This window comes from Marivibrio halodurans (genome assembly GCF_017963645.1).
Taxonomy (GTDB): domain Bacteria; phylum Pseudomonadota; class Alphaproteobacteria; order UBA8366; family Aestuariispiraceae; genus Marivibrio; species Marivibrio halodurans.
In genome coordinates, this window is sequence record NZ_JAGMWN010000013.1 from 1 (window position 1) to 55,130 (window position 55,130).

General features: G+C 67.5%; 54 protein-coding genes and 1 tRNA gene (1 of these 55 running past the window's edge). 27 read left to right on the forward strand and 28 right to left on the reverse strand.

All coding sequences use genetic code 11. The annotated features are described in order from the left end of the window. Positions 1–81: 81 nt before the first annotated feature. Entirely contained in the window at positions 82–372 is a 291-nt protein-coding gene (locus KAJ83_RS17985) for a hypothetical protein (RefSeq protein WP_210683508.1), read from the reverse strand. 126 nt (positions 373–498) lie between these two features. On the opposite strand from KAJ83_RS17985, the gene KAJ83_RS17990 reads away from it, so the two are divergent. From KAJ83_RS17990 to KAJ83_RS18000, 3 genes are all read left to right on the forward strand, one after another. Next, positions 499–1,440, forward strand: coding sequence for an AEC family transporter (locus KAJ83_RS17990; protein WP_210683509.1), 942 nt, complete (start codon positions 499–501; stop codon positions 1,438–1,440). 152 nt (positions 1,441–1,592) lie between these two features. Next, entirely contained in the window at positions 1,593–1,925 is a 333-nt protein-coding gene (locus KAJ83_RS17995; RefSeq protein WP_210683510.1) for a hypothetical protein, read from the forward strand. A 125-nt stretch (positions 1,926–2,050) separates the two neighbouring features. Continuing rightward, positions 2,051–2,905 (forward strand): NUDIX hydrolase, encoded by an 855-nt coding sequence (locus tag KAJ83_RS18000; RefSeq protein WP_210683511.1) that lies wholly within the window; start codon positions 2,051–2,053, stop codon positions 2,903–2,905. Here the strand turns inward: KAJ83_RS18000 and gluQRS are convergent. Then, a complete protein-coding gene (gluQRS, locus tag KAJ83_RS18005; protein WP_210683512.1) occupies positions 2,897–3,763 on the reverse strand; it encodes a tRNA glutamyl-Q(34) synthetase GluQRS in 867 nt (288 codons plus the stop codon). The two genes, KAJ83_RS18000 and gluQRS, sit on opposite strands and share 9 nt — an antisense overlap. A gap of 185 nt (positions 3,764–3,948) precedes the next feature. Between gluQRS and KAJ83_RS18010 the strand changes: the two genes are divergently transcribed. Continuing rightward, positions 3,949–5,769, forward strand: a complete 1,821-nt coding sequence (locus KAJ83_RS18010) for an ABC transporter transmembrane domain-containing protein (RefSeq protein WP_210683513.1) — start codon at positions 3,949–3,951, stop codon at positions 5,767–5,769. Positions 5,770–5,778: 9 nt separating this feature from the next. Continuing rightward, positions 5,779–7,359 (forward strand): alpha/beta hydrolase, encoded by a 1,581-nt coding sequence (locus tag KAJ83_RS18015; RefSeq protein WP_210683514.1) that lies wholly within the window; start codon positions 5,779–5,781, stop codon positions 7,357–7,359. A 36-nt stretch (positions 7,360–7,395) separates the two neighbouring features. Here the strand turns inward: KAJ83_RS18015 and argE are convergent, their stop codons facing one another. The 9 genes from argE to KAJ83_RS18060 all read right to left on the reverse strand — a co-directional run bounded on the left by argE (position 7,396) and on the right by KAJ83_RS18060 (position 18,009). Continuing rightward, positions 7,396–8,562 (reverse strand): acetylornithine deacetylase, encoded by a 1,167-nt coding sequence (gene argE / locus KAJ83_RS18020; protein WP_210683515.1) that lies wholly within the window; start codon positions 8,560–8,562, stop codon positions 7,396–7,398. 64 nt (positions 8,563–8,626) lie between these two features. After that, the gene (locus KAJ83_RS18025; RefSeq protein ID WP_246484867.1) at positions 8,627–10,087 is read right to left on the reverse strand and encodes a TrkH family potassium uptake protein; all 1,461 of its coding nucleotides are present in this window, start codon (positions 10,085–10,087) and stop codon (positions 8,627–8,629) included. Positions 10,088–10,189: 102 nt separating this feature from the next. Then, positions 10,190–11,683, reverse strand: coding sequence for a TrkH family potassium uptake protein (locus KAJ83_RS18030; protein WP_246484869.1), 1,494 nt, complete (start codon positions 11,681–11,683; stop codon positions 10,190–10,192). Between the two features lie 107 nt (positions 11,684–11,790). Beyond that, the gene (gene folE, locus KAJ83_RS18035; protein WP_210683516.1) at positions 11,791–12,426 is read right to left on the reverse strand and encodes a GTP cyclohydrolase I FolE; all 636 of its coding nucleotides are present in this window, start codon (positions 12,424–12,426) and stop codon (positions 11,791–11,793) included. Positions 12,427–12,533: 107 nt separating this feature from the next. Further along, entirely contained in the window at positions 12,534–12,926 is a 393-nt protein-coding gene (apaG, locus tag KAJ83_RS18040) for a Co2+/Mg2+ efflux protein ApaG (protein ID WP_210683602.1), read from the reverse strand. A gap of 203 nt (positions 12,927–13,129) precedes the next feature. Further along, positions 13,130–13,993, reverse strand: a complete 864-nt coding sequence (locus KAJ83_RS18045) for an OmpA family protein (RefSeq protein WP_210683517.1) — start codon at positions 13,991–13,993, stop codon at positions 13,130–13,132. A 331-nt stretch (positions 13,994–14,324) separates the two neighbouring features. Beyond that, positions 14,325–14,981: an ATP-binding cassette domain-containing protein gene (locus KAJ83_RS18050; protein WP_210683518.1), complete on the reverse strand. Its 657-nt coding sequence runs from the start codon at positions 14,979–14,981 to the stop codon at positions 14,325–14,327. A 4-nt stretch (positions 14,982–14,985) separates the two neighbouring features. After that, positions 14,986–16,701 (reverse strand): ABC transporter permease, encoded by a 1,716-nt coding sequence (locus KAJ83_RS18055; protein WP_246484871.1) that lies wholly within the window; start codon positions 16,699–16,701, stop codon positions 14,986–14,988. 69 nt (positions 16,702–16,770) lie between these two features. Then, positions 16,771–18,009, reverse strand: coding sequence for an ABC transporter substrate-binding protein (locus KAJ83_RS18060; RefSeq protein ID WP_246484872.1), 1,239 nt, complete (start codon positions 18,007–18,009; stop codon positions 16,771–16,773). Positions 18,010–18,509: 500 nt separating this feature from the next. Between KAJ83_RS18060 and KAJ83_RS18065 the strand changes: the two genes are divergently transcribed. Continuing rightward, positions 18,510–19,052: a GNAT family N-acetyltransferase gene (locus tag KAJ83_RS18065; protein ID WP_210683519.1), complete on the forward strand. Its 543-nt coding sequence runs from the start codon at positions 18,510–18,512 to the stop codon at positions 19,050–19,052. 142 nt (positions 19,053–19,194) lie between these two features. Further along, positions 19,195–19,269 (forward strand) — tRNA-Gly (locus KAJ83_RS18070). A 48-nt stretch (positions 19,270–19,317) separates the two neighbouring features. Here KAJ83_RS18070 and KAJ83_RS18075 read toward each other — a convergent pair. Continuing rightward, a complete protein-coding gene (locus KAJ83_RS18075) occupies positions 19,318–20,769 on the reverse strand; it encodes a multicopper oxidase family protein (RefSeq protein ID WP_210683520.1) in 1,452 nt (483 codons plus the stop codon). Positions 20,770–20,972: 203 nt separating this feature from the next. Between KAJ83_RS18075 and KAJ83_RS18080 the strand changes: the two genes are divergently transcribed. Both KAJ83_RS18080 and KAJ83_RS18085 read left to right on the forward strand, forming a co-directional pair. Further along, complete coding sequence (locus KAJ83_RS18080; RefSeq protein ID WP_210683521.1) at positions 20,973–22,430, forward strand: M16 family metallopeptidase; 1,458 nt, start codon at positions 20,973–20,975, stop codon at positions 22,428–22,430. Then, the gene (locus tag KAJ83_RS18085; protein ID WP_210683522.1) at positions 22,430–23,824 is read left to right on the forward strand and encodes a M16 family metallopeptidase; all 1,395 of its coding nucleotides are present in this window, start codon (positions 22,430–22,432) and stop codon (positions 23,822–23,824) included. Before KAJ83_RS18080 ends, KAJ83_RS18085 begins: the two co-directional genes overlap by 1 nt. Positions 23,825–23,891: 67 nt before the next feature. Here the strand turns inward: KAJ83_RS18085 and KAJ83_RS18090 are convergent, their stop codons facing one another. Further along, complete coding sequence (locus tag KAJ83_RS18090; protein WP_210683523.1) at positions 23,892–24,413, reverse strand: hypothetical protein; 522 nt, start codon at positions 24,411–24,413, stop codon at positions 23,892–23,894. A 230-nt stretch (positions 24,414–24,643) separates the two neighbouring features. Here KAJ83_RS18090 and cysG point away from each other — a divergent pair, with 230 nt between their 5' ends. The 4 genes from cysG to KAJ83_RS18110 are packed head-to-tail and all read left to right on the forward strand — an operon-like array spanning position 24,644 to position 28,708. Continuing rightward, positions 24,644–26,086 (forward strand): siroheme synthase CysG, encoded by a 1,443-nt coding sequence (gene cysG / locus KAJ83_RS18095; RefSeq protein WP_210683524.1) that lies wholly within the window; start codon positions 24,644–24,646, stop codon positions 26,084–26,086. Between the two features lie 46 nt (positions 26,087–26,132). After that, complete coding sequence (locus KAJ83_RS18100; RefSeq protein ID WP_210683525.1) at positions 26,133–26,480, forward strand: DUF2849 domain-containing protein; 348 nt, start codon at positions 26,133–26,135, stop codon at positions 26,478–26,480. Positions 26,481–26,483: 3 nt separating this feature from the next. Then, on the forward strand, positions 26,484–28,157 hold the full coding sequence (locus tag KAJ83_RS18105; RefSeq protein ID WP_210683526.1) for a nitrite/sulfite reductase: 1,674 nt from the start codon (positions 26,484–26,486) through the stop codon (positions 28,155–28,157). A 35-nt stretch (positions 28,158–28,192) separates the two neighbouring features. Next, positions 28,193–28,708, forward strand: coding sequence for a DUF934 domain-containing protein (locus KAJ83_RS18110; RefSeq protein ID WP_210683527.1), 516 nt, complete (start codon positions 28,193–28,195; stop codon positions 28,706–28,708). A gap of 108 nt (positions 28,709–28,816) precedes the next feature. On the opposite strand, the gene KAJ83_RS18115 is transcribed toward KAJ83_RS18110, so the two are convergent. The 3 genes from KAJ83_RS18115 to ileS form a co-directional block, all read right to left on the reverse strand. Beyond that, the gene (locus tag KAJ83_RS18115; RefSeq protein WP_210683528.1) at positions 28,817–29,416 is read right to left on the reverse strand and encodes a DUF3035 domain-containing protein; all 600 of its coding nucleotides are present in this window, start codon (positions 29,414–29,416) and stop codon (positions 28,817–28,819) included. A gap of 85 nt (positions 29,417–29,501) precedes the next feature. Continuing rightward, the gene (lspA, locus tag KAJ83_RS18120) at positions 29,502–30,050 is read right to left on the reverse strand and encodes a signal peptidase II (RefSeq protein ID WP_246484874.1); all 549 of its coding nucleotides are present in this window, start codon (positions 30,048–30,050) and stop codon (positions 29,502–29,504) included. A 23-nt stretch (positions 30,051–30,073) separates the two neighbouring features. Then, positions 30,074–32,941, reverse strand: a complete 2,868-nt coding sequence (gene ileS, locus KAJ83_RS18125) for an isoleucine--tRNA ligase (RefSeq protein WP_210683529.1) — start codon at positions 32,939–32,941, stop codon at positions 30,074–30,076. Between the two features lie 279 nt (positions 32,942–33,220). On the opposite strand from ileS, the gene KAJ83_RS18130 reads away from it, so the two are divergent. After that, positions 33,221–33,922 carry an LXG domain-containing protein gene (locus KAJ83_RS18130; RefSeq protein ID WP_210683530.1) on the forward strand — a complete coding sequence of 234 codons (702 nt, stop codon included), beginning with the start codon at positions 33,221–33,223 and terminating at the stop codon, positions 33,920–33,922. A gap of 22 nt (positions 33,923–33,944) precedes the next feature. Here the strand turns inward: KAJ83_RS18130 and KAJ83_RS18135 are convergent, their stop codons facing one another. The 4 genes from KAJ83_RS18135 to groES all read right to left on the reverse strand — a co-directional run bounded on the left by KAJ83_RS18135 (position 33,945) and on the right by groES (position 38,277). After that, complete coding sequence (locus tag KAJ83_RS18135; protein WP_210683531.1) at positions 33,945–35,132, reverse strand: trans-sulfuration enzyme family protein; 1,188 nt, start codon at positions 35,130–35,132, stop codon at positions 33,945–33,947. 67 nt (positions 35,133–35,199) lie between these two features. Next, positions 35,200–36,150, reverse strand: coding sequence for a bifunctional riboflavin kinase/FAD synthetase (locus KAJ83_RS18140; protein ID WP_210683532.1), 951 nt, complete (start codon positions 36,148–36,150; stop codon positions 35,200–35,202). A 126-nt stretch (positions 36,151–36,276) separates the two neighbouring features. Continuing rightward, on the reverse strand, positions 36,277–37,914 hold the full coding sequence (gene groL / locus KAJ83_RS18145; RefSeq protein ID WP_210683533.1) for a chaperonin GroEL: 1,638 nt from the start codon (positions 37,912–37,914) through the stop codon (positions 36,277–36,279). A gap of 48 nt (positions 37,915–37,962) precedes the next feature. Continuing rightward, complete coding sequence (gene groES / locus KAJ83_RS18150) at positions 37,963–38,277, reverse strand: co-chaperone GroES (RefSeq protein WP_210683534.1); 315 nt, start codon at positions 38,275–38,277, stop codon at positions 37,963–37,965. Between the two features lie 335 nt (positions 38,278–38,612). Between groES and KAJ83_RS18155 the strand changes: the two genes are divergently transcribed. Then, positions 38,613–38,891, forward strand: a complete 279-nt coding sequence (locus KAJ83_RS18155) for an usg protein (RefSeq protein ID WP_210683535.1) — start codon at positions 38,613–38,615, stop codon at positions 38,889–38,891. Between the two features lie 21 nt (positions 38,892–38,912). Here KAJ83_RS18155 and mtaB read toward each other — a convergent pair whose 3' ends face one another. The 3 genes from mtaB to KAJ83_RS18170 all read right to left on the reverse strand — a co-directional run bounded on the left by mtaB (position 38,913) and on the right by KAJ83_RS18170 (position 41,588). Beyond that, the gene (mtaB, locus tag KAJ83_RS18160; RefSeq protein ID WP_210683536.1) at positions 38,913–40,220 is read right to left on the reverse strand and encodes a tRNA (N(6)-L-threonylcarbamoyladenosine(37)-C(2))-methylthiotransferase MtaB; all 1,308 of its coding nucleotides are present in this window, start codon (positions 40,218–40,220) and stop codon (positions 38,913–38,915) included. Further along, complete coding sequence (gene dapF / locus KAJ83_RS18165; protein WP_210683537.1) at positions 40,217–41,038, reverse strand: diaminopimelate epimerase; 822 nt, start codon at positions 41,036–41,038, stop codon at positions 40,217–40,219. Before dapF ends, mtaB begins: the two co-directional genes overlap by 4 nt. 115 nt (positions 41,039–41,153) lie before the next feature. Then, on the reverse strand, positions 41,154–41,588 hold the full coding sequence (locus tag KAJ83_RS18170; protein WP_246484876.1) for a helix-turn-helix domain-containing protein: 435 nt from the start codon (positions 41,586–41,588) through the stop codon (positions 41,154–41,156). A gap of 379 nt (positions 41,589–41,967) precedes the next feature. Between KAJ83_RS18170 and ffh the strand changes: the two genes are divergently transcribed. From ffh to ftsY, 9 genes are all read left to right on the forward strand, one after another. Next, on the forward strand, positions 41,968–43,362 hold the full coding sequence (ffh, locus tag KAJ83_RS18175) for a signal recognition particle protein (protein WP_210683538.1): 1,395 nt from the start codon (positions 41,968–41,970) through the stop codon (positions 43,360–43,362). A gap of 68 nt (positions 43,363–43,430) precedes the next feature. Continuing rightward, the gene (gene rpsP / locus KAJ83_RS18180; RefSeq protein ID WP_210683539.1) at positions 43,431–43,835 is read left to right on the forward strand and encodes a 30S ribosomal protein S16; all 405 of its coding nucleotides are present in this window, start codon (positions 43,431–43,433) and stop codon (positions 43,833–43,835) included. 68 nt (positions 43,836–43,903) lie between these two features. Further along, positions 43,904–44,509 carry a ribosome maturation factor RimM gene (gene rimM / locus KAJ83_RS18185; RefSeq protein WP_210683540.1) on the forward strand — a complete coding sequence of 202 codons (606 nt, stop codon included), beginning with the start codon at positions 43,904–43,906 and terminating at the stop codon, positions 44,507–44,509. Further along, positions 44,506–45,246, forward strand: coding sequence for a tRNA (guanosine(37)-N1)-methyltransferase TrmD (gene trmD, locus KAJ83_RS18190; protein WP_210683541.1), 741 nt, complete (start codon positions 44,506–44,508; stop codon positions 45,244–45,246). Before rimM ends, trmD begins: the two co-directional genes overlap by 4 nt. A 52-nt stretch (positions 45,247–45,298) precedes the next feature. Next, positions 45,299–45,742, forward strand: coding sequence for a 50S ribosomal protein L19 (rplS, locus tag KAJ83_RS18195; RefSeq protein WP_210683542.1), 444 nt, complete (start codon positions 45,299–45,301; stop codon positions 45,740–45,742). A 104-nt stretch (positions 45,743–45,846) separates the two neighbouring features. Further along, complete coding sequence (gene leuC / locus KAJ83_RS18200; RefSeq protein ID WP_210683543.1) at positions 45,847–47,256, forward strand: 3-isopropylmalate dehydratase large subunit; 1,410 nt, start codon at positions 45,847–45,849, stop codon at positions 47,254–47,256. Next, complete coding sequence (locus KAJ83_RS18205) at positions 47,253–47,435, forward strand: hypothetical protein (protein ID WP_210683544.1); 183 nt, start codon at positions 47,253–47,255, stop codon at positions 47,433–47,435. The genes leuC and KAJ83_RS18205 overlap by 4 nt, the downstream gene beginning before the upstream one ends. Positions 47,436–47,452: 17 nt before the next feature. After that, a complete protein-coding gene (gene leuD, locus KAJ83_RS18210; protein WP_210683545.1) occupies positions 47,453–48,076 on the forward strand; it encodes a 3-isopropylmalate dehydratase small subunit in 624 nt (207 codons plus the stop codon). Positions 48,077–48,204: 128 nt separating this feature from the next. Further along, on the forward strand, positions 48,205–49,134 hold the full coding sequence (gene ftsY / locus KAJ83_RS18215; protein WP_210683546.1) for a signal recognition particle-docking protein FtsY: 930 nt from the start codon (positions 48,205–48,207) through the stop codon (positions 49,132–49,134). A 9-nt stretch (positions 49,135–49,143) separates the two neighbouring features. On the opposite strand, the gene KAJ83_RS18220 is transcribed toward ftsY, so the two are convergent. Next, a complete protein-coding gene (locus KAJ83_RS18220) occupies positions 49,144–50,253 on the reverse strand; it encodes a response regulator (protein ID WP_210683547.1) in 1,110 nt (369 codons plus the stop codon). A 206-nt stretch (positions 50,254–50,459) separates the two neighbouring features. Next, a complete protein-coding gene (locus tag KAJ83_RS18225) occupies positions 50,460–50,744 on the reverse strand; it encodes a hypothetical protein (protein ID WP_210683548.1) in 285 nt (94 codons plus the stop codon). A gap of 114 nt (positions 50,745–50,858) precedes the next feature. Between KAJ83_RS18225 and KAJ83_RS18230 the strand changes: the two genes are divergently transcribed. Then, positions 50,859–51,467: a septation protein A gene (locus tag KAJ83_RS18230; protein ID WP_210683549.1), complete on the forward strand. Its 609-nt coding sequence runs from the start codon at positions 50,859–50,861 to the stop codon at positions 51,465–51,467. Here the strand turns inward: KAJ83_RS18230 and KAJ83_RS18235 are convergent. Next, positions 51,461–51,991: an NUDIX hydrolase gene (locus tag KAJ83_RS18235; RefSeq protein ID WP_210683550.1), complete on the reverse strand. Its 531-nt coding sequence runs from the start codon at positions 51,989–51,991 to the stop codon at positions 51,461–51,463. The genes KAJ83_RS18230 and KAJ83_RS18235 overlap by 7 nt on opposite strands. A gap of 164 nt (positions 51,992–52,155) precedes the next feature. Between KAJ83_RS18235 and KAJ83_RS18240 the strand changes: the two genes are divergently transcribed. Then, on the forward strand, positions 52,156–53,286 hold the full coding sequence (locus tag KAJ83_RS18240; protein WP_210683551.1) for a methyltransferase: 1,131 nt from the start codon (positions 52,156–52,158) through the stop codon (positions 53,284–53,286). Positions 53,287–53,324: 38 nt separating this feature from the next. On the opposite strand, the gene KAJ83_RS18245 is transcribed toward KAJ83_RS18240, so the two are convergent. Together KAJ83_RS18245 and KAJ83_RS18250 are read right to left on the reverse strand one after the other, a co-directional pair. Next, positions 53,325–53,639 carry a hypothetical protein gene (locus KAJ83_RS18245; protein WP_210683552.1) on the reverse strand — a complete coding sequence of 105 codons (315 nt, stop codon included), beginning with the start codon at positions 53,637–53,639 and terminating at the stop codon, positions 53,325–53,327. Between the two features lie 189 nt (positions 53,640–53,828). Next, positions 53,829–54,758 carry an MBL fold metallo-hydrolase gene (locus KAJ83_RS18250; RefSeq protein WP_210683553.1) on the reverse strand — a complete coding sequence of 310 codons (930 nt, stop codon included), beginning with the start codon at positions 54,756–54,758 and terminating at the stop codon, positions 53,829–53,831. A gap of 148 nt (positions 54,759–54,906) precedes the next feature. On the opposite strand from KAJ83_RS18250, the gene KAJ83_RS18255 reads away from it, so the two are divergent. Next, positions 54,907–55,130: the start of a CHASE2 domain-containing protein gene (locus KAJ83_RS18255; RefSeq protein ID WP_210683554.1), read on the forward strand. The gene runs 1,450 nt beyond the window's last position; only the first 224 of its 1,674 coding nucleotides appear in the window; the start codon lies at positions 54,907–54,909; its stop codon lies off the right edge, out of view.

Sequence of the window (55,130 nt, forward strand, 5' to 3'; positions counted from 1 at the left end):
TCAAGATCGCCTCCTGTTTGCGACCTTGAATCAGTATTCGGGAAAGAAGGGAATCCCCTAAATGCAGACGCCGCCTAAGGGTCAGTCGCGATAAGGCCCCGGGCGCTTGCCCGGCCGGGTCGGCGCGCTGTGCCGCTTATGGCGGGAACGTTCCGCGAAGCTGATGACATTATGGGCGTCGCGCCCCTCGGCGCGGGCGGGACGCTCCCGCTCGGCCGCCTCGACGGCGGCGCGTTGGGCCGCGCGCTCGCGCTCGATCCCCGCCTGTTCGATCACCGTGTGGCCGTTCATGGGGAAGGTGGCGTTGAAGCCGCCATGGCGATAGCGAATGGTCGCGGCGGGCTTACGCCCGAAGATCCAGAGATCCGACATCCTCTCCCGACGCTCCTCACTGTCTTTCCCAGGCGTCGTGCGCTTAAGGATTGCCATGGGAACGGGGGCGGGGCAAGGCTTCGCCTGATATAGGATGATTGGAACAATCGGACGCCACGGAACACGATGGATATCCTGATCGAGATCATGCTGCCGGTCTTCGGCGTGGTGCTGTTCGGCGCGGGCGCGCGCTGGCTGAAATGGATCGACGACGCGGGGATCGACGCCGTCGGGCGTTTCGTCTTCACCTTCGCCGTCCCTTGCCTGCTGGTGCGAACGGTCGGCACGGCGGATTTGCCGGCGCATCCGCCCTATGGCCTCTTCGCCAGCTTCTATCTCGGCGCGGTCGTGCTGTTCGCGGCGGGGATGCTTGTCGGGCGCTTCGTCTTCGGCCGACCGCCCATGGGGCAGACGTTGAGCGGCATGGGCTTCTCCTTCGGCAACACGGCGATGGTGGGGTTGCCGATCATGCTGGCCGCCTATGGGGATGCGGGCGCGCTGCCCTTCTTCATGATCCTGTCGATCCATGGGCTGATCTATTTCACGGCGACGACGATCCTGCTCGAATCGCAGCATCAGGCGGGGGGGCGCGACGGCTTGCGGGCCCTGCCCAAGGCGGTCGCCCATTCGCTGATCACCAATCCGATCATCATCGGCCTCGCCATCGGCCTGTTCGTCAACCTGTCCGGCATCGGCTTACCCGGCCCGATCGATCAGATATGCCGCGTCATGCAGGGGGCGGTGCCGCCTTGCGCGTTGTTCGTGCTGGGGGCTTCGGTGGTGCGCTATGGCATTCGCGGGCGCGTGGCGCAGGCCGCGGTGGTCAGCGTCGCCAAGCTCGTGATCTTTCCGGCGCTCGTCTATGTGCTGGCCTTCCACGTCTTCACCCTGCCGCGCGATTGGGCGGAAATCGCGACGATCACCGCTGGGTTGCCGCTGGGCCTCATGGCCTTCGTCTTCTCGCAGAAATACGGCACGGGCCAGGCGATCACGGCGACGGCCGTGTCGATGTCGACGGTCGCCTCGCTCTTCACGCTCTGGGGGCTGTTGGTCCTGGTGCGCGGATAGTCCTTGCCACGGAGCCCACCCGGGCGTTACCAATTATCCCGTGATGCAGACACCGTTCGTCATCCGGGCGATTGCGCCGATTACGAACCCGGCCCCTGCGGGGCGCCGGGCTCCTTCGCATGCGCAATTCCCTTCCTTTCGGAGACGAACCGATGTCCGAAGCCACCACCCCGGCCGCTAACGGCCGTACCCATCACCATCACTCCCCCCGTTCCGCGACCGCCTGTTTCACCGTCTGCGCCGATGCGGGCCCCGGCATGCTGGGCCGGTTGCTCGAAGGGTTCGCCAAGCGCGGCCTGACGCCCGAACGGGTTCACGCGCAATTGAGCGGCGACGGCGAGACCATGGATCTCGACCTTCAGGTGACGGGCCTGGATGGGGATCAGGCCACCATCATCGGCGAAACCCTGCGCGCCATCGTCGGTGTGCGCGCGGTCCTGGTCGGCGCCAAGGCCACGGCCCGGCCGATCGGCGTCGCGGCGTAAGGGCGGCCTGGCAGACGGGGCTTTCGGCCGACGGGGCTTTCGGCCGATGCGGGCTTCTGCTTTAAGGGATAGGTCGCCCGCCCTGCCCCGTCCGCCCCGCTCGACCCCGAGAGGCCGCCTGCCGCATGAGCTTCCTCGACCGCATCGCCGCCTGCAATAACGCGGATATGTCCGATTTCGCGCCGCTTCATGGTTTCGGCACGCGGATCGGCTGGGTTCGGCGGGAGCGGGCCGGGCTTCTCACCCAGCATGCGGGGGCCTTTCAGGTGACGGAGGCGGGGCTGACGCTGGCCCCCGCCCTCGCCTCCGGGGCGGAGGCGACGGAGGCCGTCGACCGCGCGCTTCGCGAATTGGCGGCCCAAGGACATATCGCCGGCTGGCGGGAGGAGCCCTATCGCGTGGCGACACGCTATGGCGCCCCGGCCCTGATGGTGGTGGAGCGCGCGGCCGCCCCCTTCCTCGGCATCCGAAGCTGGGGCGTGCATATGACGGGTTATGTCCGCCGGCCGGACGGCGGCCTCGACCTCTGGATCGCGGAGCGCGCGCATGACAAGCCGACCTATCCGGGCGAACTGGACAACATGGTCGCGGGCGGCCAGCCGGCGACGCTCGGCCTGTTCGACAATCTCGTCAAGGAATGCGCGGAGGAAGCGGCGATCCCCGAAACACTGGCCCGCGCGGCGCGGCCCGTCGGCACCATCGGCTATCGCCACGCGCTGGCCGCCGGGTTGAAGCCGGACGAGATGTTCTGCTTCGACCTGGAACTGCCGGACGATTTCACGCCGGAGAACACCGATGGCGAGGTCCATGCCTTCTTCCGTCTGCCGGCGGAGGAAGTGATGGCGATGGTGCGGGAAAGCGACCGTTTCAAGTTCAACTGCGCGCTCGTCCTGATCGATTTCTTCATCCGTCACGGGCTGGTCGCGCCGGACGACGAGTCGGATTACGCGGAAATCTGCCGGGGCTTGCGCTCAGGCTGAGGCCGTATGCGCCATTGCCTCGATCCGCGCGATCACTTCCTCCGGCCGGGTACCGGCATCGCGCATCGATCTTAGGCTCGCGCTGTCCGCGCGCTTGGCCAGGCGCTGCCCGTCCGTGTCCTTGAGCAGCGGGTGATGGTGATAGGCCGGTTCCGGCAGGCCCAGCAGGGTTTGCAGAATGCGGTGGATGTGCGTCGCATGCAGCAGGTCCTCCCCCCGCGTTACCAGGCTGACGCCTTGCAGCGCATCGTCGACCGTGACGGCGAGGTGATAGCTGGTCGGCACGTCCTTGCGCGCCAGCACGATGTCGCCGCAACTCTCCGGCTCGACCGCGACGGTGCCGAAGCGTGCGTCGGTGAAGTGGAGCGGCCCCGTCATCCGTGTGGCCTTGTCCATGTGAAGACGGATGGCGAAGGGGGCCCCGGCCCCCCGGCGCGCGGCCGCGTCCCGCGCGCTCAGATGCTTGCAGGTCCCGGGATAGAGCGGGCCGTCGGGCCCGTGGGGCGCATGGCCGGCGCCGGCGATTTCCGCCTGGATTTCCTTGCGCGTGCAGAAGCAGGGATAGGTGAGGCCGCCTTCCTCCAACATGTGCAGGAAATCGCGATAGAGGTCGAAATGGTCCGATTGGCGGCGCACCGGCTCCGGCCAGGAAAGGCCGAGCCAGGAGAGGTCCTCAAGGATCGCCTGCTCGAACTCGGGTCGGGCGCGACCGCGGTCGATATCCTCGATCCGCAGCAGGAAGGTGCCGTCGGCTTCCGCCGCCGCGCGCGCCGCGAACAGCGCCGAATAGGCATGGCCCAGATGCAGGGGGCCGGTCGGGCTCGGCGCGAATCGGGTGACGGTGCGCTCGGATAACATCGGGGAAAATCATCCCTTCCTCGCCCCCGTCGCGGGGGCGGCGGCCGTTTCTCCCACCCTGCCTAGCGCAATCCGGGCGGTTGGGCCAGCCGGGGCCAAGACGATCATTGCGGGCCGCGCGCCGACGCGCCACTCTTGTCCCAGGACGAGGGTGAAACCGCCGGTTCGGCGGGAAAGGACATTTCTTGGCACGCGGCGGTGGACGTTTCTCCAATCCCGGCCCGGACCGGCCGAAGGGGCGGGATTTGGCCGCGCTGAAGCGCGCGGGTGCCTTCCTCCGACCCTATTGGCCGCGCGCGGTGCTGGCGGGTATCGCCCTGGTCGTGACGGCGGGCTGTGTCCTGGGGTTGGGGCAGGGGCTGCGCGCGCTGATCGATAGCGGCTTCGCGGAAGGGGAGCCGGGCGCCCTCGACCGGGCGCTGGCGGTGCTGGTCGGATTGTCGATCGTAATGTCGATCGGCACCTATGCGCGCTTCACGATGGTCTCCTGGCTGGGCGAACGGGTGGTGGCCGATCTGCGCAACGCGGTCTTCCGGCGGGTGCTGACCCTCGACCCCGGTTTCTTCGAGGTGACCAAGACGGGCGAGATTCTCTCGCGCCTGACGACCGATACGACCCTGTTGCAGTCGATCGTCGGCTCCACCGCCTCCATGGCGCTTCGCAACATGCTGATCCTGCTGGGGGGAATCGTCATGTTGTTCGTCACCAACGCGAAATTGACGGCGCTGGCGCTGTGCGTGGTGCCGCTTGTCGTGGTGCCGATCCTGATGATCGGCCGGCGGGTACGGAGTCTTTCCCGCGCCAGCCAGGACCGCGTCGCCGATGTCGGCGCCTTCGCGGAGGAAAGCTTCAACGCGATCCGCACCCTCCAGGCCTTCACGCACGAAGCGGAGGATGCGCGGCGCTTCGGACAGGAGGTGCGCGGCGCCTTCGATACCGCGATCCAGCGCATCCATCTGCGCGGCGCGCTCGCCTCCGTCGTCATCCTTCTGGTTTTCCTGGCGGTCGCGGTGATCCTGTGGGTCGGCGGGCATGATGTGATGGCCGGGCGGATCACGGGCGGTGAACTGGCGGCCTTCGTCTTCTATGCCACGATCGTCGCCTTCGCGGTCGGGGTTCTGTCGGAGATCTTCGGGGAATTGCAGCGCGCGGCCGGCGCCACCGAACGGCTGATCGAACTGCTGGAGGCCGAACCCGCGATCAAGCCGCCGGCGGCGCCCGCCGCGCTGCCCGACCCGCCGGAAGGCCGCGTCGCCTTCGAGGGGGTGGGCTTCACCTATCCTTCCCGGCCGGATATGGCGGCGCTGGACGCGGTCGACCTTGCCATCGCGCCGGGGGAGACGGTCGCCCTCGTCGGGCCGTCCGGCGCGGGGAAGAGCACGATGTTCCAGCTCCTGATGCGTTTCTACGATCCGGATCGGGGGCGCGTCCTGCTGGACGGGGTCGATCTCACCCGCTGCGATCCGGGGGACTTGCGCCGCCGCATGGCGATCGTGTCCCAGGACCCGGTCATCTTCTCCGCCACCGGGTTCGAGAATATCCGCTATGGCGCGCCCGACGCGCCGGATGACGCGGTCATCCGCGCCGCCCGCGACGCGGCCGCCGATGAATTTCTGCGTGCCCTGCCGGATGGCTATGACAGCTTCCTCGGCGAGAAGGGCGCCCGCCTTTCCGGCGGACAGCGCCAGCGCATCGCGATCGCCCGGGCGTTGCTGCGCGACCCGGCGGTCCTGTTGCTGGACGAGGCGACGAGCGCCCTCGACGCCGAAAGCGAACGGCTGGTGCAGGAGGCGTTGAAGCGGCTGATGCGCGGGCGCACGACGCTGATCATCGCCCATCGGCTGGCGACCGTGGTCAATGCCGACCGGATCGCCGTGATGGATCGCGGCCGCATCGTCGCCACCGGGACCCATGCCGACCTGATGGAGAGCAGCCCGCTCTACAATCGCCTCGCCACGCTGCAATTCTCCGAGCCCGGCGCCGCCGGGGTCGCGGCGGCGGAATAGGGGACGGGTATGGAGCCGCGGCTCAACGGCGTGATGGCCGTGATCGCGGTCCTGGCGATCGCCTTCGCGCTGACGCGGCTATCCGCGGATTGGATCGGGGTGGAGAGCGAAGCGCTCGTCATCGACGATACGCCCGCGACGCTCTATCGCCCTTCCGAGGGGCGCGCGGGGCCGCCGGTCGTGCTTGCGCACGGTTTCGGGGGCTCGCAACAGATGATGCGAAGCCTGGCCCTGACGCTGGCGCGCAACGGCTATACCGCCATTACCTACGATTTTCCGGGGCACGGGCGTCACCCGGCCGTGTTCGGCGGCGATATCCGGGATGCGGATATGTCGGGGCGGGTGCTGCTCGATCAACTCGACCAAATCGCGGCCCGCGCGTCGCGGATGGGGGAGGGAGGGCCGATCGCGCTCGTCGGTCATGCCATGGCCGCCGATCTGGTGACGCGCTATGCGCGGGCGCATCCCGGGCGGGTGGCGGCGACGGTCGCCCTTTCGACGGTGCCGGCGGGCGTGGATGGGAATGGGGACGGGAAGGCCGGTGGACCGCGTAATCTTCTGATCGTCATGGGCGCGTGGGAGGAGGAGCGCGTGCTGGCGGAGGCGTTGCGCGCCGTCTCCCCGGCGGTTCCCCCGACCGGGCCCGGCGACATGCTGATGACCGGGCGCACCTATGGCGATGTCGCCGCCGGCACGGGGCGCCGTGCCGCGGTCGTCGACGGGGTGGAGCATGTCGGTGTCCTCTTCGCCCGCGCGACGATGGAGGAGGTGGCCCGGTGGCTCGACGCCGCCTTCGCCCGGACGGATGCGACGGGCGATGACGGCCAAGTGGAGACCGTGCGGCGCGGCCCCTGGATCGCGTTGCTTCTGGCCGGGCTCGTCCTGCTGGCCCGGCCGCTGGCGAGCCGTCTGCCCGCGCTCGGCGGGGAGCGGCTGGGCGCCAATCTGTCCTGGCGGCAGTTCGCGGGTGCCGGTTTGGTCCCGGCGGTGGCGACGCCGCCGCTGCTCGCCGTCCTGCCGACGGATTTCATGACGCTGCGGCTCGGTGATTATCTGGCGCTTCATTTCCTGGTCTATGGGCTTTTCATCGCGGGCGCGCTCTATTGGCTGCGCCGCCGCCGCGCGGAACCCCGGCCGGTCCGGCCGATTCCCAGCCTGCAACTTCTCGCGGTCGCGCTGGCCGTGCTGCTCTATCTGTTCCTGGCGGTCGTGCTGCCGGTGGACAGGCTGGTCACGAATCTGCTGCCGGGGGAGGCGCGGGTGCCGCTGATCCTGGCCCTGGTGACGGGAACGCTCGTCCATGGGGCGGCGGACGAGTGGTTGACGCGCGGCGGGGACGCGCCGCGCGGGCTCTATTGGTTCTCGAAGCTGCTGTTCCTGGTCTCGCTCGCCGTGGCGATCGCGCTCGCGCCGGGGGAACGCGCGCAACTCGCGGTCCTGTTCCCGGCGTTGCTCGCGCTCTTCATGCTGTTGGGGCTCGTCAGTCGCTGGTGCTATCTGCGCACGCACCATCCGATTCCGGCGGGACTGGCCGGCGGGGTGCTGTCGGGCTGGGTTCTGGGCACGCTGTTCCCAATCATCACCGGGTAAGGCATGACCGGGTAAGGCATGACCGGGCGAGAAGCGTCATGCCCGGCAGCGCGCGATCACCTTGCGCAGGAAGGCCTCGCATTCCGCGATCTGGCTCTTCTCGATGAACTCGTTCGGCTGGTGCGCCTGGGCGATCGATCCCGGGCCGCAGACGACGGCGGCCATGCCGGCCTGCTGGAATTGCCCGGCCTCGGTCCCGTAGGAGACATAGTGCGTGTCGTTGTCGCCGGTGATCTGGCGCACGAAGGTCTCGGCCTCGCTCTCCCGGTCCTCGCTCAGTCCCTTCACCACGTTCTCGGTCACCGTCTCGATGCCGGTGGCGGGGTCGATCGCATGCATCTCCGGCAGGATCTCGGCCGTGTACCAGTCCTCGAACTCCTTCTGGATATCCTCCGGGAAATCCTCCGGCAGGTTGCGCACGTCGCAGGTGAACTCCGCGTGGCGGGCCATGATGTTGGGTGCCGTGCCACCGGTGATCTGGCCGACATGAATGGTCGTGTAGGGCGGGGTGAAGCCCTTGCCGGGGCCGTTCTCGAAATCGCCCTTGGCGGCGCGTTCCTTCACCATCTCGTCCAGCTTCGCGACGAGACGGGAGGCCACCATCACCGCCGAGACGCCGGATTGCATCTGGCTGGAATGCGCCTCCTTGCCGGTCACGGTGGTGCGGAAGAACCACATGCCCTTATGGGCGGAGACGACCTTCATGTCCGTCGGCTCGCCGATGATGACGACGGAGGGTTTGGGCAGGCTCTCGCCGATCTCGGCGATCATCTCCGGCGCGCCTCGGCAGCCGACCTCCTCGTCATAGGAGAAGGCGAAATGGATCGGCCGGGCCAGCGGCTTGGCCAGCATCTCCGGCAGCAGCGCCAGCGCCGTCGCGGGAAAGGCCTTCATGTCGCAGGTCCCGCGCCCATAGAGACGGCCGTCGTCCTTGTCCGTCAACAGGAACGGGTCCGTGTCCCAGGGCTGGCCCGCGACCGGTACCACGTCGGTATGGCCGGACAGGCAGATACCGCCCGGCTGCTTCGGCCCGATGGTCGCGAAGAGGTTCGCCTTGCTGCCGTCGGCGTTCGGCAGGACCGTCGCTTCCACCCCCGCCTCGGCCAACCGGTCGCTCACGAAATGGATCAGATCCAGGTTCGATTTCGACGAGGTCGTGTCGAACCCCACGAGCGTCGCCAGCATCTCGACCGGATCGGTCATGTCTCTCATCCTCTTCGAAGCGGGTTGACGGGTGATGGCCGGAAGGCCGTTCGCGCGGATCGTCTCACTGTCGCCAGAAGCCGGGCGCGAACAGCACCAGCACGGTGAATATTTCCAGCCGACCGAGCAACATGGCAAGGGACAGGAGCCATTTCGCCGCATCCGGCAAGGTGGCGAAATTGCCGGCCGGCCCGATGACGGGCCCCAGGCCCGGCCCGACATTGGCGATGGCGGTGGCCGCGCCGCTGGTCGCCGTGATGAAGTCGAGGCCCAGCATGCCGAGCCCGATGGCGATCAGGGCGAAGAGCATGATGAACAGGAAGAAGAAGCTCATCACCGACGCCTCGACCGTGTCGGGGATCGGCTTCCTGTTGTAATAGGCGATGAAGACGCCGTTCGGCTGCAGCAGGCGTTTCATCTGCACCCGCGCGGTGGCGTAAAGTACCTGGAACCGGAAGACCTTGATCCCGCAGGTGGTCGAGCCCGCGCAGCCGCCGATGAACATCAGCAGGAAGAAGAGCGGCGGGGCGAAGGCGCCCCATTGCCCGAAATCCTCCGTCGCGTAGCCGGTTCCGGTCATGATCGAGGTGATGTTGAAGGCGGCGACCCGGATCGAATCCAGGAACGGACGCTCCAGGCCGAGATGGAGATACCCCACCGTCGCCGCCACCGCGACGCCCAGGAAGCCGAAGAACCAACGGACCTGGCTGTCCGTCACCAGGGCCATCGGGTGCGCCCGCAGCGCCTGGAGATAAAGCAGGAACGGCAATGAGCCCAGGATCATGAAGACCGTCGCGACGACGTCGACCCAGGCGGATTCGAACACCCCGACCGAACGGTCGTGGGTCGAATACCCGCCCGTCGCGACCGTCGTCATCGCATGATTGATCGCCTCGAAGGTCGGCATGTCGGCCATGCGGTATAGGCCCGCGCAGATCAATGTCAGGCCGAGATAGATGATCGCGATCCAGGCGCCGATCTGGGCGGCGCGCGGCAGGGCCTTCTCCACCCGCTCGGCGAACTCCATGCGGAAGAGCTGCATGCCGCCGACCTGCAGCATCGGCAGGATGGAGACCGCCATCACGATGATGCCGACCCCGCCCAGCCATTGCAGCAGCGAGCGCCAAAGCAGGATACCGGGCGGCGCGAAATCCAAACCCACCAGCACCGTCGAGCCCGTCGTGGTTATCCCCGACATCGCCTCGAAGAAGGCGTCCGTGTAGGAAAGCTGGAGATCGGCGAAATGCAGCGGCAGCGCCGCGAAGGCAGGCAGCACCACCCAGGCCGAGGCGGTCATCAGAAAGGCCTGCCGAATGGTCAGCGAGCCGAAGCGCACCCGGTTGGTCAGCACCAGCATGACGCCGACGAACAGCGTGAAGGCGCTGGCCATCGCGAAGACTTCCCAATCGGGATTGCCGACCGCCAGGTCGATGACCGCGGGCACCAGCATCGCCAGCGCGAGCGTCGCCAGCAACATGCCGTTCACGAACAGGATGGGTCGAAAATCCAGCACGGATACGCTCATCGCCTCGCTTCGTGCCGCGCCCGGCCCATGGTCCGCGCGGCGTCGTCGATCGCGCCTTCTTAAGGGATTTGTCGCCCGGTGGCGAGCGTAGCGGAGGATGCGTCAACCGCGCCAGAAGCTGGGCAGCAACAGGACGAGAAGCGTCATCATCTCCAACCGGCCGAGCAGCATGCCGGCGGATAGCACCCATTTGGCCGCATCCGGCACGGTCGCGAAATTGCCGGCCGGGCCGATTTCCGCGCCCAGGCCCGGCCCGACATTGGCCAGCGCCGTGGCCGCCCCGGTCAGGCTGGAGACGAGATCGAGCCCCGCCGCCGACAGCGCGACCGCGATGAACAGCCAGCTTCCGACCCACAGCGCGGCGAAGCCGAGCACGGCGGCGGTTAGTTGATCGCTGATCGGTTGGCCCTGATAGCGCGCGAACAGCACGGCGTTCGGCTGGATCAGCTTGGCCAGCGACAGCCAGCCCGTACGCACCAGGACGATCAGCCGGAACATCTTGAAGCCCCCGCTGGTCGAGCCGCTACACCCGCCGACGAAGGTCAGCAGAAAGAACAGCAGCACCGGCAGCCCGCCCCAGGCCTGATAGTCCGTGTTCGCGAAGCCGGTCGTGGTGACCACGGAGGTGAGGTTGAAGGCGGCATCCGTGATCGCGGTGGCGACATCGAGCCCGGGCTCCCGCGCCAGCCGCCAGAGCACGCAAGCCGCAGTCGCCGCCGCGAGCAACCCCAACATCGCGCGGACCTGCGCGTCGCTCAACAACGGGGCGGGATCGCGGCGCAGCAATTGAATCAGCAGCGGGAAGGTCGTCGCGCCCAGCAACATGAAGAGGACCGCCGTCCAGACGATCGCCGGGCTTCGGAAGTGGCCGAAGGAACTGTCATAGGTCGAGAACCCCCCGGTCGAGACGGTCGTCATCGCGTGATTGACCGCATCGAACCATCCCATGCCGAGCAGCGCATAGGCCGAGATGCACAGAACCGTCAGCAGCAGATAGACCCCGAGGATCGACAGAATCAGGGAGCGGGCGCGGGGTACCACCTTCTCGGACCGGTCGGAGGATTCCAGCCGGAAGAGCTGCATGCCGCCGACCTCCAGGAAGGGAAGGATGGCGATGCCCATGACGATGATGCCGATACCGCCGATCCATTGCAGCATCGAGCGCCAGAGCAACAGGCCCGGCGGTGCCTCCGCCAATCCGCTGATCACCGTCGAGCCGGTGGTGGTCAGGCCGGAAATCGCCTCGAAGACGCTGTCGGCGAGGTTCATGTCGTTCGCGCCGACCACGAAGGGGATCGCCGCGAACAGCGGCAGGACCATCCAGGCGGCGTTGGTCAGCAGGAAGGCCTCCCGCAGGCGCAGCTTGATCCGGTTCTGTCGCGTGGTCGCGATACACAACCCGCCGGCGAAGCAGGTCAGCGCGGAAGAGGCGAGGAAGACCTGCGCGTCGGGCCGTCCATGCCACCCGTCGACTGCCGCCGAGGGCAACATGACGAGCCCGAGGGCGAGGAGCAGGAAACCCAGGATGAAGAGGACCGGGCGGATATCCGGCATGGCGGCGGTCTCGAATGCGGAATGGAAGCGTTCGCTATCCAAGACACGGTTGTCCGGCGATCGCAAGCGGCCGGTCCGCGCGGGCGATGCTTTCCGGAATGGGGACTCCGGAATGGAGACACCGGAATGGAAACTCCGGGGTAGGGCGCTTAGCCCGCGGTGTCGCCGCTCTGTCCGGCGAGGCTCAGGAACTCGCCGCGCAGCGCGCGATCGGTCCGGAACGCCCCCAGCATGCGGGTCGTGATCATCGAGACACCCTGTTTCTTGATCCCGCGCGTCGTCATGCATTGATGTTGGGCGGAGAGGATAACCGCGACGCCGCGGGGCTTCAGCACGGATTCGATCGCCTCGGCGATCTGGGCCGTCATGCGCTCCTGGATCTGCAGGCGCTTGGCATAGAGTTCCACCACGCGGGCCAACTTGGAGATACCGACCACGCGCGTTCCCGGCAGGTAGGCGACATGCGCGGTGCCGATGATCGGGACCATATGATGCTCGCAATGGGATTCGAACCGGACATCGCGCAGCAGCACCATCTCGTCATAGCCGTCTGTTTCCTCGAAGGTGCGCGAGAGCATTTCCGCCGGGTCCTCGTCATAGCCCGCGAAGAATTCCTCGTAGGCGCGGACGACGCGGTTCGGTGTGTCCAGCAGACCTTCCCGGCACGGATCGTCGCCGGCCCATCGCAGCAGCGTGCGGACCGCCTCCTCGGCCGCCTCCCGCGTGGGGCGCGGGGTTTCCCCTCGCGCATCCTGCTCGCGGCGGACCGGTTTGATGGCAGTCATGGGCTGTCCTTCTCGCTGTTTCGGCGCGGGGTGAGGGGATGTCGCCACACCGGCCTTCCTTCGGGTCATCGACCATCGGCGGGGCCGACGGAAAGAAATACGCGCGCTCAGTTCAATTGGATCGGCTGATGCGGACTGTCCAGGGAGAATGCGGGGACCGCGACGTCGAAGAGCGCGCCGTCGCTCGCCTCCATCTCGTAGCTGCCGACCATGATGCCGGAGGGCGTGGCCAATGGCGTGCCGCTCGTGTACTCGAAACTCTCGCCGGGCGCCAGTACCGGCTGCTCGCCGACGACGCCGGGGCCGCGGACCTCCTGGCTGACGCCGTTTGCGTCGGTGATGCACCAATGACGGTTGCGAAGCCGCACGACGCGCTCGCTCTCGTTCACGATACGCACGCTATAGGCCCAGACATAGTGATCCTCGCCCGGGGAGGATTGGTCCTCCAGGAAATGCGGCGTCACGGCCACCTTGATGCCGCTGGTCACCGCTTCGTACATCGCATCCATTCCCGCGCCCCTCCTCGCGATCGACACCCGGCGGCGGTCCCGTCGCGACGTCGCCTCCGCACGCGCCGAACCATAGGGTCGGGGAAAGGGGGCTGTCCAGCCGTCCCGAACGACGAAGGCCGGGCTCCCGAAGGAACCCGGCCCCGTCGACGCGCCTTTGTGGGAGGCGCGCCTACCGCGTCGAAAGCGCGATCCTATTCGATCGTGATCGTCACGCGCCGGTTCTGCGGCGAGCGAACGCCGTCGCCGGTCGCGACCATCGGATCGCTCTCGCCCTTGGCATCGATCGCCATGGAGCCGTTGGAGATGCCCCGGCCGGCGAGCGCATCGCGCACCGTCGTCGCGCGGCGCATCGACAGGTCCATGTTGTACTGCGTCGAGCCGGACGTGTCCGCATGCCCCACGATATCGACGAACCCGTCATTGTAGGCCGGCAGACGCTCCTCCACGAGTTCCAGGATCGCCATGGCGCCGTCATTGAGGGCGGTCGAGTCGAAGTCGAAGAATACCATGAAGGTGACCGGCTCCATGACCTGCGGCTCGGGCTCCGGCTTGGGTTCCGGCTCCGGCTCGGGTTCCGGCTCCATCACTTCCTGAAGCTTGGCGAGCGCCGCCTCGAATTCCTCCTGGCAGGCCTCGATATCCTCGGGCTGATGGTTCTCTTCCTGCTGCTCGACCCAGCAGTCGAATTTTGCCTGGGCGTGCGCGGCTTCCATCGGATGGTTACGACGCCCGCCGGTGTTGAGGGCGGCGATGAGGCGGCTGCGTGCCTCGGCCATCTCGTTGACCCGGTCTTCCGGCAGGTTCCAGTCGGAGAGTTCCTCCGGCGGGACGACCTCGCCGCGCGCCGCGCGCAGGCCCTTCTCGGCGAAGTATTCCTGGTCGATCCAGTCCTTCATCTCATACGCCTCGAACTCGGCGAAGGTCTGGTATTCCTTCGCCAGCGCGCGCGTGAATTCCGAACCGGTCGGTTCGGTCTTCTGAAGTTCCTCGAGATCCCAGGTGGTACACGCGCCAAGCAAGGCGACGGCGCATGCGATAACGGCAAATCTGAACATTGTGCGACCCCCAGCATTCACGCGCCGTCGGGGCGGGCGTCGCCCGTGTCGGCGCGGAGGTTTTCATCGTTTCGATCGATATCCGGCGACTAATGGGCGCGCCCGAAACCATGCCCTCTTCATCGAACGAGGCGATTCCATGGGCCCTTTGGAAACCGAAATACCAACCCCTGCCCCACAGCACTTAGGTATCCTAACCGCTAGGGAAAGGGTGAGCGAGGAAAAAAATTACATCAACGAAATATAATTATTAAAAATGATGAATAAAAACAACAATAAACAGATAAGATGCCGTATTGCCGGAATTATGATGCGGATGGCTGGGGCGGCCCTAGGCGAATTCGAGGTCGATGACCGGCCCGCCGGCGGCTTCGGCGTCGCTGGGGTCGTGCGTCACCAACAATGTCGGCAGCGCGCGCGCGCGGGCGTGCTCGAAGACGAAGGCGCGGAATCGCCCGCGCAGCGCCGTGTCCAGTTTCGAGAAAGGCTCGTCCAGCAACAGCGCCCGCGGTTCCGCCAGGAGAGTCCGCAGGCAGGCGACGCGCGCCCTCTGCCCGCCGGAAAGGGTGGCGGGGTCGCGCGCTTCGAAACCCACCATGCCGGCTTCTTCCAGCGCGGTGGCGATCCGCCCCGCCCGTTCCGCGCGGTCGAGCCCGGCGGGCAGGCCGAAGGCGAGATTCCCGCCGACCGACAGGTGCGGGAAGAGGAGGTCGTCCTGGAACAGGATGCCCATGCGCCGATGTTCCGGCGGCAGACCGTCCAGCGGGCTATCGCCCAAGGAAGCCCGCCCCGTCGCGGTGAAATCCGGCGCCAAGGTTCCACAGAGGTGGGAAAGCAGCGTCGATTTCCCGGAGCCCGAGGCCCCCTTGATCGTCACCACCCCGCCCGGGGGAACGGTCAGGCTGAGTGGGGCGAAGAGCGGGCGGCCGCCGATCGCGATCGTCACCGCCTCCAGGGTCAGGGGAACGGGGGCCGTCACGTCGCGCATGATGTCATAATCCCTCCCGCATGCCCCGGCGGTGGCGGTGCAGCCAACCGGGCAAAATGCTCGCCAACAGGAAGCCGATGAGCGGCAGTGCCGCCTGCAATACCGCGAAGACGCCGATCACGCGGAAATCGCCACCGCCCGCCCGCGCGACCGCTTCCGTCGTCAGGGTCGTGATCCGGCCGCCGCCGGCGAAGACGGTGGGCAGATATTCGCCTACGCTGACCGCGAAGCCGACGGCCAGCGCGATCGCCACCGCCCGGGTCAGCATCGGCAGCTTGATGCGCCAGAAGACGCGGTTCGGGCCCGCGCCTAGACAAAGCGCGCCGCGCGCGTAGCGCGGGTCGAGGCGCCGGAACGGTTCCGACAGCGACAGGAACATATAGGGCAGCACGAAGAGGAGGTGCGCCCAGATCAGCGCGCCCCACGTCCCCTCCAGCCCGAGACCGAGAAGCAGCACCTGCGCGCCGAAGAGGAAGGCCACCTGCGGAACGATGAGGGGCGTATAGAGCAGCCAGAGCGCGCGCGACGTGGGCCGCCGCCCGGCGCGATCCTCCGCCTCCAGGCAGGCCAGCACGAGGACGAGGCCGATGACCGCCGCCACCAGCCCGACGATCAGGGTCGTCGCGGCCGGCCCGCCCGCCATGCCGGAGAAACCGGCCCAGTTGCCGAGGCTCCATTCCGACGGCAGCGCGTCCGGCCAACGCCAGCGCCGGGCGACGGACCACACCCCCATGGCGGCGAGCGCGGCGACGCCCACGCCCGCGACCGCGACCGTCAGCGCGGTGGCGATCCGCGCCGCCCCTTCCGCCCCGCCGCGCGCGCCATCCATGACCCAGCGCCGGCCGAGCCGGGCAACCAACCGCTCGCCGCCGGTCCAGGCCAGGATCGCCGCCAACGCCACGCCGAGTTGCAGGCACGCCCCGGCGGCGGCCACGAACTGGAAGGCGAGGTCCGGATCGTTCGCCCAGCGCATGATCAGGATGGCCAGCGTCGGCGACGTGCTGCCCGTCAGCAGCAGCGCGACATCGACGACGGAAACCGAGAAGGCGACGACCGCCAGGATCGGCAGGCGGATCTGGCGATAGACCAGCGGCAGGACCGCCTTGATCCAAGCCGTCGCCCGGCCGTAGCCGAGGCCGCGCGCGACCGCCAGCGTCCTGTCCGCCGGCACCTGCGCCAGCGCGCCGAGCGTCATCAGGAATAGGAAGGGCGTTTCCTTCACCACCAAGGCCAGGATCAGGTTGAGCCCGTAAGGATCGGGCGACAGCGCGATATCCGGCGGCCATTGATAGCCCGTCGCCCAGGGTGACAGCACGCGCAGCAGCCAGCCGCTGGGCGCCAGCAGAAAGGCGAGGCCGAGCGCGAAGGCCGCGTGCGGCACGGCCAGAAGCGGCGCGAACAGCCGCTGCATGCGTCGGAACAGCCGCGTGCCGTGACAGGCGGCGGCGAACCCGGTGGTGAGCGTGAAGGACAGCGTGGCGGCGGCGAGGCCGGTCCATAGGCTCATCCCCACGGCGCTCCCCGTTCCGGGATAGGCGGCCAGCCGCCGCCAGGGGTCGAGGCTCGGACCGTCCCCGCCGAGCGCGGGCAGATAGCCGAAGGCCGGCAGCACCGCCCCGACCAGCCCCGCGCCGACGGGGCCGAGGAACAGCAGCAGCGTCACGGCCGGGGCGAAGCGCAGCCAGCCGCGTCGCTGTCCGGGGCGCGTCGCCTCCATCATGACCCACCCGGGGGGTAGGGCCCCGCGTCCCGGCGCGGCGCGGCGCGCGTGGTGACCTCGCCTATCGGCCTAGCTGCCATAGCGGGTGAGCCAATGCTCCTCGATCCGGGTCATCCAGGTCGGGTGCGGCTCCGGCAGGCTGGGGCCGAGCGCGTTCGGCGGCAGCGTCGCGGGACCGCGCGGCAGGTCGGCGAAGAGCGCGCGCTGCTCCGCCGACAATTTAGCGACGCTCAAAACCGTCTGGTCGCCCCACACCGTCGCGTCCTGCTTGCGGGCCTGCGCCTCCGGGCCCATCAGGAAGTTGGCGACGACCATCGCGGCGTCCTTGTGGGCGGCATTATAGGGGATGGCGACGAAATGCGTGTTGCCGATCGTGCCCTCGTCGAAGACGAAGGTCCGCACCGTCTCCGGCAGGCGGCCTTGCGCGATCAGGGCCGAGGCTTCGCCCGGATTGAAGCTTATGGCGATATCGACGGCGCCGTTATCCAGCATGCGCATCTGCTCGGTACTGGATTTCGGATAGTCGGTGCCTTCGCGCCACAGCACCGGGTCGAGTTCGTCCAGATAGGCCCAGAGCGGCGCCGTAACCGCGGCGAAATTTCCACCCGCCGGGTCGAGCAGTACCGCCGGATCGTCGGCGAGCGCGTGCAGCGCCTGCTTCAGGAAGGTGGTGCCGGTGAAGTCCGGCGGGGCGGGGTAGGTGAACCGCCCCGGGTTGGCCTTGGCGAAGGCGAGAAGTTCTCGGATCGACCCCGGCGTTTCCTCCAGGCGCGCGCTGTCGTAGGGGAAGACGATCTTCGCCATGCCCCAGGGCGCCTCCAGCCCCTCCGTCGGGACGGTGAAGTCGATGACGGTGGTGGGTTTTTCCACCGGGTCGATCAGCGCGAAGTTCGGCAGGATTTCGTCCAGCGGGCCATGTAGAAGATTCGCGTCCTTCATCGCCTTGAAGTTCTCGCCGTTGATCCAGATGAGGTCGACGGACCCGTCCTCGTCGCGCCCTGCCGTCTTCTCCGCCAGGACCTTGCGCACCGCTTCCGCCGTGTCGTTCAATTTGACGTGGACGAGGTCGATGCCGAAGCGGTCCTCGACCGTGTCGGCGACCCATTGGATATAGCCGTTGGTGCTTTCGCTGCCGCCCCAGGCGTTCCAATAGACGCTCTCGCCCTCGGCGGCGGCCAGGATTTCGGGCCAGACGCGCTCCTGCGCCGAGGCGGGGGAGGCGACGGAAAGCGCGAACAGGCCGATGGCCAGCGGCGCGGCGAGAATGGCGAGGGCGGATCGGCCGGACACTCGGGGCATGGTCGGCATGGCGTTCTCTGGCTCCCTCCGGTTTCGGACATGCGAGAGGCGGTCGCGGATATCCGATGTACGCTATCACGCGTGGGCGAGCCAGGGGGGTGGCGCGGTACGCACGCGGTTGTGAGAAGGCGTGTTCCTTACTTTCGCGATTTCCTTGTTCCGCAACGGCGTCGGCCCGCATGGACGCTCGCCGGCGGACTTGTGAGCGCTCACGACCCCATGCTATCAGGGTTTCATCGATGGGATGGACCGCGCCGCCAATGGCGCGCGAAGGATCGGATGGCAATGGCCGGAACGGCGATCGGCGAGGGATGGGGCCGCGGCGACACGCGACGACGATGCGTGCGTCCCCGCGCGGTCCGTCCGCGCGCCCGCCGCCCTGCGTTCGCGCACGGCCCCCTGCCGACCGCCGATCGATCCCCGTCCGCATCCCTTTCCCCGCGCGAGCGCGCGCGACCCTGATGGGCGAGGAGGATCGACCGGCCGCTTCCGGACCGGAGTCCTTCGTCATGCCCAAGAGCCCGCCGCCGCTGCCCTATCGGATCGCGCCGGAAGAACCCGCCCATGCCCCCGCCGTCGAGGCCCTGATCGCCGAGAGCTTCGGGCCGGAGCGCGCCAAGCGCACGGTCTATCGCTTCCGCGACGGGCGCGCGCCGATCGCGGAGCTTGCCTTCGTCGGCCTTCTGCCGGAAGGGGTGGGGGAGGCGGCCGGGAGCGAACGGCTCGTCGCCTCGCTCAATTTTTGGGAGGTCGCGGCCCCCGGCGGGCCGCTGCCGCTGCTGGGGCCGCTCGCCGTGCTACCGGATCTGCGCGGGCGCGGGGTGGGGCGCGCGCTGGTCGCTCACGGCCTCGCCGCCGCGCGGGACCAGGGGTGGCCGGCCGTGCTGATCGTCGGTGATCCGGGCTATTACGCGCCCTTCGGCTTCTCGGTGGGGCCGGTCGCGGGGCTGGATTTGCCGGGGCCGGTCGGCCCCCTGACCTTCATGGGATTGGAATTCACGCCGGGCGCGTTGTCGGAACGCGCGGGCGCCGTCGTCCCCCGCCCGCTTTGAGGCGCGGCGGAGGGGCTGGCGGAGGGGCTGGCGGAGGGGCTGGGGGAGGTGCCGGCGGCACCGATGCGCGAACCGCTTGCGGGCGGGCGGCCGGTTCCGTATATCAGGGGCATCGGCACCGCCGATCCAGGTGGACCCGAATGCGGGCGTAGTTCAGTGGTAGAACGTCAGCTTCCCAAGCTGAATGTCGTCGGTTCGATCCCGATCGCCCGCTCCACCTTCCTCTATCCTCATCCTCCCTTGAAGACCGCTGATCGGCGCGGGGTCACGTAACCTCGATCCAGGTGCGCATGCCGGCCGCCTGATGGCCCAGCATGTGGCAGTGGAAGAACCATTTGCCCGGATTGTCCGCGACCAGCGCGATTTCCGCCTGCTGGCGCGGCATCATCAGGACGCCGTCGCGCCAGATCGTCCCGGCCTCCGGCGACGGCGCGCCGTCGAGCGTCAGCAGCGTGACATGATGGCCGTGCAGATGCATGACATGCGGCCAGGCCGTGTCGTTGACCATCGCGATCCGCACGCCGCGCCCGCGCGGGACGGAGAAGAGCGGCTTGTCCAGATCGCCCGCCACGCCGTTCACGGCCCAGACACGGCCGGCCTGGGCCAGGTCACGGGGCCCCGTCATCTCGCCGTTCAGCATGGCTTGCCCCATGCCGCCCATGGCGCCGCCTTCCATCACCATATCGACGCGCAACGCCTCCGCCGGGTCCGGCATGGTGGGCGGTCGGGTCTCGCCGAGGGGCGGCGGCGCGTCGAATTGCGTCCGCTTGGGCGGCTCGTCGGAATAGGCGAGGAAGCTGATCGGCCGCGCGTCGCTATAGGCGTCGTCCAGAAGGGCGTAGCGTCCGCCCGGTTCTCCGGTCGCGTCGAGGAGATAGTCCACCCGCTGGCCCGGGGCGAACAGGAGCGAGTCCGTCGGCGCGGATGGTGGGCAGGCGAAGCCGTCGATGGCGGCCACCCGCGCCTCGTGCCCCGCGATGGCGAGCGCGAAGATCCGCGCCGTCGCGGCGTTTAGAACGCGCAGACGTATCCGCTCCCCCGCCCGGATCGCGATGTCTCCCGGCGGCGCCCCGTTGACCGTGATCCAATTGCCGATACGGCCCTGATGCGCCCAATCATGCAGGGCGCCGAAGCTGGCCTCGTGGATCGCGCCGGCTTCGTCCAGCCGCCAATCATCGAGGACCAGCGTGATCTCCCGGTCGACGGCGGGCGGCTCCTCCTCCTCCACGATCAGGACGCCGTAGAGGCCGCGCGCCACCTGCTCCCAGCTTCGATTGTGACTGTGATACCAATAGGTGCCGGCATCCGGGCAGGTGAAGCGGTAATCGAAACCGTCCCCCGGCGCCACGGCGTCCTGGGTCATGCCGACGACGCCGTCCATGGCGTTGTCGATCCTTATGCCGTGCCAATGGATGCTGGTGCCCTGGGTCAGGCGGTTCTCCAGCCGCACGGCCAGTTCCGCGCCCCGTTTAACCCGCAGGGCCGGTCCCGCGACCGTGCCGTTATAGGCCCAGACGTCCGTGCCTTGCTCCGCCGGGCCGAGTAGCGGGGCCTTGGCGGGCGCGGCCTCGATCCGGATCGGTCCGGATCGACCTGGGTCGGTGCGCGCGTCGACGCGCGCGCGGCATCCGGAGGCCGCCAGGATGCCGGCGGCGGCGCCGGCCCTCAAGAAGGTTCGCCGCGTGACGCCCATCAACCGGATACCTCCCCCGTCCATCGTGGTTTCCCCCGATGGTACAACCCGCATGGGAGGGTTGGGAATGGCGAATAGCACCCGTTGGTAGCGGCCGGCCGCCATGGCAATTCCGCGGCAGGCGTGTCGAGGGGCTGGACCCGTGCCGTGATAATGCCCATTTCCTGCATCAGATTTCATATCGGAACAGTCCGACCTGAAAATTCGACCCGTATTGGGAGGTTTCCTTGAGGTCCGATCGCCCTGACGTCCGCGCGCCGGAACAGGCCCGCGCGCCGGCCCGCGCGTTCGCCGCGCTTGTCTTCGCCGCGCTGGCGCTTTCCCTGACGCCGTTCGCCGCCCGGGCGGCGGTGTTCGACGCCGAGAGCTTCACCCTCGGCAACGGCCTGCGTGTCGTGGTGGTGGAGAACGACCGCGCGCCGGTCGTCACCCAGATGCTTATGTACAAGGCCGGCTCGATCGACGAGATGCCCGGGAAATCGGGTGTCGCGCACGTGCTGGAGCATATGATGTTCAAGGGCACGGAGGAGGTCGGCCCCGGCGAGTTCTCCGCCATGGTCAGCCGTAACGGCGGGCAGGACAACGCCTTCACCAGCTATGACTATACCGGCTATTACCAGTCGGTCGCTTCGGACAGGCTGGCGCTGATCATGCGCCTGGAGGCGGATCGGATGCGCAATCTCGCCCTCGACGACGCGCAGTTCCAGCCCGAGCGTCAGGTCGTGATCGAGGAGCGTAACCAGCGCGTCGAGAACGAACCCTCCGCCATGCTGAACGAGGAGGCGGCGCCCGCCCTCTATTACAATCACCCCTATTCCCAGCCGATCATCGGCTGGCGCCATGAGTTGGAGGCGATGAAGCTCGCCGACCTTCGGCATTTCTATCAACGCTTCTACGCGCCGAACAACGCGGTCCTGGTGATCGTCGGCGACACCACGGTCGAGGAGGTGCGCGATCTGGCCGAGACATATTACGGTCCGATCGAGCCGTCGGAGATCGGCCGCACCGCGCCGTTGATGGAGCCGCCGCATGACAGCGCGCATGTCGTGACCCTGCGCGACGAGCGCGTCCGCCAGCCGAGCTGGTCGATGCGCAAGCTGGCGCCCAGTTACGGCACGGACGGGCCCACGGACCAAGTCTATGCCCTCCAGGTGCTGATGGATATCGTCGGTGGCGGCAACAGCGCGCGGCTCTATCGCGCGCTTGTGGTCGAGCAGGGCGTCGCCGTCGGCGCCGGCGGCTGGTATTCCGAAACCGACCGTGGCCCCGGCACCATCGGCCTCTACGCGCAACCGGCCGAGGGCCGGTCGATCGACGCGGTGGAGCGCGCGGCGCGCGCCGTCATCGCCGACGTGATCGAGAACGGCGTCACCGAGGACGAGGTGCGCCGCGCCATAACCCGCCTGCAGGATTCGGCCGCCACCGCGCGCGACAGTCTGATGGGCCCCGCCCGCGTGATCGCCCAGGGGCTGAGCGTGGGCCTCGATCTCGACGATATCGAAAGCTGGCCGGAGCGCATCGGCGCCGTCACCGTCGCGCAGGTCAACGCGGCCGCGCGCGACGTCCTCGGCGCGCCGGGCGAAGTGACGACCCGTCTGCTCGGTCCGGCGGCGGAGAACGGCGCGGCCGGTCAATCGGACCGGTCGGACCAAGCGGACCGAGAGCAAAAGAAGGAGCCGTCCTGATGCGCGCGCGCCAATCGACCCCGTTTCGCCCGTCCGGTCCGCGCGGCGCCGTCGCGGCGTTCTGTCTCGCGCTCCTCGCGGTCGGCCTGATGGCGGCGCGTCCCGCGTTCGCCGTCGAGGTCGAGCGGGTGGTGAGCGACAAGGGCATCACCGCCTGGCTGGTGCGCGACGACACCGTGCCGGTGACCGCGATCGAGTTCACCTTCGCGGAGGCCGGCGCGGTCATGGACCCGGACGGCATGGCCGGGACCGCCAATATGACGAGCGCCCTGATCGACGAGGGCGCGGGCGACATGGATAGCCAAGCTTTCCAGGGCAAGCTGAACGACCTTTCGATCAAGCTTCGCTATTCCGCCGGGCGGACTGATTTCTCGGGCAGTTTCTATACGCTCAACCGCTATCGGGATGAGGCGGTGGAGATGTTGCGCCTTTCCCTGACCGAACCGCGCTTCGACGAGGAACCGGTGGCGCGCATCCGCCGTCAGATCCAGGCGGGCCTGCGCCAACAGCGCACGGACCCCGGCGCACTCGCCGCCGAGGCGCTGATGAAAACGGTCTTCCAGGGCCATCCATACGCCGACCCGACCGAGGGCACGGTGGACAGCGTGGAGCGAGTCACGGTCGAGGCCATGCGGACCTTCCAGCGCGAGGGGCTGACGCGCGACCGCCTCAATATCGGTGTCGTCGGCGATATCACGCCGGAGGCGTTGAAGCCGATCCTGGACAAGGCCTTCGGCGGTCTGCCGGAAAGCGGCCGCCATCCGGACGTGCCCCAGGCCGCCGTGGACGGGCCGGCCGGCACCGTCGTGATCGACCAGGACGTGCCGCAATCGACCGTCCAGTTCGCGCAGAAGGGCCTCGCCCTCGACGATCCGGACTATTACGCCGGGATGGTGCTGAATCACATCCTGGGCGGCGGGTCCTTCGAATCCCGCCTGATGCAGGAAATCCGGGTGAAGCGCGGCCTCGCCTATTCCGTTTACAGCTTCCTGCAACCGATGGAGAAGGCGGCGATGCTGCGCGGCGGGCTGGCGACGCGCAACGACGCGGTCGGCCAGTCGATCGACCTGGTCCGCGAGGTCTTCGCCGATATCCGCGACAACGGCGTGAGCGAGGCGCAACTCGCCGACGCCAAGACCTATCTGACGGGCTCCTATCCCTTGCGCTTCACCAATTCCAGTTCGATCGCCGATCAACTCGTCGCCATGCAGCGCTATGATTTCGGCATCGATTATATCGACCGGCGCAACAGCCTGATCGAGAAGGTGACGCTGGCGGACGTGAACCGTCTCGCGGGGGAATTGCTGGACCCCGAGGCGCTGACCATCGTCGCGGTCGGCAAGCCCGAGGGGGTGGAGGCGAACCTGCCCGTCCCGGACGGTGTCGGCGGATAAGGGCGGATAAGGCGGGGTAGGGACGGGTTTGTCCGCGTCCCGTCTCCGCCCGGCGGGCCGCCCCGGGTTACAGACGCTCGCGGATGGCGGCGACGCGGCCCAGGATGTCGAGGGCGCGGGTATCGCCGCCGATGGCGCGCAGATCGGCCCGGGTCATGTCGCCGTCTAGGCGCATCTGCCAATCGGCGATCATGTCGCGTGGGGCTTCCGGATCGGCCGTCCTGAAATGATCGCCCTTGGGGCCGCGCAGCAACAGCGCATGGTCGGCCGCGCCGATCGCCCCGTTGGCGCGCAGCATGCCCGCCATCTCGGTCGCCTCGTTGGGCGACATGCGGCGCGGGTCGTAATCCGCCGCCGCCATGACGAAGCTGCCTTCCCGGCTGATATCGACGATATCGCGTGTCTCGGACAGTGGCGGCGGGTCCGGCAGGCGTTCCGCCATCAGGTCGCGCGCGGCCTCCGCCCGGGACCGCTTGACCGGCCCTTCCGCGGCAAGACCCGATCCCGCCTGCCGCTCGGCGCGCGCGCCGTCGCCCGCCCCCGTGGCGGGCGGCGCCTGGAATACGGACAACAGGGCGGTCAACTTCATCGGCGATGCCTCCGTCCCCCGTCATGCAATCAATGTGCCGTCGGGTCTTCGATTCCCGGGAGGGGGTGGCATTGTGCGGTGCGGAAATAATTCACACCAAACTATGGACAAATTACTATTCCACACATATTTTAGAGCAAATAAGGATTGCACACCGATCCATGCGGAAATCCATGCTCCGAACCGGAGCGTGAAGCCTTCCCGGATCGAAGGATAGGGTTCTTCGAAAGATGGATGTCCTGCCGGGCTTCTGGAAGCTGAAGGGACGAACCGCGCTGCTGGTCGGCGGTGGCGAGGCGGCGGCGCGCAAGCTGCGCTTCCTGCTGCGCGCGGGCGCCGATGTCCGGCTTTTCCCCAGCGGAGAGGCGCTTCATCCGGAAGTGGCCGAGGCGGTCGCCGCCGGCCGCGTCACCCGCATCGACCGCCCGGTCTGCGCCTCGGACGCGGTGGTGGGCTCGCCGACCGGGGGGATGCATGCGTTGCTCGCCATCGTCGCGGTGGAGGACGAGATCGCGGCGCGCGCCGCCGTCGCCGTCTGCCGCGCGGCGCGGGTGCCGGTCAACGCGGTCGATCGGCCGGATCTATGCGACTTCATCTTCCCGGCCATCGTCGATCGCAGCCCGATCCTGATCGCCATCTCGTCGGGCGGTGCATCGCCGGTTCTGGCGCGGCGCGTGCGCGCGGCGGTCGAGAGCGTGCTGCCCGCCGGGCTCGGCCGGTTGGCGCGTTTCGCGAACGGGTTCCGGGGCGCCGTCAAGGCGATGATCCCGCCCGGCCCGGCGCGCAAGCGTTTCTGGGACGGCTTCTTCGAGAGCGCGGCCGCCGCCGACGTGCTGGCCGGAAACGAGGCCCGCGCGCGGGAGCGGACGCTGAAGCTTCTGAACGGCCGGGCCGCCACGGCGCCGATGTCGGGCCGGGTGCTGATCGTCGGCGCGGGGCCGGGCGACCCGGACCTGCTGACGCTGAAGGCGTTGCAGGCGTTGCAGCGCGCGGACGTGGTGCTGCATGACAGCCTGATCGGCCCGGCGATCCTGGATTATGTCCGCCGCGACGCGGAGCGCATTCATGTCGGTAAGCGCAAGGGCGCCCATTCCCTGTCGCAGGACGAGACCAACGCCCTGATGGTGGCGCATGCGCGCGCCGGCCGCACGGTCGTGCGCCTCAAGGGGGGCGATCCCTTCGTCTTCGGCCGGGGCGGGGAGGAGAAGGCCCATCTCGCCGCGAACGGTATCGACGTGGAACTGGTCCCCGGCATCACGGCGGCCGCCGGCGCGGGCGCCGCGACCGGCATTCCGTTGACCCATCGCGAGGATGCGCAGGCCGTCACCTTCGTCACCGGGTTCTTTCAGGGGGGCGCGCCGAAGCTTGATTGGGCGGCGCTCTCCGGCCCGGCGCAGACGGTCGTCGTCTATATGGGTGTCGGCACGGCCGGCTTGATCGCGGACGAACTGCTGGCCCACGGCGCGCCGGGGGACCGGCCCGTCGCGGTCATCGAGAAGGCGAGCCTGCCGGAGCAGCGCCTGCTGACCGGGCGGCTCGACCGGCTGGAGCGGCTGGTCGCCACCAACCGGGTGACGGGCCCGGCGCTTCTGGTGATCGGCGACGTGGTGCGCCATGCGGATGCCGACAAGTTGACGGAACTGGCCCGTCCCGCCGACGCGATGGTCGGCTGAGGGCGAGCGGACGCGGGACGCGTAAAAGGATAAGGACGAGGATAGCATGAGCGAGAAGACACGCTCCAAGAAGGGGGGCGACAAGGCCCTCACCGCCAATCGGCTGACCGACGGGGTGGCCATCTTCCTGGCCACCGACGGCAGTTGGGTCGAGGATGCGCGCGAGGCGCGGGTGGAAGGCGACGATGCCGGCCACGCCGCCTTGGAAGCCGCCGGCGCCGAGGCCGAGGCGGCGGGCATCGCCGTCGGCCCCTATCTGATCGACGTGGCGCGCGACGCGGACGGCGCCGTCCACCCGACCCGCAATCGCGAAGTGATCCGCGCGCGCGGCCCCAGCACCCATCCGCACCACGGCAAGCAGGCCGAGGGTCTTTCCGGCCAGGAGGCCGCCTGAGTCATGTATCGGTACGATGAATTCGACGCCACCTTCGTCCATGAGCGGGTGGAGCAGTTCCGCGATCAGGTCGCGCGCCGCCTCTCCGGCGAATTGACGGAGGAGGAGTTCAAGCCGCTGCGCCTGATGAACGGGCTCTATCTGCAGCTTCACGCCTATATGCTGCGGGTGGCGATCCCCTATGGCACGTTGAGCGGGACGCAGATGCGCCGCCTCGCCCATATCGCGCGGACCTATGACAAGGGCTTCGGCCATTTCACGACGCGTCAGAATATCCAGTACAACTGGCCGACGCTGGAGGATGCGCCCAGGATCCTGGAGGAACTGGCCGAGGTCGAGATGCATGCCATCCAGACCAGCGGCAATTGCATCCGCAACACCACGGCCGACCCCTATGCCGGCGCCATCAAGGACGAGGTCGAGGACCCCCGCATCGCCTCCGAGGTGATCCGGCAGTGGTCCTCGCTGCACCCGGAATTCAGCTTCCTGCCGCGCAAGTTCAAGATCGCCGTCACCGGCACGACGCATGATCGCGCGGCGGTGAAGGTGCATGATATCGGTCTGGTCATTAAGCGGAACGCGGCGGGCGAGGTCGGCTTCGAGGTCCTGGTCGGCGGCGGTCAGGGGCGCACGCCGATGATCGCCAAGACGATCCGCGACTTCCTGCCGAAGCAATATCTGCTGAGCTATCTGGAAGCGATCCTGCGCGTCTACAACATGCTTGGCCGGCGCGACAACAAGTACAAGGCGCGCATCAAGATCCTGGTGCACGAAACCGGGATCGAGGAGTTGAGCCGCCTGGTCGAGGCCGAATGGGAATCGCTCTCCCGCGAAACCACGGTCGATCTGCCGCGCGCGGAATATGAGCGCATCGCCGCCTATTTCGAGCCGCCCGACCTGGCCCCGGCCGAGGCGTCGAGCGCCGCCTTCGAGGCCGCGCAGCAGGAAGATCGCGATTTCCGCCACTGGGTGCGCACCAACGTCAAGGAGCACAAGGTGGACGGCTATGCGGTCGTCGATATCTCGCTGAAGCCGATCGGCGGCGTGCCCGGCGACGCGACGGCGGATCAGATGGACCTCGTCGCCGATCTGGCCGAGCGCTATAGCCAGGACGAGCTTCGCGTGACGCACGGACAGAATCTCGTGCTCGCCCATGTGGCGAAGGACGATCTGCACGCGCTGTTCAAGGAACTGGCGGGCGCGGGTCTCGCCACCGCCAACAGCCGCCTCGTCAGCGATATCATCGCCTGCCCGGGGTTGGATTATTGCGCCTTGGCGAATGCCCGCTCGATCCCGATCGCGCAGGATATCTCCCGGCGCTTCGACAGCCTGGACCGCCAGTTCGACATCGGCCCGCTGGAAATCAAGATTTCCGGCTGCATCAATGCCTGTGGCCACCATCATGTCGGCCATATCGGCATTCTGGGCGTCGACCGGAAAGGCACCGAATATTACCAACTGACGCTGGGCGGGCGCGCGGACGAGAACGCCGCCATCGGCAAGATCCTCGGCCCCGCCTTCGATGCCGATGGTGTCGTCGACGCGGTGGAGACGATCGTCGACACCTATCTCGAGGAACGCCGGGGACCCGACGAAACCTTCCTGGACGCCGTCGAACGGCTGGGGTTCCAGCCCTTCAAGGACCGCCTTTACCCGCAGAAGCAGGCCGCCGCGTGACGGCCGGCGAGAGACGCTGGAGGAGTACACCGATCATGGCTTTGATCAAGAATGGCCGCCTCACCGCCGACCGTTGGCACCTTTATGAGGATGACGCGCCGTTGCAGCCGGATATTCCGGCGATCGTATCGCTCGCCCGGTTCAAGGCGGAGCGCGACGCGCTGCTGCGCGCGCATGCCGATCTCGGCGTGCGGTTGGAGCCCGGGGAGACCCCGGACGCGATCGCCGACGATCTGGACCGCCTTTCGGTCATCGCGCTCAATTTCCCGAGCTTCACCGACGGGCGCGCCTATTCCTACGCCCGGCTTCTGCGGGAGCGGCATGGCTATAAGGGCGAGGTGCGCGCGGTCGGCAATGTGCTGCGCGACCAGTATCTCTTCATGGCGCGCGCCGGCTTCGACGCCTTCGAGGTGAAGGAGGGGGAGAGCGCCGAGGCCTTCCTCGCCGCGACCAAGGCGGTCACGAACGCCTATCAGCGGGCGACCGACACCCGCCGCCCGATCTGGGAACTGCGTGGCGCGCAACCGGCGATCGCCGCGGCGGCGGAGTAGGGGGCGGTGTAGGATCGATCGCCGCGCTGCCGCCTAAAAGACGAAACGCCGCGTCGGCCTTTCCGGTCGCGCGGCGTTTCCTGTTCGAGGCTATGAAATCGACAAGCCTTAGAACGGCCACTCCAGCATCGGTTTCTCGTTGTCGCGGCGGATGGACGGGGTCTCTCCATCCGTGACCTCGCGACCGAGCGCCGCGTTCTCCTGGATGCGTCGCTGTTCCTCGTTGGAATCGACGATGTCGCCGGGCTCGGGCTTGGACCGCCAGAAGACGAGATCGTCGACGAAGCTTTCCTGCTCCTGGGCGAGGGCGGCGCTCTCCTCCTCCACGACTTGTCGAATGGAAGGATCGGCCTCCAACGCGCCGGTCTTGTCGAGAAGCGCGATTTCCCCCATTGAGGCCCCCTGCTGGCGCATCTGCTCCTTCTGCTCGCGAAGCCGCTTCATGGCGTCGCGGCCGAACAGGGCTTCCTGCGCGGTCTGGCTGGGTTGCAGGTCCTGATAACGCTGGCCGCGCGGGTCCGGCGGGCGGAGCCCGTAGTTCGGCGGCAGGGTCAGCGGGGCGCGCGAGACGACGTTGAATTCGTCCGGCGTGCGCTTTTCGAGACCGAGGATGTCGCCGGTTTGGCCGCCGCCACAAGCCGAGAGACCCACGCCGATCAGCGCGAGCGCCGTCAGCCGCACGAGAATCGAGGTGCGATGCATCGCCATCGACGGTTCCTACCCTTCGTTTCGGCCCGTTCCACCACTCTTCCCACGGAATCGGGGAGAGAGGGACGGCTCCTTCACGCCCCCGTTATTTAAGGGGTTTTCGCGGGGTGAACAAGCCGTCCGCCAGGACCATGAGCACCCCGATGCTGATCGCCGCGTCCGCGACATTGAAGGCCGGCCAGGGATTGAACAGGCGCAGCGGGATGAACGGTATCGAGATCGAGACGAAATCCGCGACCGCCCCCCAATGCAGCCGATCGATCGCGTTGCCGATCGCCCCGCCGATGACGAAGCCCAAGCCGCAGCCGAGCCACGCCGTTTCCGCCCGGCGCAGCCAGACCAGCATGATCGCCGCGATCGCGACGGCGAGGCCGGAGAGCAGATAGGGGCCGACCGCGCCATCCCCGAACAACCCGAAACTGACCCCGCGATTCCAGACCAGCACCAGATCGAACCAGTCGGTGACGGGGATGATGCGCGGCGGGCGCATCACCCAATCGACCATGTAGAACTTGCTGGCCTGATCCAGGATCAGGACGATCGCGGCCAGCGCGAGGCCCAGCGGCAGGCGCCCGCGCTTCGGCTTCATGGTGAAGCCGTCCGCGCCGGTTCGGTTCGGGCTTTCGAGGGTCATGGTCGGGACCGCCTGGTTCTCGATTATTCCGCGGCCGCCGGCATGTGCTTGACCGCTTCCGCGCACCGTCCGCAGACATCCGGCGCGTCCGGGCCCGCGCCGACATCCGGCAGGACCTTCCAGCAGCGCTGGCACTTCTCGCCCTCCGCCCGGGCGAAAGCGACCGCTACATCCTCGACATCGTCCAGTCGGAAGGCATCGTCGGGCGCGTCCGCGTCGCTGATCACGATGTCGGAGGTGATGCAGACATCCGCGAAATCGACGGTGGCGAGCGCCCCCTGGATCGCGGGGGAGGCATGCACCACCGGTGCCGCGTCGAGATTGGCGCGGATCGCCTTCTCGTTGCGCTTGCGCTCCAGCGCGGCGAGCACGACGCGGCGCGCGCGGCGCACCGTCGCCCATTTCGCCTCGAGGGCCTCGTCGCGCCAACCGGCCGGAATTTCCGGCATCTGGCGCAGATGGACGGAATTGTCGTCCGCCGCGCCGGTGCGGGCGAGCCAGGCCTCCTCCGTCGTGAAGCTGAGGATCGGGGCGAGCCACGCGGTCAGGCAGTCGAACACCGTGTCCAGCACGCTGAGCGCCGCGAGGCGGTCCGCGTCGTCCGGCGCGTCGCAATAGAGCGAATCCTTGCGCACGTCGAAATAGAAGGCGGAGAGATCGACCGCGCAAAACTCATGCAACTCGCGGAAGATGCGGTTGAAGTCATAGCCCTCGATGCCCGCGCGCACGACGCCGTCCATCGCCGAAAGACGGCTCAGCACCCAGCGCTCAAGCTCCGGCATGTCCTTGGGATCGACGCGCTTCGCCGGATCGAAATGCGCGAGATTGCCGAGCAGCCAGCGCAGCGTGTTGCGGAAGCGCCGATAATAGTCGGTGAGCTGCTTCAGCATCGCCTCGCCGATGCGCAGATCGCCGGAATAATCCTCCGAGACGACCCACAGGCGCAGGATCTCCGCCCCGTACTTGTCGTTCACCTCCTGCGGCACGACGACATTGCCGAGGGATTTCGACATCTTGCGGCCGTCCTCCGCCATGACGAAGCCGTGCGTCAGCACCGCGTCATAGGGCGCGCGCCCGCGCGTGCCGCAGCTTTCCAGCAGCGAGGAATGGAACCAGCCGCGATGCTGGTCGGAGCCTTCGAGATAAAGCGAGGCGGGCCATTGCTGATCCGCACGCGCCTCCAGCGTGAAGGCGTGGGTCGATCCGGAATCGAACCAGACATCGACGACGTCGCGCACCTGCTCGTACGCCCCGGAATCGTAGTCATTGCCGAGGAAACGCGACGGATCGCTGGTGAACCAGGCGTCCGCGCCCTCTTCCCGGAAGGCGGCGACGATCCGGTCGACCACGGCCTGATCGCGCAGCGGCTCGCCGGTTTCCTTATGGACGAAGACCGGGATCGGCACGCCCCAGGCGCGCTGGCGGCTGACGCACCAGTCGGGCCGGCTCTCGATCATGGAATAGAGGCGCCGCTGCCCGGCCTTGGGATAGAAATCGGTCTTCTCGATCGCCTGTAACGCCTTGGCGCGCAGGTCGTTCGTCTCCATCGAGATGAACCATTGCGCCGTGTTGCGGAAGATCAGCGGCGCCTTGGAGCGCCAGCTATGCGGATATTGGTGGCGCAGCGACCCCTTGGCCAGCAGCTTGCCGGCCTTCGCGATCTCGCGGATGGCGGTGCCGTTGGCCGGGCCGTCCTTGCCTTCCTGGGTGATGACGGCGGCGCCGTCCATCAGCGGCACGAAATCGTGGAAACAGCCGTCCTCGCCGACCGTCTCCGGGATCTCGATGCCGTTGGCGCGGCCCAGATGCCAGTCATCCGCGCCGTGGCCCGGCGCGATATGGACGAAGCCCGTGCCCGCGTCGTCGGTCACGAATTCGGCCGACAGGACGGGGACGTCGAAATCGTAATGGCCGCCGGCGCCCTCGACCCCGCGCCAGGGATGGGCGCAGGTGCTGCCGGCGATGCGCGCGCCCGGCAGGGTGGCGACGATTTCGTGCGCGGCGATGCCCGCCTGCTCGCAGGTGGCGGCGACGAGGTTCCGGGCGACGACCAGCCGCTCGCCGACGGTGGCGCCGGTCTTCTCCGCGACCTCCGTCACCTCGATGACGGCATAGTCGAAGTCCTCGTGGCAGGCGACGGCGCGGTTGCCGGGGATGGTCCAGGGCGTGGTCGTCCAGATCACCACGCTGGCGCCTTCCAGCGCCGGGTCGGCCGCCTTCACCACCGGGAACCTGACCCAGATGGTGGTCGATTTGTGCTCCATGTACTCGGCCTCGGCCTCGGCCAGGGCGGTCTTCTCCACCGCCGACCACCAGACAGGCCGGGCGCCCCGGAACAGCGCGCCGGACATCAGGAACTTGCCAAGCTCGTCGGCGATCACCGCCTCGGCCTCGTAGTTCATGGTGAGGTAGGGATTGTCCCAATCGCCGAGCACGCCGAGGCGCTTGAACTCCTCGCGCTGCACGCCGATCCAGTGGTCGGCGAACTCCCGGCATTCACGCCGGAACTCGACGATCGGCACGGCGTCCTTGTCCTGGCCCTTCTCGCGATAGCGCTCCTCGATCTTCCATTCGATCGGCAGGCCGTGGCAGTCCCAGCCCGGCACATAGGGCGCGTCATAGCCCGTCATCTGGCGCGAGCGGTTGATGATGTCCTTCAGGATCTTGTTCAGCGCGTGGCCGATATGCAGATGACCGTTCGCATAGGGCGGGCCGTCATGCAGGATATATTTCTCCCGGCCCTTCGAGTCCGCGCGCAGCTTCCCCCACAGGTCTATCTCCGCCCACCGCGCCAGAATCTCCGGCTCGCGCTGCGGCAGGCCGGCGCGCATCGGGAAATCCGTGCGCGGCAGATGGAGCGTGTCCTTGTAGTCGGGCTGGTCGGCATTCATCGCTCGGGCTCTCGGGCTTATTCCAAAATATCGGAAGACCGCGCCGGTTTACGCCAGTTGACCGGGGATTTCCAGCCCGGCGGGGCGGTGGCGGCGTCAGGGCGGCCGGGGATGTATTCCTCGTCCTGAAATGAGTTCCCAAACCGCCATCGATGTTCTCTATAATCGAATAATCATAATATTGCTCGTATTGGGATATGCCGTATCCGGCTTCGTCGGGGGCACCGGGAACGCATCCGGTCCGCCCGGAAAAGCGATTGTCGATAAGGGAGAGGGACAATGTCCGCGAAGCAACTTGTTCGTGCCAATATAACCGCCTTCGGCGGCCCGCGTCGCGGGGCGTGGCGGCGTCTCGGCGCGTTGTCGATTTTCCTGGCCGACGGCGTGGTCGAGCGTCTGCACTTCACCGACGGGTCGAATGACCCCTTCATCCACGATCCGAGGGACGGATCGCCGATGTCGCCGGAAATGGCGGAGCGCCTGAAGGAATTCAGCGAGGCCCTCAAGGATCGGGAGAGCCACGTCAATTCCTTCATCGAGACGCATGAGATCGAGATGGCGGAAGGCAGCATCGATCTTCACGAGGTCCAGGCCGGGATCGACGGCTTGAAGGCCAATCTCGAACGGATGGTGGCCTCGCAGATGGAACGCATGGGCCATCTCGCCATCGCGGGCTCGGTCGCCTCCATCCTCGGACTGGCTCTGGCGGTCTATCTCCTCTGGCCGGATCGCTGGGACCCGGACGGCGATTTCGACGGGGACGGCAATCCGAACTATACCGACGGGGACGACGACAATGACGGCACCCCAGACGACGAGGACCGCTATCCCATGGACAAGGACCTTCAATGCTTCCCGCCGCCATGGCTCGGTGAATGCCTGACGGGCGATTCCGGTGTCGTGCCGCGATATTATGCCGAGATGCTGACGACGAAGGGCTTTTATACCGTGCCGCATTTCTCGATGCAGCGGATCTACTGAGACTCTAATGCCCGGGCAGTCGTTACCGTGCGTCGAGGCTTCGCTCCAGGTCGGCGATCAAATCCGCCACCGCCTCGATCCCGATGGAGAGGCGCAGCAGGTTGTCGGGCACCGGGCTGTCCGGCGGCTCGATCGCCTTGCGATGCTCGATCAGCGTTTCCACCCCGCCAAGGCTGGTGGCGGGGATGATCAGCCGCGTCGCGGTGGCGACCCGCTTGGCGGCGGCGAAGCCGGTCTCGTCCTTGCCGCCCCCGTCGCCGCCCCCGCCCCCGCCCTTGACCAGAAGCGAGAGCATGCCGCCGAAACCGCCGGTGAATTGCCGCCGGGCGATGGCGTGATCGGGGTGGCTTTCCAGCCCGGGATAAAGCACGCCCTCCAACGCGGGATGGCCGTCGAAATGCTGGGCGATGGCGTGCGCGTTGTCGCAGGCGCGTTCCCACCGCAGCGCCAGCGTGCGCATGCCGCGCAGCAGCAGCCAAGCCTCCATCGGCCCCAGCACGCCGCCATTCAGGGTGCGGACCTGACGCACCGCCTGCCAGCGCGGCCCGTCCGGATCGGCGGTCGATAGCGCGCCCGCCACCAGGTCGCTGTGCCCGCCCAGATATTTGGTTGCCGACTGGAAGACGATATCGGCGCCGAGCGCCAGCGGCCGGATGGTCAGCGCGGGCGTGCAGGTGGCGTCCACCGCCAGCGCCGCGCCGGCCGCGTGCGCGGCCCGCGCCGTCGCGGCGATGTCCAGCACCTCCCAGGTCGGGTTCAGCGTCGTCTCGATCCAGACCAGATCGGTCTCGCCCTTCGCCAGCACGGCCGACAGCCCGTCCGCCGCGCGCGCGTCGTAGAAATCGAGGCCGAGGCCGCGCGTCTCCGCGAAGCGCTTCAGCGCGACCCGGCTGCCGTGATAGAGCATGGTCGGCGCGGCGATCCGCTTGCCGCGCGGCACGGTTTCCAGCACCGCCGCGACGCCCGCCATGCCGGACGCGAAGGTCAGGCTTTCCGCCGCCCCGTCCAGCGCGGCGATCACCCGCTCCACGCTCAGATAGGTCGGGTTCTCCGGCCGGCTGTAGCTCGCCCCCGCGATCAGGTCGTAATTGCCGTCGCGCGCATAGGTGCTGGCCATATGGATCGGCGGCGTCACCGCGCCCGTTGCCGGGTCGGTATAGTGCAGCGCCTGGGCCAGCAGGGTGCGGGGATCGGTCGGGGGCTGGGTCATGATTTCCTCGGGTGGCCTGTTCGCCATGCTCTATCGGGTGGGGAGGGGAGGGCGGCGTGAAACGCCCCTACGCCCCGGCCGCGCGGGTGTCCAGAATGACGTGCGCGGCCCGGCAGTCCTCCGCGATCGCGGTCTTCAGGGCGTCGATGCCGTCGAATTTCTTCTCCGGCCGGATGAATTCGATCAGCGCGATGCGCAAGCTGGTGCCGTAGAGATCGCCGTCGAAATCGAACAGATAGACCTCGAACACCTCGCCGATGCCGTCGACGGTGGGGCGGCGCCCCCAGTTCGCGACACCGTCCAGCCAGCGGGGCGCGCCACCCGCCGTCGCGCTTACCCCGCAGCGCACGGCATAGACGCCATGAGCCGGGCGGACATAGTCGCCGAGATCGATATTCGCGGTCGGGAAGCCGATGGTCCGGCCGAGTTGCCGGCCCTTCGCGACGATGCCCTCGACCTCGAACGGCCGGCCGAGCAGGGCCGCGGCCTGTCCCGGCTCTCCGGCCTTCAGATGCTCCCGGATGCGGGTGGAGGAATAGACCTCGCCCGCGGCGCTGGCGCTGGGATCGACGACCGTGACCCGGAAGCGTCCATCGGCCTTCAACGTCTCCACCGTGCCGGCGCGCCCCTTGCCGAAGCGGAAATCGTAGCCGACGACGAGATGGGAAAGCCCGAGACCGCGGACCAGCACCTCCCCGATGAAGGCGTCCGCCGTAAGCTCCGCCAGCGCGCGCTCGAACGGGAGGCAGATCATCAGATCGAGGCCGAGGGCCTGGAGATGATGCGCCTTGCTGCGCAGCGGGGTCAGACGGAAGGGCGCCACGTCCGGCTTGAAATAGCACACCGGATGGGGCTCGAAGGTCAGCACGCCGAGCGGTGCGCCCTCCGCCTCCGCGATGCGCGCCGCCTGGCCGATCACGGCCTGATGGCCGCGATGGACGCCGTCGAAATTGCCGATGGCGAGCACGGCGCCCCGCCGGTCCGCCGGATAGTCGGAAAGCTGTTGGATGATCTGCATGGCGGGCCGCACTCTAACGAAGCGGGCGGGCTCGTCCCAGCCCGAAAAAGGTGCCCCGAAGAAGGTGAAGGGCGGCGCCTTTCGACGCCGCCCTTCCCGTAACGGTCTTCAGAACTGGAGCCGGACCTAGAAGTCCATGCCCATGTCGCCCATGCCGGCGCCCGCGCCCGCATTGGACTTCGGCTCCGGCTTGTCGGCGATCATCGCCTCCGTCGTGATCAGCAGGGCCGCGACCGAGGCCGCGTCCTGCAGCGCGCAACGCACGACCTTCGCCGGGTCGATGATGCCGGCCTTGACCAGATCGACATATTCGCCGGTCTGGGCGTCGAAGCCCCAGGCGGTGTCCTTCGACTCCAGCATCTTGCCGACGACGACGGCGCCGTCCTCGCCCGCGTTGGTCGCGATCTGGCGCGCCGGCGCGCTCAGCGCGCGGCGGATGATCTCGACGCCGACCTTCTGGTCGTTGTTCGTCGTCTCGACCTTGGCCAGCGCCTTCGTGGCGTAGAGGAGCGCGGTGCCGCCACCGGCGACGACGCCTTCCTCGACCGCCGCGCGGGTCGCGTGCAGGGCGTCGTCGACGCGGTCCTTCTTCTCCTTCACCTCGATCTCGGTGGCACCGCCGACGCGGATCACCGCGACGCCGCCGGCGAGCTTCGCCAGCCGCTCCTGCAGCTTCTCGCGGTCGTAGTCGGAGGTCGTCTGCTCCACCTGCTGGCGGATCTGGTTGCAGCGGCCCTCGATCTCCTTCTTCTTGCCGGCGCCGTCGACGATCGTCGTCTCATCCTTGGTGATGGTGACGTTCTTCGCCCGGCCGAGCATGGAGATATCGACGGTCTCGAGCTTGATGCCCGTCTCTTCCGAGATGACGGTGCCGCCGGTCAGGATCGCCATGTCCTCCAGCATCGCCTTGCGGCGATCGCCGAAGCCCGGCGCCTTGACGGCCGCGACCTTCAGGCCGCCGCGCAGCTTGTTGACCACGAGGGTGGCCAGCGCCTCGCCCTCGACATCCTCGGCGATGATCAGCAGCGGCTTGCCCGACTGCACCACCTTCTCCAGCACCGGCAAAAGCGCCTGGAGGTTGGAGAGCTTCTTGTCGAACAGCAGGATGTAGGGATCGTCGAGCTCGGCCTGCATGCGCTCGCTGTCGGTCACGAAATAGGGGGACAGATAGCCGCGGTCGAACTGCATGCCCTCGACGACGTCGAGCTCGGTCTCGAGGCCCTTGGCCTCCTCGACCGTGATCACGCCCTCGTTGCCGACCTTCTCCATCGCCTTCGCGATCATCTCGCCGACATCCTTGTCGCCATTGGCGGAGATGGTGCCGACCTGGGCGATCTCGGACGACTGGGAGACCTTCTTCGCGTGCTTGGCGATGTTGGCCACGACCGCCTCGACGGCGGCGTCGATACCGCGCTTCAGGTCCATCGGGTTCATGCCGGCGGCGACGGCCTTCACACCCTCGCGCACGATCGCCTGGGCCAGGACCGTGGCGGTCGTCGTGCCGTCACCGGCCAGGTCGTTGGTCTTGCTGGCGACCTCGCGCAGCATCTGCGCGCCCATGTTCTCGAACTTGTCCTTGAGTTCGATTTCCTTGGCGACGGTGACGCCGTCCTTGGTGATGCGGGGCGCGCCGAAGCTCTTGTCGATCACGACGTTGCGGCCCTTGGGGCCCAGCGTGACCTTGACCGAGTCGGCCAGGATGTCGACGCCGCGCAGCATCCTGTTGCGCGCGTCCGTCGAGAATTTCACATCTTTCGCAGCCATTTTCTTTTCACTCCTCGTGAATGAGCAAGCTTATTGATCGAGCGCGCGTCAGGCGGCCTTCTTGGCCGACTTCTTCGCCTCGACGATGCCGAGGATGTCCGACTCCTTCATGATGAGCAGCTCCTCGCCGTCCATCTTGACCTCGGTGCCGGACCACTTGCCGAAAAGCACCGTGTCGCCGGGCTGAACGTCCAGCGCGCGGACGGTGCCGTCCTCGAGCGTCACGCCCTTGCCCACGGCGATCACCTCGCCCTGCATCGGCTTTTCCTTGGCGGTGTCGGGGATGATGATCCCTCCGGCCGTCTTCTGGTCCTCCTCAATGCGACGAACCAGAACCCGGTCGTGCAGCGGCCGAAACGTCATCTTCTGGGTACCTCCTCTTACGAAGACAAAGGTTGTCCAGGGACGCCCCGCGCGGGATGCGCGGCGCGACATGCGCGTCCGACAGGCTGTCGCGACGGTCTTGGCACTCCCCCTGATCGAGTGCTAAGCGATGGTTAGATAGGCCAGCTTTGTTCGGCTTTCAAGCGCTTTCGCGTGCTTTGTTAGCAGCCGGAAAGGGTGGCTGCTAATATATTGATTTTATTGATTTTTTGTTGCGGGATTTTTTGCTGCGGCGCACAGTTTTCAGGTCGCCTCGGGGTCGCCTCCGGATCGGCCGGGTGGCGGCATGGAGTCAACGACGAAGGGACTGGCCCATGAACACCACAACCGATCGCCGTTTCCAGCAGCAGGTGCGGGGCTATCGCCTCGCCACCGCCGAGATCATCTATCACCTGCCCGACTATCCCGACCTGTTGCAGAAGTTTGTCTGGCAACATTACGACATCGCGCCGGACTTCCCGAGATTGCGGAAATTCCTCGATTACTGGGAACGCAATATCGAAGGGCGGCTGCATTCCGTCCATCTGGCCCGCTCGGAGATCGTCAGCCCGGCGGAGCATCGCGCGGTGGGCGGTCTTTTCAGCCTGCACTGAGGGGAAGCCCGGCGGGGTCGGTCAGACCGGGCGGCCGAGAAGGCGCGCTCCGGTCTCGTCGAGGCCGGAGATCGCGACCTTGAGCAGGGAGCCGTCGGCGATCGTGGGGTCGAGCCGGACTGGGGCGAAGCCCTCCGTCCGGCCGATGCCGTCGCCTTCCACCAGCACCTCGGCCTCGCTTCCGACGAGGCTTTCCAGATAGGCGCGTTCCCGCGCGGCGCCCAGGGCGCGCAGATGCGCCGCGCGCTCCTTCCGCAGCGCCTTCGGCACCTTGTTCGGAATGCGCGCGGCGGGTGTGCCCGGCCGCTCCGAATAGGGGAAGACATGCAGCCAGGTAAGGCCCGCTTCCTCGACGATGCGGGCGGTGTTGGCGAACATCGCCTCCGTCTCGGTCGGGAAGCCGGCGATCAGGTCGGCGCCGAAGACGGCTTCGGGACGCAGGTCCCGGATACGGCGGATCAGCGCCAGCGCGTCGTCGCGGCCGTGACGGCGCTTCATGCGTTTCAGGATCATGTCGTCCCCGGCCTGGAGCGACAGGTGGAAATGCGGCATCAGGCGCGGCTCGTCCGCGATGGCGCGGAACAGCGGCTCGTCCATCTCGATACAGTCGATGGAGGAGATGCGCAGCCGCGGCAGATCGGGCACCAGCTTCAGGATGCGCCGCACCAGATCGCCCAGCGGCGGATGCCCCGGCAGGTCGCCGCCCCAACTGGTGATGTCGACGCCGGTCAGCACCACTTCCTTATAGCCGTTGGCGACGAGCTGGCGGATCTGCTCCACCACCGCGCCGGCGGGCACGGAACGGCTGTTCCCCCGGCCATAGGGGATGATGCAGAAGGTGCAGCGATGGTCGCAGCCGTTCTGCACCTGGACGAAGGCGCGGGCACGTCCCTCGAACCCGCCGATCAGGTGTCCGGCCGTCTCCTCCGCCGTCATGATGTCGGCGACGCGCACCGGCTCCGTGTCGGCGGTGGGGTCGGCGGCGGGGTCGGCGAAGGTCGCGCGCTCCAGCTTCTCGCGGTTGCCGACGACGCGGTCGACGGCCTCCATCCCGGCGAAGCGCGCGGGATCGATCTGCGCGGCGCAGCCTGTGACGACGATCTCCGCTTCCGGATGGTCGCGGCGCAGGCGCCGGATCGCCTGGCGCGCCTGCCGCTCGGCCTCCGCCGTCACGGCGCAGGTATTGACGACGATCACGTTGTCCCGGCCCGCCGAGGTCAGGTTCTCGCGGATCACCTCCGACTCATAGGCGTTGAGGCGGCAGCCGAAGGTGACGACCTCGGCGCGGGTCCTGGTGTCCTCGCGGCTCTCGGTGTCGGGGGCGGTCATAGATCTATCTCGCCGGTGAAGCTGGTCGCGACCGGGCCGGTCATGAGGACGTGGCCGTCCGTCTCCCGCCATTCGATGTCGAGCCGCCCGCCGTCCAGGTCGAGCGCGACCCGCCGTCCCGTCAATCCGCGCCGGATCGCCGCCACCGCCGTCGCGCAGGCGCCGGACCCGCAGGCGAAGGTGATCCCCGCCCCGCGCTCCCAGACCCTGAGCCGCAGGCGGTCCGGGCCGATAAGGCTCGCCACCTCGACATTGGTGCGCTCGGGGAAGAGGGGGTGGTGCTCTATCTCCGACCCGTGGGTCGTCAGGTCGACCGCTTCCGCATCCGCCACGAAGAAGACGCAATGCGGATTGCCCATGCCGACCGCGACCGGGTCCGCGAGCGGCCCGGACGCGACCCCGTTCAGGGACAGGGTATCCCGTTCCTCGGCCAGGGGGACCGCCGCCCAGTCGGTCAGGGCCTCGCCCATGTCGACGGCGACCCGCCCATCGTCGAGCCGCCGCGCGGCGAGCAGCCCGCGCCGGGTTTCGATGGTGATCCTTTCCGCGTCATTCTCCACCATGCAAAGCGCGGCGACGCAGCGCGTGCCGTTGCCGCAGGCGCCGGATTCGCTGCCGTCGGGGTTGTAGATGCGCATGAAGAGGTCGGCACCGTCATTCCCGGCGGGCTCCATCACCAGAAGCTGGTCGAAGCCGACGCCACGCCGCCGGTCACCGATATGGCGCACCGCCTCCGCCGTCAACGCGAGCGGCAGCGCGCGCGCGTCCAGCACGACGAAGTCGTTGCCCAGCCCATGCATCTTGGTGAAGGCGACCATGGCCGCGCGGTTCCCGTTCCGGATCGAGGATGCCCAATGCGCGCGCTTTATATGGGAAAAGCCCCCCGGAACGCAAAGCCGTTCGGTGGAAGAAGGGTTGGGCCGCCGGGTGGGTTCAGCCCGCGTCCCGCCACCGTGCCTGCAGGGCGGGGCTGTCGGCGATCGCCTTGACCAGCCGTAGGAAGGCCCGGCGACGGCGCGGTGTGGCGATGGCCTGGAAATGCCGGGCGAGTTCGCGCCCCTCGCGATGCGGCAAGTCGGTCATCCCCCGGGGATCGTCCAATCCGTCGAAGAAATACTCCACGCCGACCTCCAACGCGCGCGCCAACCGGAAAAGCGTCGCGGCGCCGATGCGGTTTCGTCCTTGTTCATATTTACGAATTTGCTTGAAGCTCAGCCCGATCGCCGCGCCCAGATCGACCTGCGTCATCCGTAATTGGCGGCGGCGTTCGCGCAGCCGCCCGCCGACATGGGTGTCGACCCAGGTCGGTTTCCGGTCGGCCTTGTCGATGGGCGCGGTATCGCGCCTTCCGATGGGCGGGTTCTGCAAGGGGCACCTCCGGTCGTGACCGGGCGCACTCTGCCACCCGGATGCCGGAGCTGCAATTGATAATTGATGCTATTGCTTATTATTACTTTTGGTAGATGAAACGATCAACATCATGGGGCGGTGATCCCGCTCTCGCCGCTTGATCCCGCGCGAAACGGCTTGACGCCGGAGACGGGCGCGCCTAGAACCCGCGCGATAAATCAGGCATTTCCGAAGGCCTTGGCCCCAAGGGGCTCCGCCAGTCCGCGAGTTTCGCGCACTGGCGCGATACGCGTTTGCCCCCTTCGGAATGCCTTTCGATTGGGTTTGGCCCACGGTGTTCGCCCCACGAAGTATGGGCGAGAAACCGGGGCGAGAAACAAGGGAACGACGGACGGACATGTTCGAGACGCTGTCGGATAGGCTCGGCAAGGCCCTGGAAGGGCTGACGTCGCGCGGCGCGCTGAAGGAAAGCGACGTCGAGGCGGCGATGCGCGACGTGCGCGTGGCCTTGCTGGAGGCCGACGTCGCGCTGCCTGTCGTCAAGGACTTCATCGGCCGCGTGAAGAAGGAAGCGGTCGGCGAGAAGGTCCTGAAATCCGTCACGCCCGGCCAGCAGGTGGTCAAGATCGTCCATGACGAACTGGTCGCGATGCTGGGCGCGGAGGAGGAGGAGCAGAAACTCCGCCTCCTCGGCGAGCCGCCGCAGGCGCTGATGATGGTCGGGCTCCAGGGCTCCGGCAAGACGACCTCCACCGCCAAGCTGGCCCGCCGCCTGAAGGAGAAGGACCGCAAGAAGGTCCTGATGGCGTCCCTCGATGTCAACCGCCCGGCCGCGCAGGAGCAGCTCAAGGTCCTGGGCGAGCAGATCGACGTCGCTACCCTGCCGATCGTGAAGGGCCAGGGCCCGGTCGATATCGCCAAGCGCGCGATGCAGGCGGGGCGCCTGTCCGGATATGACGTGGTTATCCTCGACACCGCCGGCCGGCTGCATGTGGACGAGGCGCTGATGGACGAGGTGGCCGCGGTCAAGGCCGCCGCCAACCCGTCGGAGATCATGCTGGTCGTGGACGCCATGACCGGCCAGGACGCCGTCAACGTGGCGGAGAGCTTCACCAAGCGCATCGGTCTGACCGGCGTGCTGCTGACCCGCGTCGACGGTGATGCGCGCGGGGGCGCGGCGCTCAGCATGCGCCAAGTGACCGGCTGCCCGATCAAATTCCTCGGCACCGGCGAGAAGTCGGAGGCGCTTGAGGTCTTCCGCGCCGACAGCATCGCCAGCCGCATCCTCGGCATGGGCGACATCGTCTCGCTGGTCGAGAAGGCCTCCGAGACGATCGAGCAGGAAGAGGCCGAGCGCATCGCCAAGCGCATGCAGAAGGGTCAGTTCGACCTGGACGATATGCGCAAGCAGCTCGAACAGATGCGCAAGATGGGCGGCATGGAAGGGCTGATGGGCATGTTGCCCGGCATCGGCAAGATGAAGAAGCAACTCGCCGCCGCCAATATCGACGAGAAGATGCTGAAGCGTCAGGAGGCGATCATCCAGTCGATGACGCCGAAGGAGCGCGGCAATCCCAAGATGCTGCACGCGTCGCGCAAGTTACGCATCGCGGCAGGGTCCGGCACCTCGGTGCAGGAGGTCAACAAGGTGCTCAAGCAGCACCAGCAGATGGCCAAGATGATGAAGCAGTTCACCAAGATGGGGAAGAAGGGCGGCATGCCGACCCTTCCCGGTATGGGCGGCGGCATGCCGCCCGGCGGGCTTCCCCCCGGTTTCGGCGGCCCGCGCTAGGGATAGTCAAGGGTCCGCCCTGCCACCCGTTTCGAACCGATCAACGATCACAGCGTTGGAGTTAGACGATGAGCTTGAAGATCCGTATGGCCCGCGGCGGCGCGAAGAAGCGCCCTTTCTACCGTATCGTGGTGGCGGACAGCCGCATGCCGCGCGATGGCCGCTATATCGAGAAGATCGGCTTCCACAATCCGATGGTTGACGCCGACAATGACGAGCGGGTGAAGATCGACCTGGATCGCGCGAAGCATTGGCTGTCCGTCGGCGCGCAGCCGAGCCCGCGGGTACACCGCTTCCTGGCCGAGGCCGGCGTGCTGGATAAGCCCGTCATCACGGCTCAGACCAAGAAGAACCAGCCCAAGGCGAAGGCCCAGGAGCGCATGCGCGAGGCCGAGGAGGCCCGCAAGGCCGCCGAGGAAGCCGCCGCCGCCCCGGCCGAGGAGGCTTCCGCCGAGGAAGCGGCCGAGAGCTGAGCCGCGCCTTCGCGCGTGTCTCGGACTTCCGGCCCTAACCCCGGTACCCCTAACTCCGGTTACGGACCATGCCCGACGGATTGACGATCGTGACGGACGGCGAGATAGCGGATACGTCGACGCGGCTGCTGATCGGACAGATCGGCGCCGCGCACGGCGTGCGCGGGCTCGTGCGCGTGAAGAGCTTCACCGCCGATCCGGCCGACCTGACCGCCTATGGCGCGCCGCGCGACGCGGCCGGCCGGGCCGTCGCGCTGGAAATCGTCGGGCAGTCGAAGGGCCAGTTGCTGGCCCGTATCGACGGGGTCGCCGACCGGAACGCGGCCGATGCGTGGCGCGGAACCGATCTCTATATCGACCGTGCCGATCTGCCGAAACCGGAAGATGCCGACGACTTCTATCATGCCGACCTGCTGGGTTTGCGGGTGGAGGACAAGGCGGGCCGGACGATCGGCCATGTGCGGGCGATCCATGATTTCGGCGCGGGCGACGTGTTGGAAATCGTGGAGGAGGGCGGGGAAAGCCGCTATCTGCCCTTCACGCGCGAGGCGGTCCCGAGCGTCGATTTGATGGCCGGGCGCCTCGTCGCCGATCCGCCGGCCGAGGTCGGCGATCCGGAACCGCAGGGGGCCGGTCCGCTGGACGGGGACAGAGACGGGGAGGGAGGACGATGACCATCGCGTCCGCTTCCTGGACGGCCACCGTGCTGACGCTGTTCCCGGAGATGTTTCCGGGGCCGCTCGCCCATTCGATCGCCGGCAAGGCGCTGGAACGGGGCGATTGGGCGGTCGATACGGTCGATATCCGCGACTTCGCCACCGACCGGCACAATACCGTGGACGACACGCCCTTCGGCGGCGGGGCCGGCATGGTGATGCGCGCGGATGTGGTGGATGCGGCGATCGCCTCGGTCGCGGATCGTCCGGGACCGCTGGTCTATCTGACGCCGCGCGGCCGGCCGTTCGATCAGGCGATGGCGGCGGACTGGGCGGCGGGGTCCGGGGTGACACTGCTGTGCGGGCGGTACGAGGGGGTCGATCAGCGGGTCCTCGACAAGCGCGCGCCGCTGGAGGTCAGCCTCGGCGATTTCGTCCTGTCCGGCGGTGAGCCGGCGGCTCTGGTGATGCTGGATGCCTGCGTGCGGCTGTTGCCGGGCGTGATGGGCAGCCGGGACTCACTGGAGGAGGAAAGTTTCGAGCGCGGATTGCTTGAATATCCGCATTATACCCGGCCGGCGGATTGGGAAGGGCGCCCGGTGCCCGAGACCCTGCTGTCCGGCCATCACGGGAAGATCGCCGCCTGGCGGCGCGAACAGGCCGAGCGGGCGACCGAGCGCCGGCGCCCGGACCTCTGGTCGCGCTATCGCGACGGCCGGGCGATGGAGACGACAAAACACGGGGCGGCCTGCTGAGGTCTTGCCTTCGACACGGAATAGCGCCTTTTTAGAGGAAAGGAAGAGTGCCATGAACATCATCGAACAGCTCAATGCCGAGGAGGTCGCGAAGCAGACCGCCAAGGGCGTGCCCGATTTCCAGGCGGGCGACACGCTGCGCGTCAACGTCAAGGTCGTCGAAGGCGGCCGCGAGCGTATCCAGGCCTTCGAGGGCGTGTGCATCGGGCGCAAGAACGCGGGCGTGAACAGCTCCTTCCGCGTGCGCAAGATCAGCTATGGCGAGGGCGTGGAGCGCGTCTTCCCGCTGCACAGCCCGCGCATCGATTCGATCGAGGTCGTGCGGCGCGGCAAGGTTCGCCGCTCGAAGCTCTATTTCCTGCGCGGCCGCACCGGCAAGTCCGCCCGCATCATCGAGCGCAAGACCGGCCACGGCTTCTCCTCCGCTTACGATATTCCGGCGAGCGATGTCGCCCCGGCGGAGCAGCCCGCGGCGGCCGAGGGCGATCAGGGCTGATCGTCGGTCGTCCGGCGGGGCGGGGCGACCGCCCGCGCCGGGCATGTTGAGCGTCGGGTTGGCAACGGCCCCGCGCGTCCATTGGTGAGAGAGCGTGACGAAAGATGACTGCGCCGAAGACGCTGTTCGATAAGATATGGGATTCGCACCTGGTCGACCGTCAGGACGACGGGTCCTGCCTGATCTATATCGACCGGCATCTCGTCCACGAGGTGACGAGCCCGCAGGCCTTCGAGGGGCTGCGCAACGCGGGCCGTAAGGTTCGCCGGCCAGACCAGACCCTCGCCGTGGCGGACCACAATGTCCCCACCGGCGATCGGTCGAAGGGGATCGAGGACGAGGAAAGCCGCATTCAGGTCGACACGCTTGCCAAGAACTGCGCGGATTTCGGCGTGCCCTACTACGCCATGGACGATATCCGCCAGGGCATCGTCCACATCATCGGGCCGGAACAGGGCTTCACTCTGCCGGGCACGACGATCGTGTGCGGTGACAGCCATACCGCGACGCACGGGGCCTTCGGCGCGCTCGCCTTCGGGATCGGCACCTCCGAGGTCGAGCATGTGCTGGCGACCCAGACGCTCGTTCAGAGCCCGGCCAAGAACATGCGCGTGACGGTCGACGGCGATCTGCCGATCGGCATCACGGCGAAGGATCTGGTGCTGGCGATCATCGGGCGGATCGGCACGGCCGGCGGGACCGGCCATGTGATCGAGTTCGCGGGGCCGGCGATCAAGGCGCTCTCCATGGAAGGGCGGATGACCGTCTGCAACATGACGATCGAGGGCGGTGCGCGCGCCGGCCTGATCGCGCCGGACGAAACCACCTTCGCGTATCTGCAAGGCCGTCCCATGGCACCCAAGGGTGGTCAGTGGGAACAGGCGGTCGCCTATTGGCGGACCCTGCCGTCGGACGAAGGCGCGACCTACGACAAGGAAGTCGTGCTCGACGTGCACGAGATTCCGCCGCAGGTCACCTGGGGCACCAGCCCGGAAGACGTGGCGCCGATCGACGGGACGATTCCCGACCCCGACAGCTTCCCCAGCGATGGGAAGAAGTCGGCGGCGCGCCGCTCCCTCGACTACATGGCGCTGAAGGCCGGGACGGCGATGCGCGACGTCGCGATCGACAAGGTCTTCATCGGCTCCTGCACCAATGGGCGGATCGAGGATATTCGCGCCGTCGCCGAGATCGCCAAGGGCCGCAAGGTGGCCGACGGCATCCATGCGATGGTCGTCCCCGGCTCCGGCCTGGTGAAGGAAATGGCGGAGCGCGAGGGGCTGGACCGTATCCTCAAGGAAGCCGGCTTCGATTGGCGCGAGCCGGGCTGTTCCATGTGCCTTGCCATGAACGCCGACAAGCTGTCGCCGGGTGATCGCTGCGCCTCCACCTCGAACCGTAATTTCGAGGGGCGCCAGGGGCGCGGCGGGCGCACCCACCTGATGAGCCCCGCGATGGCCGCGGCGGCCGCGATCGAGGGCCGGCTGGCCGACGTGCGGGAGTTCCTGAAATGAGCGATGCGACCTTCGACGCCGCCGCTGGTGGCCTGCCGGACGACCTGCTTGAGCGCCTTTTCGGCACCGAACGCCTGAAGCGGGGCTGGCGCGTCCTGATCCCCGCCAATGACGACGAGGGCGAGGAGATGCACCCCGCCTTTATCAATGCGCTGTTCAAGCGCCGCGGGAATTGGTGAGGCGGGAGGAGTAGTCCATGCAACCCTTCAAGCAGCTCAACGGCATCGCGGCGCCGCTCGATCTGGTCAATGTCGATACCGACATGATCATTCCGAAGCAGTATCTGAAGACGATCCAGCGCACCGGCCTCGGCCGCGCGCTGTTCGACGAGATGCGGCATAACGAGGACGGGACGGAGAAGCCGGAATTCGTCCTGAACCAAGAGCCCTATCGCCATGCCTCGATCCTGGTCGCGGGCGATAATTTCGGCTGTGGGTCGAGCCGCGAGCACGCGCCCTGGGCGCTCTTGGACTTCGGTATCCGCTGCGTGCTGGCGCCGAGTTTCGCCGACATCTTCTATAACAACTGCTTCAAGAACGGCATCCTGCCGATCCGCCTGCCGGAGGAGACGATCCGTGCCCTGATGGGCAAGTGCGATCGCGGCCACAATGCCCAATGGTCGATCGACCTGGAGCGGCAGGTGGTCGTCGATCCGGACGGCGAGGAGATTGCGTTCGAGATCGACCCCTTCCGCAAGCATTGCCTGCTGAATGGTCTCGACGATATCGGGCTGACGCTGCAGAAGGACGACAAGATCGACGCCTTCGAGAAGAGCTGCCAGAGCGACAAACCCTGGCTGACCCCGGCCGCCGCCGAATAGGCCGAACGGCCCAAAAGACCTTCCGCGTCCGTCCGCGATCGCGCGCCGCCTTTCCATCCGCCTTCGGGACCGGTAAGGGAAGGCGTGTCGGCGCGATCCAAGCATGTCGGAAGGGAGCGATTGAGGATATGGCACTCCGCTGGTTCCAACGGCTGAAGCAGGGCTTGGCGAAGACCTCCTCCCGGCTTACCGACGGGGTGCAGGGCATATTCACCGGCCGCCGGCGCCTCGACGAGGAGGCGCTGGAGGATCTGGAGGATCTGCTGATCACCGCCGATCTGGGGCCGGCGACGGCGGCCAAGCTGACGGCGGAACTCGCCCGGACGCGGTTCGAGAAGGAAGTGTCCGGCGAGGAGGTGCGCGAGGCCTTCGCCGCCTCCATCACCGATATCCTGGCGCCCACCGCGAAACCGCTGGAGGCCGGGAACGATCCGACCAAGCGCCCGCATGTCGTGCTGGTCGTGGGCGTCAACGGGTCGGGCAAGACGACGACCATCGGAAAGCTCGCCCACCAACTGCGTGGACAGGGAAAGTCGGTCATGCTCTGCGCCGGCGATACTTTCCGCGCGGCGGCGATCGAACAGCTCCGCATCTGGGGCGAGCGGGTCGGCGCGCCCGTCGTCGCGCGTGATTCCGGCGCCGATGCGGCGGGCCTTGCCTTCGACGCCTATAAGCAGGCGCGGGAAGCCGGAACCGACGTGCTGCTGATCGACACGGCCGGGCGTCTGCACAACAAGAAGGATCTGATGGACGAGCTTTCGAAGATCGTCCGGGTGTTGCGCAAGCTCGACGAGACCACGCCGCACGACATCGTCATGGTGCTCGACGCGACGGTCGGCCAGAACGCGTTGCAGCAGGTACAGGTCTTCCGGGAACTGGTCTCGATCACCGGCCTGGTGGTGACGAAGCTGGACGGCACCGCCAAGGCGGGGGTGCTGATCGCGCTGGCGGAGACGTTCGGTCTGCCGGTTCATGCGGTCGGCGTCGGCGAGACGGCGGAGGATCTGCGCCCCTTCAAGGCGGAGGATTATGCGCGCGGGTTGATGGGCCTCGAATAGGCGGGCGATCTATCCGGTGGGAGTCTTGGCCGCGCGGTTGCCGGTCGTGCGGACGTTGGCGAACTTGCTCTTGGCTTCGGACAGGCTGGTCAGAAGCTCCTTGCCGGTCTCCCCGCCATCGCCCTTGATCTTCTCCTTGGTGACCACCTTGATCAGGTCGATATGGGCCTTGATCAGGTCGAGAAGCGACGGCGTGATCTCCATGTCCTCGCCCGTATGCTCATAGAGCGATTTGCCGAACTGGGTCATCAGCGGATAGCCGAAAATGCCGCCCTGGCCGCGCAATTCATGCGCGATGCGGCGGATCTCGGAGACATGAACCGAGGCGTTCTCCATATCCTCGATCGCGCGGTTCTGTTCCTGCGTCAAATGTTCCAGCGTCTCGGCCACCCAATCGCTGTAGTCGCCTTCCATCGATTGGATCTTGGCTTCCGCCGCCTCCAGGACGGCCGGGTCGAAGGCCGGTTCGTCCGGCCCAGGCGTGCCGGTCGCGAGTTTTGCCCGCAAGCTGCGCGGCAGACGGAAATACCAGATTTTCTTGCTAGAATTCTTGAGTGACGCCACGTCCTTCGCGGAATGCACGATCTCCACGTCGTCCTCGGTGTTGATGCGACGATCGGTCTCGACCGGCTTCGCGCGGCGCCGGCGGTCGGGGCCGAAATAGGTGGGCGCGAAGATGGTCTGACGCGGGCGCTCGATCAGCGCGATGAGACGGGACGCCAACATCTCGGCCGAGAAGGGCTTGGCCAGGAACTCGTCGATGCCGTTGTCCCGCGCCTTGACCAGTGTCTCCATGTCGGCGGCGGCGGAAACCATCAGGAAGGGCAGGAAGCGGTCCGGCGAATTCTCGCTGCGCCGGATCCAGCGTAGCACCATCGCGCCGTCGACCGTCGGCATGAAGTAATCGCAAATGACGACGTCGATGCCGGTATGCCCGACCATCTGGCCCGACTTCGTTTTCTGCACGGGCTTCAGGATGCGGATCGCCTGTTCACCGTCCTCCGCGATCGTGATCCGATCGACCCCCAGCGCGCGCAGCACATTGATGAACAGACTGCGCATGAAGGCGCTGTCCTCGACCAGCAATACCGAGAGTCGGGAAAAATCGAGACGTGCCATCGCCAATCAACCTCTACTTATTCTTGGATACTGGCAGTATCGGCATGAGATCATCGGTCCGCCGATCTCGTTATTTCTTCTTATCCTATACGAGAATTAATGGCGGGTGAATCATCCTTGGTGGCGCGCATGGCAAAATAAAATGCCCTCCGGTCGTCGTGCCATCGTCCGCCGCCGCTCTCGCCGAAAGCGGAGCCGCGCGCGATTCAGGACAGGATGTTGAGATAGAAGCCGCGACGCGGCACGCCGTCGCGGGGGCCGCGCCCCCCATCGAATGCAAGAAGGGTCTTGAGCCGGGCCATCGCCCCGTCGATATCGAACGGGTCGCGTCGGCCCCCCCCTCCGCGTCTGCCCGCGCCGGGGCCCTTGTCCGCGGCGTCGGTGAGTGACGGGCGTGTCGGCGCGGGACCCGGCGCGATCCGCCCGGCATTGGATTGCGCGCGGGGTTCGAGCCGGCCCGAGCCGGAAGGGAAGCCTGACGGATCACTCATGGGTAAAAATACTATCCGCTTCGCAACGCGTGGGCAATCGGCGGTTTCTTGGGCGGGGAGCGACCGTTATAAGCGTGGAACGGATCGGAAAGCAGCTATCGGAGACGGGAGCGGATGACGGAATCGAGGGACGGCGAACGCGCCGCGCCGAAATGGGTCGGGCCGGCCAGCGAGTACGGGCCGTTGATCCTGTTCGTCATCGCCTATTGGCTGGACGGGCTGATGATGGCCACGAAGGTGGTGATCGGCGCGACGTTGGTGGCGGTCGCCCTGTCCGTTTGGTTGACCCGCAAATTGCCCTGGATGCCGGTGGTGACGGCGGTGATCGTCACGGTCTTCGGCGGGCTCACGATCCTTCTCGACGACGAAATCTTCATCAAGATGAAGCCCACCATCGTCCAGCTGTTGTTCGCGGCGGTGCTGTTGGGCGCGCTGGCGGTGAACCGGCTGCCGCTGAAGAAGGTGATGGGCGGCGGGATCGCCATGCCGGATCATGCCTGGCGGCAACTCAGCCTGCGCTTCGGGCTGTTCTTCATCGTCATGGCCGGTGTGAACGAGGCCGTCTGGCGCACGCAATCGACCGATTTCTGGGTGACCTTCAAGGTCGCGGGTATCCTCGGCCTGACCTTTCTGTTCGTGATGAGCCAAGTGCCCTTCATCAGCCGCCACGGCACGCACCGGACCGGCGAGGACGACGGCCAGGGGGGGCGGGACGCTCAATAATCGCCGGTTTCTCCCGGCGGGTTGGTGAAGGGGGCGAACCGGGTCGCTTCGGCCACCGCGCGCCAATGCTCCAATGCCCACCGGACGGAGGGGAAGGCGAGGTCGTCCCACGGGATGTCGGCCCAATCGAAAAGGCCGACCGCCTCCGTTTCCTCGCCCGCGCCGATGCCGTCCGGATTGTCGATCCGGGCGCGATGGATCAATTGCACCTGGCTTATGCGGGGGATGTTGTAGACGGCGAGCAGGGCGTCGATCGTCAGCCGTGCCAGCGCCTCCTCCGCCGCCTCGCGCCGGGCGCCGTCCTCGACCGTCTCGTGATTCTCCAGATAGCCGGCCGGCAGGGTCCAGAAGCCGCGCCTGGGATTGATCGACCGGCGGCAGAGCAGGATGCGCCCCTCGTGGCTCGCCACGCTGCCGACGACGATCTTTGGGTTCTGATAATTGACGAAGCCGCAATCGGGACAGACCAGCCGCTCGCGGTTGTCGCCCGCCGGAACGTGGCGTAGCCAGTCGCCGCCGCCCATATTGTCGCGTGCCTCGCCGGCTGTCGGGCCGGCTCTGTCGTTGCCCTGGTTCATGACGCGGAAGGATGGGGCAAGGGCTTGCGCCCGGCAAGGTCGGGCGTGCATTAAGACGGCGCGCGGCCGGCCCGCGTGGCCGGCGTGCGTGGCATGGGGGAAAGGCTCATATGGCGAAAGCGAAGACGGGGCGCGACATGATCGCCGCCATCCTGGAGGAGGCGGAGGACCATTACCGCCAGGGGGCCCTGGAGGCGGCGGCGGATGCTTATGACCGGGTCCTGGCGCACGATCCGGACCATATCGACGCGCTGGAATGGCGGGGCGAGATCGCCGTGCAGCAGGACGATTACGAGGTCGCGGCCGAGATGCTGGGTCGGGCACGAAGCCTGCGCGGCGACGCGGATTTCGCGGAATATACCAATCTGGGCCTCGCCTATTACGAACTCGGCCGGGCGCGCGACGCGGTCGATGCCCTGGCCCGCGCGATCGAGCGTGACGGCGGCGACCTTGTCTCCCATTCGAACCTGGGCAAGGCGCTCTATGAATATCATCAGAAGGTCGATCCGGAGGATGCCCGTCGCGTCGCCTCGGACTGGCTGAAGCGGTTCCCGGACAATCCCGACGCCCGGCATATCGGCGCCGCCGTCTCCGGCAAGAAGCGGCCGAGTGTCGCCAACGCCGCCTATGTCGCGGATGTCTTCGACGATTATGCGCCGAATTTCGACGAGAAGATCGCGGAGCTTTCCTATAAGGCGCCGGAACTGCTCAACACGCTGATCGCGGCGCATCTGCCGGCGCCTTCGAAGGCGCTTTCGGTCCTGGATGCGGGCTGCGGCACGGGCCTCGCGGGGCCGCATCTGCGTCCCTACGCGGCGACGCTGGTCGGTGTCGACCTGTCGCGCAAGATGTTGGCCAACGCCAAGGCGAAGGCGCTCTACGACCGCCTGGAGCGCGCGGAACTGATCGATTTCCTGAGCGACGGAAAACCCGCCTATCACCTGATCACGGCGGCCGATGTGCTGTGTTATTTCGGGGCGCTGGACAAGGCCTTCGTCGGGTTCTTCCACGCGCTGCATCCGGGGGGGCATGTCGCCTTCACGGTGGAGCGCCTGGGGAAGGCGGGGCGCAGTGAATATCGCCTCGATCCCAGCGGCCGTTACAAGCATGCCCGGGCCTATGTCGCCCGGACATTGGAAGCCGCCGGCTTCGAGACGCTAAGCGCGGAGAAGGATATCCTGCGCTATGAATATGGCGAGCCGGTGGACGGTCTCGTCGTCCTCGCGCGGAAACCCGGATAGTCGGAAACGGCCGGCGCCGATGGCGGCGCCGGCGGGGATCAAGCGTAGATGTCGAGGAGTTGGCCGCGGCCGCTCTCACGCGGCGGCGGCGCGCCCTCGGGCTGCTCGGGGCGGGTGGCGGCACGGTCGGACGCGACCCGCTGGTCGCGCGTTTCCGTCGCCTCGACCGCCTGACGGGTTTGAACGGGGCCGGTCACCTCGGCGCGATCGGGGCGCGAGCGCGGACCGGTCTCCGCGCGCTCCGGGGCGGAAGGCTGGGCGAGGGAGGCGCGCTGCGCCTGCGTTTCGCGCTGAAGGGCGGCGGTCTGGGCGGCGAGGCCCGCCTGCGCCGGATTGTTCGCTTCGAGAATCACGTCGGTGCGCTCCACCAGGCCCGCCACGGGGGACCCCGACCGATGTCGGGGCGTCACGGGCGGGCGATTTCGTCCGGGGCGTTCTTACCTCGGTATTCCTTACCGCGTGCTTAATGCGAAAGGATTATTTTTGGGCTGCTGCATGTTTGAGGATACCGACTTTTGGTCCGGATCGCGGGCCGTTCTATGTCATCGTGATGGACCGGGGCGATAGCGCGCGCCCGCCGTCGCCGTGCCGGTATCGCTAACGACGCGGCCATCGGCGACCAACATTTCCAGATGCGCCAGGACCGACCGGCCGGCCGCGGGTTTCAGGCCAGGCGGGATGTCGGTATAGATGCGATCGACCATGGCCGGGACCGTCTCCCGCCCTTCCGCGATCGTGGCGAGGATCTGCGCCTCCCGGTCCCGGCGATGGGCGATGAAACCCGCGACATGGGCGTGCGCGTCGTCGATCGGCGCGCCGTGCGTGGGGTAGTAGCGGGTCTCCGGCCGGGCGAGCAGCTTGTCCAGCGCGGCCAGATAATCCGCCATGTCCCCGTCGGGCGGGGAGATCACGCTGGTGGACCACCCCATGACGTGATCGCCGCTGAAGAAGGCCCCTTCGGGCTCCACCGCCTCGCGATAGCTGAAACAGAGATGGTTGGAGGTATGGCCCGGCGTGTGCACCGCCTCCACCGACCAGCCGGTACCGGTGACGACCGCGCCGTCGCCGATCCGGATATCCGGGTCAAAGCCGTGATCCGCGCCTTCCTCCACCGCGTCGGCCCCGCGCGATCCGCCGTGCGGGCCATGGCCGTAAATCGGGCAATGCCCGGGGCCGCCGCGCAGCGCCTGCAGGGGGCGCGCCGCCGGCACATGGTCGCGGTGGGTGTGGGTGATCAGGATCGCCTCTATCGTCTCCCCGGCCAGCGCCCGGTCCAGCGCCGCGATATGCGCCGGCAGGTCCGGCCCCGGATCGATCACCGCCACATGCCCTTCGCCCAGGATATAGGTACCGGTCCCGTGGAAGGTGAAGGGCCCCGGATTCTCGGCCACGACACGCCGGATCCCGGGCGCGACGGTGACGCATTCGCCATATCGGGGCTCGAAGCGTTTGTTGAAGGATATCGCCGTCATGACCCTCCTCATACCCTACATGGCAGGGTCATGCGAGCCGATCGCGCCGGTCGATATGTCCTGGTTGTTCGTTCCACTGCCTTGACAGCATGCCGGGTGTTGACGGCATCCTTGCGGGTGCCGGTTGGATCGAGGGGGCTCTCCAGTCATGGCGGATGATGATGCCGGGTGGGGGATGCGTGCGCGGACGCGGGTCGTGGGACGCTTCCTGTTCTATTTTCTCGGCGGCTTCGCGCTCTTCACCCTCGACCCGTTCGGTTTCGACCGTATCACCGATTATTATTCCGAGCGGATCATCCAACTCGCGTTCTCCCCCTTCTACGAGAGCGGGACGCCGGTCTGGAACGACGGCCGTGACGCGGCTTGGCTCCA

What these genes read in the sequence shown, in the direction of transcription:
- KAJ83_RS17985 (WP_210683508.1), bottom strand. Translation starts at nt 372, where the DNA reads ATGTCGGATCTCTGGATCTTCGGGCGTAAGCCCGCCGCGACCATTCGC.
- KAJ83_RS17990 (WP_210683509.1), top strand. Translation starts at nt 499, where the DNA reads ATGGATATCCTGATCGAGATCATGCTGCCGGTCTTCGGCGTGGTGCTG.
- KAJ83_RS17995 (WP_210683510.1), top strand. Translation starts at nt 1,593, where the DNA reads ATGTCCGAAGCCACCACCCCGGCCGCTAACGGCCGTACCCATCACCAT.
- KAJ83_RS18000 (WP_210683511.1), top strand. Translation starts at nt 2,051, where the DNA reads ATGAGCTTCCTCGACCGCATCGCCGCCTGCAATAACGCGGATATGTCC.
- gluQRS (WP_210683512.1), bottom strand. Translation starts at nt 3,763, where the DNA reads ATGTTATCCGAGCGCACCGTCACCCGATTCGCGCCGAGCCCGACCGGC.
- KAJ83_RS18015 (WP_210683514.1), top strand. Translation starts at nt 5,779, where the DNA reads ATGGAGCCGCGGCTCAACGGCGTGATGGCCGTGATCGCGGTCCTGGCG.
- argE (WP_210683515.1), bottom strand. Translation starts at nt 8,562, where the DNA reads ATGACCGATCCGGTCGAGATGCTGGCGACGCTCGTGGGGTTCGACACG.
- KAJ83_RS18025 (WP_246484867.1), bottom strand. Translation starts at nt 10,087, where the DNA reads ATGAGCGTATCCGTGCTGGATTTTCGACCCATCCTGTTCGTGAACGGC.
- folE (WP_210683516.1), bottom strand. Translation starts at nt 12,426, where the DNA reads ATGACTGCCATCAAACCGGTCCGCCGCGAGCAGGATGCGCGAGGGGAA.
- apaG (WP_210683602.1), bottom strand. Translation starts at nt 12,926, where the DNA reads ATGTACGAAGCGGTGACCAGCGGCATCAAGGTGGCCGTGACGCCGCAT.
- KAJ83_RS18045 (WP_210683517.1), bottom strand. Translation starts at nt 13,993, where the DNA reads ATGTTCAGATTTGCCGTTATCGCATGCGCCGTCGCCTTGCTTGGCGCG.
- KAJ83_RS18050 (WP_210683518.1), bottom strand. Translation starts at nt 14,981, where the DNA reads ATGCGCGACGTGACGGCCCCCGTTCCCCTGACCCTGGAGGCGGTGACG.
- KAJ83_RS18055 (WP_246484871.1), bottom strand. Translation starts at nt 16,701, where the DNA reads ATGATGGAGGCGACGCGCCCCGGACAGCGACGCGGCTGGCTGCGCTTC.
- KAJ83_RS18060 (WP_246484872.1), bottom strand. Translation starts at nt 18,009, where the DNA reads ATGCCGACCATGCCCCGAGTGTCCGGCCGATCCGCCCTCGCCATTCTC.
- KAJ83_RS18065 (WP_210683519.1), top strand. Translation starts at nt 18,510, where the DNA reads ATGCCCAAGAGCCCGCCGCCGCTGCCCTATCGGATCGCGCCGGAAGAA.
- KAJ83_RS18075 (WP_210683520.1), bottom strand. Translation starts at nt 20,769, where the DNA reads ATGGACGGGGGAGGTATCCGGTTGATGGGCGTCACGCGGCGAACCTTC.
- KAJ83_RS18085 (WP_210683522.1), top strand. Translation starts at nt 22,430, where the DNA reads ATGCGCGCGCGCCAATCGACCCCGTTTCGCCCGTCCGGTCCGCGCGGC.
- KAJ83_RS18090 (WP_210683523.1), bottom strand. Translation starts at nt 24,413, where the DNA reads ATGAAGTTGACCGCCCTGTTGTCCGTATTCCAGGCGCCGCCCGCCACG.
- cysG (WP_210683524.1), top strand. Translation starts at nt 24,644, where the DNA reads ATGGATGTCCTGCCGGGCTTCTGGAAGCTGAAGGGACGAACCGCGCTG.
- KAJ83_RS18100 (WP_210683525.1), top strand. Translation starts at nt 26,133, where the DNA reads ATGAGCGAGAAGACACGCTCCAAGAAGGGGGGCGACAAGGCCCTCACC.
- KAJ83_RS18105 (WP_210683526.1), top strand. Translation starts at nt 26,484, where the DNA reads ATGTATCGGTACGATGAATTCGACGCCACCTTCGTCCATGAGCGGGTG.
- KAJ83_RS18110 (WP_210683527.1), top strand. Translation starts at nt 28,193, where the DNA reads ATGGCTTTGATCAAGAATGGCCGCCTCACCGCCGACCGTTGGCACCTT.
- KAJ83_RS18115 (WP_210683528.1), bottom strand. Translation starts at nt 29,416, where the DNA reads ATGGCGATGCATCGCACCTCGATTCTCGTGCGGCTGACGGCGCTCGCG.
- lspA (WP_246484874.1), bottom strand. Translation starts at nt 30,050, where the DNA reads ATGACCCTCGAAAGCCCGAACCGAACCGGCGCGGACGGCTTCACCATG.
- ileS (WP_210683529.1), bottom strand. Translation starts at nt 32,941, where the DNA reads ATGAATGCCGACCAGCCCGACTACAAGGACACGCTCCATCTGCCGCGC.
- KAJ83_RS18130 (WP_210683530.1), top strand. Translation starts at nt 33,221, where the DNA reads ATGTCCGCGAAGCAACTTGTTCGTGCCAATATAACCGCCTTCGGCGGC.
- KAJ83_RS18135 (WP_210683531.1), bottom strand. Translation starts at nt 35,132, where the DNA reads ATGACCCAGCCCCCGACCGATCCCCGCACCCTGCTGGCCCAGGCGCTG.
- KAJ83_RS18140 (WP_210683532.1), bottom strand. Translation starts at nt 36,150, where the DNA reads ATGCAGATCATCCAACAGCTTTCCGACTATCCGGCGGACCGGCGGGGC.
- groL (WP_210683533.1), bottom strand. Translation starts at nt 37,914, where the DNA reads ATGGCTGCGAAAGATGTGAAATTCTCGACGGACGCGCGCAACAGGATG.
- groES (WP_210683534.1), bottom strand. Translation starts at nt 38,277, where the DNA reads ATGACGTTTCGGCCGCTGCACGACCGGGTTCTGGTTCGTCGCATTGAG.
- KAJ83_RS18155 (WP_210683535.1), top strand. Translation starts at nt 38,613, where the DNA reads ATGAACACCACAACCGATCGCCGTTTCCAGCAGCAGGTGCGGGGCTAT.
- mtaB (WP_210683536.1), bottom strand. Translation starts at nt 40,220, where the DNA reads ATGACCGCCCCCGACACCGAGAGCCGCGAGGACACCAGGACCCGCGCC.
- dapF (WP_210683537.1), bottom strand. Translation starts at nt 41,038, where the DNA reads ATGGTCGCCTTCACCAAGATGCATGGGCTGGGCAACGACTTCGTCGTG.
- ffh (WP_210683538.1), top strand. Translation starts at nt 41,968, where the DNA reads ATGTTCGAGACGCTGTCGGATAGGCTCGGCAAGGCCCTGGAAGGGCTG.
- rpsP (WP_210683539.1), top strand. Translation starts at nt 43,431, where the DNA reads ATGAGCTTGAAGATCCGTATGGCCCGCGGCGGCGCGAAGAAGCGCCCT.
- rimM (WP_210683540.1), top strand. Translation starts at nt 43,904, where the DNA reads ATGCCCGACGGATTGACGATCGTGACGGACGGCGAGATAGCGGATACG.
- trmD (WP_210683541.1), top strand. Translation starts at nt 44,506, where the DNA reads ATGACCATCGCGTCCGCTTCCTGGACGGCCACCGTGCTGACGCTGTTC.
- rplS (WP_210683542.1), top strand. Translation starts at nt 45,299, where the DNA reads ATGAACATCATCGAACAGCTCAATGCCGAGGAGGTCGCGAAGCAGACC.
- leuC (WP_210683543.1), top strand. Translation starts at nt 45,847, where the DNA reads ATGACTGCGCCGAAGACGCTGTTCGATAAGATATGGGATTCGCACCTG.
- KAJ83_RS18205 (WP_210683544.1), top strand. Translation starts at nt 47,253, where the DNA reads ATGAGCGATGCGACCTTCGACGCCGCCGCTGGTGGCCTGCCGGACGAC.
- leuD (WP_210683545.1), top strand. Translation starts at nt 47,453, where the DNA reads ATGCAACCCTTCAAGCAGCTCAACGGCATCGCGGCGCCGCTCGATCTG.
- ftsY (WP_210683546.1), top strand. Translation starts at nt 48,205, where the DNA reads ATGGCACTCCGCTGGTTCCAACGGCTGAAGCAGGGCTTGGCGAAGACC.
- KAJ83_RS18220 (WP_210683547.1), bottom strand. Translation starts at nt 50,253, where the DNA reads ATGGCACGTCTCGATTTTTCCCGACTCTCGGTATTGCTGGTCGAGGAC.
- KAJ83_RS18225 (WP_210683548.1), bottom strand. Translation starts at nt 50,744, where the DNA reads ATGAGTGATCCGTCAGGCTTCCCTTCCGGCTCGGGCCGGCTCGAACCC.
- KAJ83_RS18230 (WP_210683549.1), top strand. Translation starts at nt 50,859, where the DNA reads ATGACGGAATCGAGGGACGGCGAACGCGCCGCGCCGAAATGGGTCGGG.
- KAJ83_RS18235 (WP_210683550.1), bottom strand. Translation starts at nt 51,991, where the DNA reads ATGGGCGGCGGCGACTGGCTACGCCACGTTCCGGCGGGCGACAACCGC.
- KAJ83_RS18240 (WP_210683551.1), top strand. Translation starts at nt 52,156, where the DNA reads ATGGCGAAAGCGAAGACGGGGCGCGACATGATCGCCGCCATCCTGGAG.
- KAJ83_RS18250 (WP_210683553.1), bottom strand. Translation starts at nt 54,758, where the DNA reads ATGACGGCGATATCCTTCAACAAACGCTTCGAGCCCCGATATGGCGAA.